This window comes from Halobellus rufus (genome assembly GCF_000739575.1).
Taxonomy (GTDB): Archaea; Halobacteriota; Halobacteria; order Halobacteriales; family Haloferacaceae; genus Haloquadratum; species Haloquadratum rufum.
In genome coordinates this window covers 113,529-155,089 of record NZ_BBJO01000024.1, presented here as the reverse complement: position 1 = coordinate 155,089, position 41,561 = coordinate 113,529, and the positions used below count along the sequence as shown (strand labels likewise).

The window sequence follows — 41,561 nt, the reverse complement described above, 5'->3', positions numbered from 1 at the left end:
GCGCGGCGAGACCGTGTGCGCGGACTGCGGGCTCGTCGTCGACGAGGACTCGATCGACCGCGGGCCGGAGTGGCGCGCCTTCGACAGCGCCGAGCGCGACAAGAAGTCCCGCGTCGGCGCGCCGACGACGAACCTGATGCACGACAAGGGACTGTCGACCAACATCGGCTGGCAGAACAAAGACGCCTACGGCAAGGCGCTGTCGTCGCGGCAGCGCGAGCAGATGCAGCGGCTGCGCACCTGGAACGAACGGTTCCGGACCCGAGACTCGAAGGAGCGCAACCTCAAGCAGGCGCTCGGCGAGATCGATCGGATGGCCTCCGCGCTCGGTCTGCCCGAGAACGTCCGCGAGACCGCCTCGGTCATCTACCGCCGCGCGCTCAGTGAGGATCTGCTCCCCGGCCGTTCCATCGAGGGCGTCGCGACCGCGGCGCTGTACGCCGCGGCGCGTCAGGCCGGCACGCCGCGTTCGCTCGACGAGATCGAGCGCGTCTCCCGCGTCGATAAGATGGAACTGACCCGGACGTATCGCTACGTGGTGCGCGAGCTCAAACTGGAAGTCGAGCCCGCCGACCCCGAGCAGTACGTGCCGCGGTTCGCCTCGGAACTCGACCTCTCGGACGAGGCCGAGCGGCAGGCGCGTCAGCTCCTCCGCAACGCGAAGCAGACGGGGATCCACTCGGGCAAGTCGCCGGTCGGCCTCGCCGCCGCCGCCGTCTACGCCGCGGCGCTTCTCACCAACGAGAAGGTGACGCAGAGCCAGGTCAGCGAGGTCGCCGACGTCTCCGAGGTCACGATCCGCAACCGCTACAAGGAACTCCTCGAAGCCGAGGACGCGGGTATGGCCGCGTAAGCGGACCGGTCCGCGAACGCCCTCCACCGATCCCGCACGAACATTTATTGACGTACCGCGAGTCGGTGAGCGTATGGTCGAAGCGTTTGTCCGACTGCTGTGTCCCGAGTGCACGAAAGGCTGGCAAGCGGAGCCGACGTCGCTGCCCAATCACCGCCAGAACTTCACCTGCTCTTCCTGCGGTGCGACGCGCCGGTTGGCGGAGTTTATGCGGACCGAACGCGACCTCGACACGATAAAACAGTTCGAGTGAACGCCCCCGCGAGGGCGGTCACCGCGGCTTGCGCTCGGTTTTTTAGAGATCGGGGATCGACGAGATCGCGCCGCAGGCGTCGCATTTCAACACCGTCGTTCCCTGCTGTTCGATGAGTCGGGTATCCGGCGAGTCGCACTCGCTGCACGTCACGAACTGATCGACGTACGCGTCCAACGCCTCGGAGACGCGCCGCTGTTTGAAATCGCCGGTGAAGCGCGCTCGGCCGCGGTCGTCGATGTGCGCGCTCGTGCCGAGTTCCGACTGCATGAATCGGACGAGGTGGTCCGGGTCGCGGGCGAGTCGGTCGTGAGTTGCCTCGAAGTTCTCCCAGACGGTCACGTGTCCCTCCGGACGGACCTCGGGATCGGGAACCTCGAACCGCGCGCCACCCTCGGCGATGTCCGGTGACTGTTCGAGTGCTCGATCGAGTTGGTCCTCGTAGTCCATACCCGTCCTATCGACGCGCGTCGTGTAAAGCGTTCATACTCCAGTGCGTTCGGTCCGGTTCGACGACGGCCCCACCGTTCGAACGTGTGACAGGATCGCACGATTGCCGGCAGCCGTCCCCCAATCCTTCATCATTGAAAACTGAAAATCAGCCGAATCGAGGCGTTTCGACCGGATATTCGACAGGTCCGTGTTAACGAGGCTCAGGATAGTAATATATCCTTCCAGTCTCAATTCAGGGTTGCTCATGAAGAAGCAGGAGCTCATCCACCTTCACGGCCTGCTTGCAGAGGTACACACACAGGTCGAGATGTGGGAAGACGAAGACGTTTCGCTCGAAGCATACAACGAACTCGGCGTCCGACCGACGTCGATTCACAAATCGAAAACGGATCACAAAGCGGCTGTTTTCAAACTGGTCAAGGGAATCACCTCATCGCTCGACGAGGCCGAACAGAGCCGCGTCGCGGCGACCGCGGACTGATCGCGACGACTTACCGCATCCTCTAGACGCCACGACCGACCAGCGGCGGCGACGTCGCGCGGGCCGGATCGCCGGCGGCGCGCCCACGTCTCAGTTGTCTTCCAGCAGGTCGTCGAACTCGGGGATGAGGTCCTCGTCGTCGGCGTCGGTTTCCGCCGATCCGGACGCTGTACCGTCTTCGGAGGAGCTTCCGTCGCTCCCCGCGTCCCCCGCGTCATCGGGCTCGTCTTCCTCTCCCTGCCCGTCCTCGCCGTTCTCTTCGTCTTCGGGGATCCGCTCGACGGTGAGCACTTTCAGGGGGACGTTTTCGAGTCGCTGACCGATCTCCTTGCGGGCGATTCGGGAGGCGTGCTCCTCCTGTTCGACGTTGAACACGGTCATCTCCAGTTCGAGCGCCACGAGGGCCTCGTCGGCCGCGACGAACGCCGGCGGGAGCTCCTCCCCGCCAGGTGTCGTCCGCGACCCCATCGAGATCTCGACGTAGCTCAGGTCCGGATTGAGCATCTCGCCCGTCTTCGAGATGGCGATGCGGATCGCCTCGTCGGGCGTCGCCACGTCGTACACCGGAATCGCGGCCTCGACGACGACTCTGCAATCCATACGAGCAGATTCGTCCGCCGAGGGCATCAAAGGTTCGCCCGTCCGACCGATTCGTGAGCGCGCCCTCTCGGCCCCGCCTCACGCCTCGCCGCCGGAACGGAGGTAGTGAAACAGGTACGTCTGGACGTAGCCCGCGTACTCGCCGCCGAGCCGCTCTCGGAGCGCGCGCGACGTCTCGGCGTAGTTGCCCCGGTCGCACTCGGGGAAGCGGTCGGCGATGGCCCCGCGGATCCACGTATCGAGCGGGACCGCTTCGAGGTAGCCCAGCGAGAACAGCAGGACGCAGTCGGCGACCTTGTCGCCGACGCCGACGAAGCGCGTGAGCGACTCCCGGGCGTCCTCGTAGTCGAGGCCGACCGCCTCGGCCGGGTGCGCCTCGCCGGAGGCGACCATCTCCGCGGTCTCTCCGACGTACGGCGCGCGATAGCCCAGTTTCAGCTCCCGGAGCTCCGCCTCCTCGCGCGCGGCGAGTTGTTCCGGCGTCGGGAACGCGTGGACCGTCTCGCCGCCGACCGCCCACGGCGTACCGAACGCCTCCGCCAGCGCCATCTGCATCCCGTGGATCCGCGAGACGCGCATCTGCGCCGAGCAGATAAAGGAGACGAGACAGGGAAACGGCGGGTCGCGGACGAGCCGCATCCCCCTGTAGGCCTCGAACGCCCGCTCGAAGACGTCGTCGTCGGGCGCGGCCGCGTAGATCGCCTCGAGGTCGTCGTCGAGGCGGAGCAGGTGACCCAGCGCGGGCACGGGATCCGCGGTCGCCTCCCACTCCAACGCGCCGTCGCGCTGGCGGACGCGCACGAAGACGGCCTCGTCGGTGACGCCGTCGATCGGGGGGACGACCGTCCGGTACCACGCGTCGCCGCCGTGGACGTCGGTCGACTCGTACATCCGACCGTCCGGGCGGTCCCACAGGTACGACTGCCCGCTCTCCAGCGTCGACTGCAGGTCGAACGGGCCGGCGACCTCCGAGAGGTCGATCGCGCCCGTCTCGAGCGTCGCCTCGGCGTCGCCTCGCGAGCCGGAGTGTGCCGTCATCGACAGTCGGGAGGGACGCGGGGCGTATCCCGGTTTCGATGCGTTCGGGGTCGGCCGCCTCGACTCCGTGGCGTCCGGCCTCGTCTCAGTCCCGAACGTGCTCGTCGGTCAGGCGCGCCAATCGGGCCGCAGCGTCCTCGTCGAACGCGGATCGGGTGCAGCGCCACGCCCAGTTACCCGTCGCGGTCCCCGGACGGTTGAACCGCGCGCGCTCGTCGAGGCCGAGCACGTCCTGAACCGTCGTGAACGCCACGGCGGCGTCGGAGCGCCAGACCGCCTCGATCACCGACCAGTTGATCTCGGAGCCTTCCGCGCCGATGTTGTAGTGGAGGCAGTCGCGCTGCTGGGCCGGCAGCGACTCGTAGTAGCCGACGAGGGTGTTCGTGTCGTGCGTCGACGTGTAGGCGACGCTGTTCTCGGGGTAGTGCATCGGCTGGTACATATCGCCCTCGCGGCACCAGTCGGCGTAGTGGGGGACGCGCATCGCGGGGAACCCGAAGCGCTCGCGGAGGTCGACGAGCGACTGATCGACGAACCCGAGGTCCTCGACGACGAAGGGCAGGTCGCCGAGCCGCTCGGCGACGGTCTCGAAGAAGTCGACGCCGGGCGCGTCGCGCCACTCGCCGTCGGCCGGCGAGTCAGATTCGGCGGGGATCGCCCAGAACTCGTCGAACCCCTTGAAGTGGTCGATCCGGGTGACGTCGACGAGGTCGAACAGGCGGTCGAGCCGCGCGATCCACCACTCGTAGCCGGTCTCGCGGAGCGCATCCCAGTCGTAGACGGGATTGCCCCACCGCTGGCCGTCGTCGCCGGGGTTCGGCGGGACGCCCGCGACGGCCGCGGGCCCGCCCTCGTCGGTGAGATCGAACGCCTCGGGGTTCGCCCACACGTCGGCGCTGTCGAGCGCGACGTAGATCGGCAGATCGCCGACGAGGTCGATCCCGTGCTCGTCGGCGTAGCGCCGGAGGTCGCGCCACTGAGTGTCGAACGCGAACTGGACGAACTCGCGGTAGTGGACCTCCTCGGACAGTTCCTCGCGGTGTCGCGCGCGCGCCTCGGGGTCGCGGGTCCGCACGGGCTCGGGCCAGTCGATCCACGCGCCGTCGTACCGCGTTCGCAGCGCCATAAACAGCGCGTAGTCGTCGAGCCAGTCCGACTCGCGCTCGCGGAAGTCGTCGAACGCCGCTTTCGCCGCCCCGTCCGCGTCGTCACGGAAGTTGTTCGCGGCCGCGCGGAGCTGGTCGGTCTTGTACTCCCGAACTGCGTCGTAGTCGACGTCGTGGGGCGAGAAGTCGGGGACGGGTGCTAGGTCGTCGTCGTCGAGATACCCCGCATCGACGAGTCGTTCGAGGCTGACGAGCAGCGGGTTCCCGGCGAACGCCGAGTAGGCCTGATACGGCGAGTCGCCGTGGACCGACGCGGTCGGCCCGAGCGGGCAGAACTGCCAGTACGACTGCGCGGCGTCGGCGAGCCAGTCGACGAACCCGCGCGCGCCGTCGCCGAGGTCGCCGATGCCGTGCGGACCCGGGAGGGAGGTGAGGTGGAGGAAGACGCCGGCTCGTCGGTCGAATCGCATACCCGAAGCAGCCGAGCGAGTAAGTTAAGCGTTGGTCATCGGTCCGGTCGACGCTCCGCCGGGCCGTCGGAGGTGGTCGGTGACGCGGAACCGCCCACAGTTAACACCGGGCGGCACCTTTCGGCAGTCGTGCATCCGAAGACAGTCCTCATCACCGGCTGTTCGTCCGGCATCGGCCGCGCGTCGGCACTGGCCTTCCTCGAGGAGGACTGGTGCGTCTACGCGACGGCCCGCAACCCCGCCGACGTCGAGACGCTCGGCGAGCAGGGCTGTCGCATCGCGACGCTCGACGTCACCGACCAGGACGACGTCGACCGCGTGGTCGACCGCATCATCGACGAGGAGGGTCACATCTCCTGTCTCGTCAACAACGCCGGGTTCGGACAGATGGGGCCGCTCGAAGACGTCCCGACCGAACAGGTCCACCGGCAGTTCGACGTGAACGTCTACGGCCCGCACCGGCTCATCCGCGCGGTGCTGCCCCACATGCGCGCTCAGGAGGACGGAACCATCGTGAACGTCTCCAGCGCCGCGGGGCGGATCTCGTTCCCCGGCGGCGGCGTCTACGCGGGCTCGAAGTTCGCGCTCGAAGCGATGAGCGACGCGCTCCGAAACGAGGTCGACGAGTACGGCATCGACGTGTCGGTCATCGAACCCGGACCGGTCGAGACGAACTTCTCCGAGCGGGTCGAGCGCGAGGTCAACGGCGACGGAGGGGACGACGACGGCGGTGACACCGACGCCGACGACGCCGAGGGGTCGATCACGGGCATCGAACGCTCCGGTGCCTACGAGTCGTTCTACGAGCTGTTCTCGGAGACGCAGTTGATCGGCGGTGGCGGACTCGGCGCGATCCCGCCGGAGCGCGTCGCCGAGGATGTCGTCGACGCCGCGTCGTCGACGAAGCCGCACGCGCGGTATCAGCCGGGGACCGCCGCCCGGATCTCCGTCCTCGCGCGGCACCTCCCCTCGCGGTGGATCGACACGGCGTACCGGTACCTCAGAAAGCTGTAGGGCGGGATCTCGACTCAGGCCAGACACGCGGCGACGACGCGGAGCGCCTGCTCGCCGCGGACTTCCTCCGCCAGTAGCGGCACGCGCCGGACGTCGCGGCCCCGGAACAGCTCGGTCGCGCGGCCGATGGCGTCCTGCTGGACGTTCCAGCGGCGCTGACAGAACTCGCAGTGCTCCAGATCGGGCGAGACGACCCACCGATCGTCGACCTCCGCTGCCGTCACGTCCGCGAGGTCCTCCATCACGCGGTTGACGACGAGCGTCTGCACCGGGATCCCGTACCCGTCGAGGCGCTCGACGAGCCGTTCGGACTCGACGACGCTCATCTCTTCGGGGATCATCACGACGCGGAAGTCGGTCTTCCGGGGATCGCGCAGGACGGCTCGGAGCCGCTCGATCCGCTCGCGGAGTTCGTCGAGGTCGGGCGCGGCCGCCTCGCCGCCGCCCATCCCGAACATCCCCTTGACGCCCTCCATCATCCCGGAGAACTGCTGGCGGAGCTTCGCGACCCGCCCGAGCATCGTGTCCATCATCTCCGGGAGTTCGAGCAGTCGGAGCGTGTGGCCGGTCGGCGCGGTGTCGACGACGACGCGGTCGAACCGCGGGTCGTCGAGGTACTCCAGCAACTGCTGCATCGCGGCGGCCTCGTCGGCTCCGGGCATCGAGCCCGGCCCCATCGCGCCGCCGAGTAGCTCCTCCATCCCGCCGAGGTCGCCGAACGGGGACGCGCCGGCGGCGTCGTTACCGTCTCCGCCCGCGAACGGATTGTCCCCGACGTCGGCGTCGTGATCGAAGCCGGCGTCGTCGCCGGCGGAACCGGCGCCCCTGCCGTCTACGCCGCCCGTGTCGCCCCCGCCGCCGGCGAACGGTCCGGCGACGACCGCGTCGGGGTCGATCTCGGCGGCGTACAGCGGGATCGACTCGCGGATCCGCGTCGGCTCCGGCGGCACGTCAACGTCGAGGGTGTCCGACAGCGAGTGCGCCGGATCCGTGGAGACCACGAGCGTCGAGGTCCCGGCCGCGGCGGACGAGAGCGCCGTCGCGGCCGCCATCGTCGTCTTGCCGACGCCGCCCTTCCCGCCGTAGAGGACGTAGTCCGGGGCGTCGATCGAGTCCGGCAGCGCCGCGTCGTCGACGTCGCCGACCGGCCCCTCGCGCTCCTCGTGGTCGACGCTCTCGACGGCCTCGACGTCGATCGAGGTGTCCGCCTCGGGGGCGTCGCTCTCGGATCCGTGCTCCTCGTCGGCGGCGTCGACGTCGGTGCTCGACATACGCGGGGCGAGGAGACGGGGACTTGTGTACTTCTCGGTCGCGCGGTGCGCGTTGCTCACCGGTCCTCGAAGTACGCCGCGAGCCGGTCTGCGGCCTCGTCGGCGCGGTCGGTACAGAGCGCGAAGCGGATCCAGTCGTCGTAGACGTCGCCGAATGCCTCGCCGGGCATCCCCGCGACGCCGGCCTCGTCGATCAGGCGTTCGACGTTCGCCCTCGTCCCGGGGAAGTCCTCGAAGCGCGCGAGGACGTAGAACGCGCCCTCGGGCGTGGTGTAGTCCGCACCCGCCGCGTCGAGCGCGTCGGTGAAGGCGTCGATCCGCTCTCGGAGCGTGTCGCGGACCGACTCGTAGTACGACGGCGGCGTCTCCCGCAGGGCGTGTTCGACGGCCGCCTGCGCCGGGCGGCTGGTGGCGACGTTCACGAGCATGTGCCGCGTCAGCGCCTCCTCGACGAGGTCCTCGGGGAAGACCGCGTAGCCGACGCGGAAGCCCGTGATCGCCATCGACTTCGAGAACGCCGAGGTGACGACGACGTGCTCCCGTCCGAGGGTGAGCGCGCTCTCGAACCGGTTTGAAAAGTCGAAGTGGTCGTACACCTCGTCGACGACGAGCAGCGCGTCGACCTCGCCGGCGACGTCCGCAAGCGCCGCGACCGACTCGCGGTCGTAGACGGCTCCGGTCGGGTTGTTCGGCGTGTTGACGACGATCGCCGCGGTGTCGTCGGTCGCGGCCGCGCGCATCGCCTCGACGTCGACGTGGCCGTCCTCGCGGACCGGCACGCGCGTGGCGTCGGCGTCGAGCAGGTCGGCTTTCCCGGGGTAGTACGGGTAGACCGGGTCGGTGAGGAGGAACTCAGACCCCGAACCGCGCTCGATCGCGCCCGCCATCGCGAGGTAGTTCGCCTCGCCCGCGCCGTTGGTGACGACGATTCGAGACTCGTCGACGTTCCGCCGGGCCGCGATCGCCTCGCGGAGTTCGCGGAGCCCCTCGCTCGGCGGATATTGGAACTCCCGGGCGTCGGCGTAGGCGTGCAGGCCCTCGCGGAGCGCCTCCGGCGGCTCCCAGTCGGGGTGGCCCGACACCATGTCGATCACGTCGCGGTCGGCGGCGGCCGCGTACTGGATGACGCGCTGAAAGAGCGGTTCGTCGTACGCGTCGTCTGACTCCGCCGACGCGTCGGCGCTGTCTGCCATCTCGTCTTCGGCGACGGATTCGTGACAGGTGTGCTTTTCGCCAGCGGCGGCCGCACGCTCGTCGGCCCACTTTTGAGGTCGCCCCGCGTCATCACGCTTATGCGAGAGTTCGCAACCGAACCGCCGGTCGAGGTCCGCGTCGGCGACGCACTCGACGCGGCCGACGCGACCGTCGCGGTGGCGGAGTCCTGCACCGGCGGGCTGATCGGCTCGCTCCTGACGGACGTCCCCGGCTCCTCGGCGTACTTCGACCGCTCGGTCGTCACCTACTCCTACGACGCGAAGCTGACCGCGCTCGGCGTCTCGCGGGAGTCCCTCGACGAGCACGGCGCGGTCTCCGAGCCGGTCGCCCGCGAGATGGCCGCCGGCGTCCGCGACACCGCCGGCGTCGACTGGGGCGTCTCGACGACCGGGATCGCCGGTCCCGAGGGCGGCACCCCCGAGAAGCCGGTCGGAACCGTCTACGTGGGTCTCGCCCACCGCGGCGAGTGGGGGAGCGGCGACTCCTACACCCGCGTGGAACGCTTCGAGTTCGACGGGACCCGAACCCAGATCAAAGAGCAGATCGCCCGTCGGGCGCTCGAAACGCTCCTCGAGGCCGTCGACGCGTGAGGATCGCGAGCGGTGTGATTCTGCGACGAGACACAACGTTTGTAGGGGTGACCCGCACAGACACAGGCGATGAACAAAGACGGACACGTGCTGAACGGGGCGCTCTTGGCGATCGGGCTGGGGGTCATCCTCGCTATCGACCCGACGGCCGGGCCGATTCTCGAGGGGACGAACGGGGAGAGCACCGCCGACGCCGCCTGGGCGCTCGCGGGCGACGTCGGGCGGTCGATCGCCGCGCTGTCGCTGCCGGTCATCCTCGGCGCGCTCTTTCCCGACGTCGACACCGCGTTCGGCCGCCACCGGAAGACGCTGCACAACCTCCCCGTGCTGGGCATCTTCCTCGCGTTCCCGTACCTCTTCGGCAACCTCCAGTTCGTCTGGATCGGCGTCGCCACCCACTACGTCCTCGACGTCGTCGGCTCGAAACGGGGCATCGCGCTCTGGTACCCGTTCTCCTCGACGGAGTACGGCTTCCCCACCGGTGTCGCGACGTCGAGCAAGTGGGCGATGCGGGTGACGGTCCTCGTGACGCTGCTGGAACTCGGCATCCTGTTCGCCGTCCACAACTACGTCATCGCGCTCAACACGCCGGTCTCGGAGGCGACGAACCTCATCGCGGCGCTGGTCGGAATCTAACCCTCGACCCGCTTTCGCCGCCTAGTACACGCTGACGTCGTCGAACCGCCCGCGGTAGGCGACGTGGCTGGGATGCGTCGGCTCCGTCCCCGAGAGGAAGATCCGCTCCAGTTTTCCCCAGGAGTTCTCGTAGCCGAGGTGAGCGTACTCCGCGAGCGCGCGAGCCGCGTGTCGCGGCCCGTTCCGTCGGAACACGCGCCGCGGCGCGCCGTCGCGCAGCGCCGCCACGAGGTCTCCCTCGGAGTCGATCTCGCGGTCGAACGTCGTCCACACCTCGCCGACGCTCCCGTGGAGGTGCGCGTACGACGAGCCGAACTCGGGGCGGTCGACGGCGCGTGCGAGACGCCGCCCCCGTCGGTTCTGTCGGTCGAACAGTTTGAAGTTGTGCGTCTCGACGGCGTGGACGTCCTCGCGGCGCGTCCGGACGTCCTCGACGCCGAGACTCACGTTGAGAAACTGCGGGTGGGGGACGAGCACGGCGGCCTCCTGTTCCCGGAAGGCGCCGAACGCGCCGTCCAGCGAGATGAAGTCCGGAACGGGGTCGTCAAGTCCGACGGCGAGGACGTGGCGGCGGTTACGCCACGTTCCGGTGAACACCTCGCGTGCGGGGACGACCAGCAGTTCATCGTCCGAAAAGCGTTCCGCGCGCTCGCGGATCTCGGGGAGCCGCGTGAAGTGCGGGGCGTAGACGAGCACGTCGATGCCGCGGTCCTTCGCGCGAGCGACGACGCGTTCGTCGAGGAGCTTCACGTGGAGGTCGACACGGGTTCCGCCGTCGTCGACGTCGCCTGCTGGATCCGGCCCGGACGCACCCGTCTCGGTCACGTCTGCGGGTTTTGCGACGCGTTTTGTTAGTGATTTCTATTCGCCGCCGGCTGCGGAACGGTTTTGTCGACGGTGGTCGTGGCCTTCGGTATGTCCCTGTGGAAGTGCGGGATCGACGGCTGCTCGGAGCGCTTCGAGGACGTCGAATCCGCGATCATCCACCAGACGGTCGAACACGACCGCCACGAGTGCACGGTCTGCGGCAGCATCGTCCCCGACGGCTACTTCGCGATCCGGCACGCCTTCGAGGAGCACTCCCGCGCGGAGTACGTCCGGGCGTACGACGCCGACTCGACGGCCGTCCGCGTCCGCGAGGACATCAAAGCCGCCATCGAGGACGAGGCCGACCTCCGAACCGTCGTCGAGGAACTGAAGCGACGCGACGCGCTGTAGCCACCCTCGACCGACCTCTCGACGCCGACGCGCTCGCTCTCACTCCGTCGAACGCGGTCGACGCCACCGCTGGTGACGGCCTCGTGTGACGCTACGGAACGGAACGAAAAAGCGGTCTGTTCGACCCGTCTATCGCTCGTCGCTGTCGAGGACGCGGATCTGGTCGCCGCGGACGGTGACCGGGATCGGGACGGTCGCCTCGTACAGTTCGACCGTGACTTGATCCTTCGTCTCGTCGATCCGCTGGACGCGGGCCTTCTCGCCCTTGAACGGCCCGGCGATCAGTTCGACGATGTCGCCCTCGGCGATGCCCTCGACGTCCGGCGTCGGCGAGAGGAAGTGCTCGACTTCCGCCATCGAGGACTGTCCGGCCTGCCCGCCGCTCTTGACGAGTCCGCGGGCGTGGGGGATCTCTTCGAGGACGCGCGTGATCACCGCGTCGTTGTCGGCCTCGACCATCACGTAGCTCGTGAGCGAGTCGGGGGCCAAGACGGCGTGGATCTCCGGTTCCTCGCGGTTCGCGATCATGTCGGCGACCGTCCGCTCCTGGCTCGCGGTCGTCTTCACCGAGAAGATCGGCACCTCAGACACCTCCCGGGAGGAAGCTCATCACCGCGTAGATGAGAAAGCCGAGGAAACCGACGAGGACGATGCCGGCGCCAGCGATGAGGCTGATCTGTGAGAACTCCTCCCACCCGGGGGTGCTCGCCAGCTTCAGCACCCGCACGTAGCTCGTCAGGTCGTACTTGACGTCCATTGTTGCGTGCAGGTAATGCGCCGGGCTTTTTCTATCTATTGATACCGCCTACGACGCGTGCGGCGTGTCGCCCTCGACGGCTGCACCCCTCACTGGCGAATAGAACGTCTGCGGTCCGCGTGAGATCGCTTATTCGACGTAGTCGATCTCGGAGCCCTGGCCTTGGCCCTGTCCCTGTGACGGCGCTTGCGGCTGCGGCTCCGGCTGTGACTCCTCCTCGCTCCGACCGTAGATCTGCGGCGACTCGACGCCGGTGACGACGATCATCGTCCGCATCGTGCCGTCGAGTTCTTCGTCGACGGAGGTCCCCCAGATGATGCGTGCGTCGGGGTCGATCCGGTCGTAGATCTCCTCGACGACGCCCTCGGCCTCCTCGATGCTCATGTCGGAGCCGCCGGTGACGTTCACCAGCGCGGAGTTAGCTCCTGAGATGTCGACGTCCAAGAGCGGCGATCGGAGCGCGCTCTTGACGGAGTCCTGCGCCTTCGACTCGGAGTCGGACTCGCCGAGGCCGATCATCGCGACGCCACCGCGCTCCATCACGGTCTTCACGTCGGCAAAGTCGAGGTTGACGAGACCGGGCTTGGTGATGAGTTCGGTGATGCCCTTCACCGAGCGCATCAGCACCTCGTCGGAGACCTTGAACGCCTGCCGGACGGGGAGTTTGCCGACCGCGTCGAGCAGCCGGTCGTTCGGGACGACGATGACCGTGTCGGCGACGTCGCGGAGCCGCTCCAGCCCCGCCTCGGCGTTGGTTCGGCGGACTTCGCCCTCCGCGGTGAACGGCGTCGTGACGATCGCGATCGTGAGCGCGCCGGATTCGCGGGCGGCCTTCGCGACGACCGGGGCGGAGCCGGTGCCGGTGCCACCGCCGAGTCCGGCCGTGACGAACACCATGTCCGAGCCGTCGATCGCGTCGTAGATCTCCTCTTGGGACTCCAGCGCCGCCTCCTCGCCCACCTGCGGGAGCGACCCCGCGCCGCGGCCCTGCGTCTTCTGCTCGCCCATCAGGATCTTCGTGTCGGCCTCGATCTCGACGAGGTGCTGGACGTCGGTGTTGGCCGCGACGAGCGACGCGCCCTCGATGCCCTCTTCGTGCATCCGGTTGACCGTGTTGCCGCCGGCCCCGCCACAGCCGACGACGGTGATGTCCGTCTGTAAGTCGACGAGTACTTCCTGCAGTTCCTCGTCGGTCATCGTTCCGGTCCGGGGCATCTCCCCGCCGGCGGGTCCGTCGACGGTGTTCCCATCCCCCGTCTCCTCGGCCTCGTCAATCGCATCGTCGACGATGGAGTCCATAGTATGGGCGTTCCTTCCGAATACAGCCTAATGATCTTTCCCCCTTCTGTCCGACGCGCGTCTGACGCCGAGGCCGGTCCTCGCGGCGATTTACTGGATATCGGGGCGCGCGCCACGCTCGGGAGTCGAGAACGACACCCGCTCGGAGGTGGTGACGTCCGCCGGCGTCACCTCGTCGCCGTCGACCTCGACTGTCTCGCCCGCGGACAACCGACCGAAGGCGGGGCCCTCGGGCACGCCGGCCGCCGCTGCCGCCGCCGGATCGAACGCCTCGCGCGTGGCGATCACGCGCTCGCTCTCGACGCGGACGTCGTCGTACTTCGATTCGAGGACCCGGGCGAGTCCGTCGACGACCTCGTCGAGGGCGGCTCGGTCGAGGACGGCCGCTCGGCCGCGCGGCTTCGTCCCGCCCTCGACCGTCTCGAAGGCGACGACGCGCGATTCGACCGCCTCGAACGCCGCGTCGCGGGCGATCCCCGACGCCTCCGCCAGCAGGTCGTCCGGGAGCGACACGACGTCGTAGCCGCCGCGGCCGTCGTCACCGGCGGTACCCTCGTCGCTGCCGTCCGCCGCCCGGCTTCCGAATCGGAGCCCGTCGTCGACCGTCGAGAGATCGGACTCCAGCGCCTCGACCAAATCGAGGTCGACGCCCGACGTCTCCCGGAGCCACGTCTCGTTGACGACGCGGTGGCCGAGGTCCTCGACGACCGCTTCGACCTCGGGATCGCCGTCGACGACGAGCGCGCGCGTCGCCGCCGACTGCTCGAAGGCCTCGTCGATGACCGCCGCGTTCTCCGCCGGCGACCCCATCGATTTCAACACCCAGTCGCTCGCGACGTGGCCGACAGCCCACTCGGTCTCGCGGACGACGCGCTCGAACTGCGGCGCGTAGTGGCCGCCGCCGAAGCCGACGACGTGCCGGCAGTCGCGCGCGGTCGTCGCCGACGTGTCGTCGTCGGGAGCGTCGCCCCGGTTGACTTCGACACCGGCACGCGCGTCGGCGTCGGCGGGAACACCCGAGAGTTCGAGGACGGCCCGGGCGACCGCGCGGGCTCCCTCGGGGTCGTCCCACTCGGCCTCGCTGCTCCCGAGTTCGACGAACAGCGACGGCGCGCCCACGTCGCTCGGGCCGTGGTGCGTGCCCTCGATGCCGACCTCGTAGCCGTCGGGCGCGTGGCGATCGAACGCCTCGACGACCGCCCGCTGGACGTTCGGACAGGCGCGGGAGAGTTCGCCCGGCCGGCCGCCGTACTCCGCGGGCCCGAAGTTGCCGGTGAAGTGCGCCGTCAGCAGCGGGCCGGTGTCGCCGGAGTGTCGCGAGAGGAAGGCGACGAACTCGGGGACCTCGGAGAACGCATCCGCGACGCCGTCGAGTTCGAGGTGCCACTCGTCGAACTCCCGAAGCTCGAAGTCGCCGTGGCGGTAGTACGTCCCGCCGCCGTCGGCGTCGCTCCGCTCGGGGTCCTCGCGGGACTCCCACGCCGCGATCGAGCGCAGTTCCTCGCCGATGGCGACAGACGCCGAGTCCGCGCGGCTGACGACCAGTCCGATCACGCTGTTCACGACCGGGTGTGGTCGCCTCTCGATATAAAAACTCTCGGAGCGGACCGACCCCGGCGGGTGCCCGGCCGACCGAACCGCCCCGTCCGCTCAGTCGGCGCGCTCCGGTTCCGGCACCGGCGTCCCGCGGATGTTGGCGACGGTGAGCCGCGCGAGTTGCCGGAGGTCGCCCCGGCGGGAGGCGAGCAGCCCCGCGCCGAGGAGGATGTAGACGACGGTGTAGGCGAGCAGGAGGTAGACCGAGTACTGCTCGGCGAGCGCCTCGGGGAACGTCCGGATGAGCGCGAACTCGATGGCGACCTGCGAGACGAACAGGACCAAGAGCGTGACCGCCTCGCGGACGCTGATCCGGAAGTTCACGAGGATCGCGATAGCGAAGAAGCTCTGGGCGGCCGTGAGCCAGATCTCGGCGGCCTGCTTGAAGTCGAACGGGAGGACGCCGTAGGATCCCAGCGAGATGCTGTAGACGACCGAGAGCGTCCCGATCAGAAGCGTCCACTGGTTCAGCTTCGAGGAGATGAGCGCGTTGAACGCGGCCGTCGAGCGCGCCTTGTTCACGAGGTAGGCGGTCACGATGAGCTCGGGACTCTCGGAGGCCAACGGCGCGATCCACTGGATCATGAAGAACTCGGGGATCCCGAACTGCAGCCCCAGGGATTCGAGGCCGTGCGCGAACGGCTCGACCGCCGTGAAGATCAGAAAGCCCGAGTAGACGAACAGCGCCAGGACGATCGGCACCCGGACTGGCCGCGGTTTCGCTTGGAAGTAGGCGGGCACGCCGATCTGCTCGTCGTGGTCCTCGACGTCGCCCCGGATGATGATGGCGATGTAGGTGACGTAGAGGCCGACGAGCACGATGGTGTCGATGGCGTCGATGCCGCCGTTGAGCGGGACGAAGAAGGCGAAGACGGTCGCGAGGAACAGAAAGAGGATCTCCGTGGAGATGCTCGGGTCGAGTTTCACCGCGTCGCGGAGGCGGCCCTCCCGGTTCACGACGCTCGAGTCGTTCCGGCCTGCGCTCGTGGCCTTGTACACCGAGAACAGCGCGATCCCCGACCAGCCGAGGCCGATGAGGATGCGGTTCGCCCCGGTCATGTTGGCGACCGCGAGGTTCGCCTTCGAGGGGTCGGTCGCGGCCTGCCACGCGTACAGCGCGTCGACGGCGTACTCGGGAGCGACGGCGAGCACCGCGAGTACCGCGATGGCGAACGCCCGCGGGACGTCCTTCTCGGCGGTTTCCGCCCCCCACGCCAGAAGGAACGACGCGCCGAGAACGGCGAGGCCGGCGACGCTCACGACCGTCAGCGGCCCGAAGCCTTCTGATACCCCCGTCGCCCACGAGACGACCCACGGAAGCGTCAGGAAGAGCGCCCCGCCCGCGGCGGTGAGCGGGTGGCGAAAGCGCGAAGTCATCACCGGAGATGCTTCCTTGTGCCGCCTATCTCTTGCGGTTCGGACCGTCGCCCGCTGGGGCCCGCGGGCGACAGTGGGGAGGCGTACGAGTGACGACGGCGGAGCCGACCACTTAACACGGTCGACGGCGGAGGCGTTCGTATGCAGGTCTTCGGACTCCTCGGCAACCCGGTCGGCCACTCGCTGTCGCCGCCGATGCACGAGGCCGCCTACGAGGCGCTCGGCCTCGACGCGCGCTACGTCACCTTCGAGCCCGACCGCGACGCCGCGGCCGACGCCGTCGCCGCCGCGGAGACGCTCGGAATCGCCGGACTGAACGTCACGATCCCGTTCAAGCGGGACGTCCTCGACGCGGTCGACCTCGACGACGTGGCCCGACGCGTCGGTGCCGTGAACACGATCGACTTCTCCGAACCCACGCCCCGCGGCTACAACACCGACGTCGCGGGCGTCGAACGCGCGTTCGCCCACCACGACGTGCTGATCGACGGCCGCGACGCCGTCGTCGTCGGCGCGGGCGGGGCCGGTCGGGCCGCGGTGTTCGCCCTCGCCGACGCGGGCGCGTCGGTCCACATCGCGAACCGGACGGTCGAGCGCGCGGAGTCGCTCGCGGCCGACGTCCCCGGCGCGACCGCGGGCGGGCTGGACACGCTCGACCGCGTCGCCGATGCGGACCTGCTTCTCAACGCCACGAGCGTCGGAATGGAGCCGGACGTCGACGACACGCCCGTCCCGGCCGAGCATCTGCACGCCGATCTCGCGGTCCTCGACGCCGTCTACAGCCCGATCGAGACGCGGCTGCTCCGGGAGGCGGGCGAGGCGGGCGCGACGACGATCGACGGCGCGTGGATGCTGCTGTTTCAGGGCGTCGAGGCCTTCGAGATCTGGACCGGCGGCGACGCGCCGGTCGACGCGATGAACGAGGCGCTGCGGGCCGAGTTGGCGTAGAGGGCAGACGCAGTCGTCCGGCGCCGCTCAGTCGTCGGCGTCGGACTCGATCTCCGTCCGCGAGGCTCGGCGGCTGGCGCGCTCGACGAACTCCTCGGGCAGTTCGTCGATCTCGCCCGCCTGCACGCCCCACAGGTGCGCGTAGAGGTCGTCGTTCGCGAGCAGTTCCTCGTGGCTCCCCCGCTCGGCGATCCTCCCGTCTTCGAGGACGACGATCTGCTCTGCGTCCTTGATCGTCGAGAGCCGGTGGGCGATGCTGAACGTCGTGCGGTCCTCGGTGAGCCTGTCGAGCGACCGCTGGATGAGCATCTCCGTCTCGGTGTCGACGTCGGAGGTCGCCTCGTCGAGCACGAGGATCTCCGGGTCGCGGAGGACCGCGCGCGCGATCGAGAGCCGCTGGCGCTGGCCGCCCGAGAGCTTCACGCCGCGCTCGCCGATCTCGGTGGCGTAGCCGTCGGGGAGGTTCTCGACGAACTCGTGGGCCTCGGCGGCCTTCGCGGCCTCGACGACCTCCTCCTGCGTCGCGCCGAACGTCCCGTAGCGGATGTTCTCCTCCACCGTCCCGTAGAACATGAACGTGTCCTGGCTGACGTAGCCGATCGAGCGCCGGAGGCTCGGGACCGTCACGTCGCGGATGTCGGTGCCGTCGACCGAGATCGACCCCTCGTCGACGTCGTACATCCGGAGCAGGAGCTTGAGGACGGTCGACTTTCCGGCCCCTGTGGGTCCGACGAGCGCGAGCGTCTCGCCGCCCGCGACCTCGAAGGAGATGTCCTCGACGATCGTCTCTTCGGCGTCGTAACCGAAGCTCACGTCGTCGTAAACGACGCGCCCCTCGTCGACGACGAGCTCCTCCGCGTCGGGTTTCTCCTCGATCTGGGCGGGCTCGTCCATCAGTCCGAAGATCCGCGCGGCGGAGGCGTAGGCGCGCTGGTACATATTGATGATCTGGCCGAACTGCGCCATCGGCCAGATGAACCGCTGGGTGAAGAGGATGAAGCCGACGAACTCCCCGGGGGTGAGTTCACCGGAGAAGAACAGCGGCGCGCTGCCGGTCTCCCGGTAGGTGAGGACCCAGATCCCGCCGAGGAAGAACGTGAGGATGAAGCCGATCCCCGAGAGGAGGCGGAGGCCGGGGAAGAACTTGATCCGCGTGCCGATCGCGTCCCAGTTGGCGTCGAAGTAGTCCTGCGAGACGTCGTCGACGCGCTCGGACTCGAAGTCCTCGGTGTTCGAGGACTTGATCACCTGGATGCCGCCGAGGTTGTTCTCCAGCCGGGAGTTCAGTTGCCCGACGGAGGAGCGGACCTCGGCGTACTTCGGCTGGATCGTGTTGACGAAGCGGTAGGTGAAGTAGCCGATCAGCGGGACGACGGTGAGAGTGACGACCGCGAGTTGCCAGTTCCAGTACAGGAGGATCGCCGCGATTCCGAGCACCATCACCCCGAGGCGGAACGCCGAGTTCATCCCGTCGTTGAGGAACCGCTCTAGCCGGTTGACGTCGTTCGAGAGGATCGACATCATCTCGCCGGTCTGCTTGTCGGCGAAGAAGTCCAAGTTCAGCCGCTGCATCTTGTCGTAGGTGTCCGTGCGGACGGCGTGCTGGATGTGTTGGGCGAAGGAGTTCCACCCCCAGTTCCGCGTCCAGTGGAACGCCGCTCCGCCGAAGAAGGAGAGGGCGATCAGCCCCGCAGCGAGGTGGAGTTGTCCGCTCGGCGTCGTCGGCAGCCACGCGCCGGGGACGAGCCACAGCGAGAACGGCCGCTCGTCGAAGAAGATGGAGTCGACCGCGACCGCGAGGAGGACCGGCGGGAGGAGGTCGAGCAGGCGCGCGACGACGCTCGACGTCAGGCCGACGACGAACGCGAACGCGTTCTCGCGGCCGTACTCGTCGAAGAGCCGACGCATAGGGTTCTCCGCGCGTTCGCGCTGTCGCTCGAACGGGTCGTCCTCCGCGGGGTTGACCATCACCGTGTTTCAGGCCGCGTCGGTACTAAAGGGTTCCATCGCGTCACGTCCGGCGTCCCTGCGTTCGATCACAGCTGCCGGCGCTCGATTTCGGGGTCGAGCCCGGCGGCGTCGAGGTCCTCGCGAATCCTCGTTCGGAGCGGCTCCGGCACGGTGTCGCGGCCGACGGGAACGGCCGTCTCGCCGTCGCCTTTCACCTTCCAGTAGAGGACGCACTCCGAGGGCCCGTAGAACTCGATGCTGTAGCGGTCGCCCGCCCCGCGGTAGTGGACGCGCGCGGCGTAGCCCTCGACGCGCCAGCCGTCGAGCGCGTCGAACGCGTCGGCAGGGTCGCTCATACGTCACAGCAGGGCCGCACGCACCGTCGGGCTTTCGGTTCGGCGACCGGTCAGGACTCCGCGGTCGACGCCGGTCCCCACTCTCCGTCGATCCGGATCCGATCGCCGATTTCGACGCCGCGCTCGCTGGTGTAGTTGTACGGCACTTCCAGCACGTACTTGCCCCGACCGCGGTAGCGCCGGAGATCGTCGTTCGAGGTGCCCTCCGGCGGGAGTTCGGCGTGGTGGATCGCCGTGATCGTCCCCTCGCCGTCGACGAAGACGATGTCGATCGGGAACGCCATATCGCGCATCACGTAGGCGTACTGCCCCTCCTCGTCGTGGACGAACAGCATCCCCTCGTTCGCGCCGAGGGAGTCGGTCTCGCTGAGTCCGGTGTAGCGCTTCGACTGCGTATCGGCCACGCGGGCATTCACCGTCGCGAGCGTCTCGTCGGTGTCTCCGTCGACGAGAGTCACGCTCGTTCGCTCGTACTCGCCGGTCGGGAGGAGTCCGGGGTTGCTCGCGACGGCGACGACGCCGACCGCGAGGAGGACGGCGACGGCGACGAGGGCGGTGGCGAGTCGCGACCCATCGGGCATAGATCGGTGTTCGATCCCGCACGCGGTAAGGATTCCGGCGTGGGGGATTGGAAACCGTTATACCCGCGTGTGGACTTTCCGGCGTGGGGGATTGGAAACCGTTATACCCGCGTGTGGACTTTCTCGACGTGCGGGCTCGTGGTCTAGTGGTTATGACGCTTCCCTTACAAGGAAGAGATCGGTGGTTCGACTCCGCCCGAGCCCATACGTATCACGCACGGTTTCTAAGGCACCAATTTCATCGCGTAGAAGCGATGTAGCCCAATTTTCCAATTTTTGCTGGCGTAGCGACGGGGTTCGATTTTCCCGAACCCAATCGGTTGTCGACTGGCCCCCGCCTCCGTCCGGGGTTCTGCGTTATCCGAACGCGCACTGGAGTATCAAAGTATCGGCTAGGCAGTGTTCAGGTTATAGTAGTCGGTAGAACTCTTTACTCAGAGAACTATGTTGTCTGTAATGGATCACCTCAATGAGATCTCCGTCGAAGAACTCCAAGAGGCGCTTGACAATGTTGATGGAAACAAGCCGACTCAACGGCTGTTAGCTGCGATCGCGTACAAAAACGGCGTCACGCAAACCGAACTTGCCGAGTGGTACGATACAGAGCGAAAAACGATCTATAACTGGCTCAACCGACTCGATACCGACGAACCGCTTGAACAAGCTGTTACAGATGCTCATCGATCTGGTCGAAGACGAAAACTCTCAGAAATACAGCAACAAGAGTTTGCGCAAACAGTCCACGAATCACCCCAAGAGATCGGCGTTGACGCGCCGGCGTGGACGCCGGCGCTCGCACAAGAATATCTTGAAGAAACGTACGGCGTCGACTACTCAATCCCAAGCTGCCGGCGGTTGTTGAAAGAAGCGGGATTGAGTTATCAAAAACCACACCGTTCAGCCGCTGAATCCGACGAAAACGAGCAAGGCGAGTTTTACGACGAGATCAAAAAAAGCGGCGGGAAATGGACGCCACAGTAGTCTGCATCGATCAAACCAAGAATTCTGTCCGAGTTGAGCCGCGTGCCGCGTGGTTTCCGCGCGGCACGCGGCCTTCCGTCGAATTATCTGGCCAACGGGACTGGACGTGTCTACTGGGCGCGATCACCGAAAACAGTGATCGCTTCTTCTCTCGGTTTACAGAATATATCACCGCTGATCACGCAAAAACATATCATTTTAGCACTATGTGAAGAATTTGAAGATGATTTGATTGTCGTTCTCGATGGAGCACCGTACTTTCAGGCATCGGCCGTCACGGACCTCGCGGCCCGTGACGACCTCGCCTTCGTGACGCTTCCTTCATATTCACCAGAACTGAACCCAGTCGAAGAATGCTGGAGACAGCTCCAAGCAGCTCTCAGCAACTGCTTTTTCGATTCACTCGACGAACTTACAATAGCGATCGACAGTGCTCTTGATCAACTCTCGATTCCAAAAGTGAGTAATTATTTCTAGTAACTACTATAATTGCTACTCCTACTGAAACGGTTGAAATAAATTAATCAATTTTTAGTCATCATCTTAGTCCCGTCGCCGTTTTGTATAACAAGTGTACATATGTTAAGTAGATTGTGAGGGCTGAAATGAACGACAAACTCACGGGTAATTCCCTTCCGAGGTTGATGCGGCTGTATCTGTTGGAGGTCGGTATTATGGAGGTTTACTTCCAGGGGGTGGGGTAGTGCTTTGCCTAGTTAATTCATTGACAAGACCTTTTCAATCTCACGTTGATCCATACGCTCTTGTGATGTAAACTGTCGGTTGAGGGGGAGAGCTACCGCTGTAATAGCGTAGCAGGCAATGGTGATGCAAACGCTTCACCAATGTTTCACGGCGAATCCCTCATAACTGAAATTTGAGGGATAGAGATACGCAAACTGGGAAAGTATGTTCGATAAATCCAGAGTTGGGGGCCTCGGTTGTTTCCCGCAAGGGTACGTGAGACACTCGAACGTTGATAGTTGACTTCTCGACACATTTCATCTGGAATTAGCAGATCATCAGACACAGACTGACTATGCATCCGATTAAGTGGCCCGACACTTCTACTGAATGAGATTCTCGATATCCGGGTCTTAGAAAGACGCATTGTATAGCATCGTCTGAGGAGATACTACCCACTCTGGAAATACCGAACGATTATATGGTGGTAGTGAAAAGTCCCACATATGACGGGGTCTAATAACGGAGGACGTCGGGTGAAGACAGCTGACAACATCATAGACATAATCGACGTTATTGACGCGAACGACGGGGCGACGGTCACCGATATCGCGAAATCGGTCGAACTTGCGAAGAGCACTGTCCATGAGTATCTCTATACGCTGACGGACCGAGGATACTTCGTGAATAAAGACGGCACCTACTATCTCGGACTGAAGTTTTACAAACACGGACTCTCTGCGAGAGACCGATACAATATCTTGGACGTTGTCGAACCGACACTTGATCAGCTCGCTGAGGAAACTGGTGAGGCGGCCTGGTTTATCGTAGAGGAGCACGGTAAGGCAATCTATCTCGCGAACGCGCTGGGTGATTATGCAGTCCAGACTCACGCACGCGTTGGACAAAGCGAATACCTCCACTGTATCGCAACGGGGAATGTCATTCTGGCACATATGCCGCCTGAACGGGTCTCTGAGATTATCGAACGGTATGGGTTGCCAGCGAAAACGCCTGATACGATCACCGATGAGGACGAATTGCACTCCCGCTTAGCGGACATACGTGAGGACGGGTATGGTACTATCCGGGGGGAAGCGGCGAAACAGATCAGCGCTATTGCTGTACCTGTGTTTACAGAACAAGATAATCTCGCCGGAGGAATCTGCATCTCTGGACCAACTCGACGGATGGAACAAAAGGGGATGAAAACCAAATTTCTCGATCTGTTATTAACTGCTGCGGACGAGATTAGTCTGCGATTCGATTGGGAGCGATAGAGTCTGTCACAACCCCCATTGATCAGAGTTTCACGTTGACGTTTTTCTTTTGCGTGTACTCGAAAACTTCGTCGATCGCTTCTTCTTTGCCGATCCCGGAACGTTTCCACCCGCCGAATGGAGCGCCCCAGTAGTGGCTTCCCGCCTGATTAATCCAGACGTAGCCCGCTTCGAGCCGCTTCGCGACGCGGTGAGCTCTCGTGAGGTCATTAGTGAAAATGGCAGCAGTAAGACCGTACTCAACGTCGTTCGCCTTTTGCAGGAGAGTATCTTCGTCGTTCCACTTCAGAACCGAGAGAACTGGGCCGAATATCTCCTCGCGAGCAATGCGTGTGTCCATCGTCACATCTGCGAAGACGGTCGGGTCGATGAAATATCCGTCCTCGAATTCCTCTCCTTCTGGATGGGTTCCGCCCGTTAACAGACGGGCATCGCTCTGCTTCCCGAGGTCGATGTATCGCATTACTTTCTCGTACTGGTCTTCGGAGATGAGACAACCCATCTCGACGTCCTCGTCCAGGGGGTTACCAGGTGTTATCGATTCGACCTTCGATTTGAGTAGATCTAACCCTTCCTCGTAGTGGCTCTCGTGGAGGAAAAGCCGCGTCGTAGACCCGCAAGACTGGCCTTGTGACCAGGTGAAGTTCATACCGTCGATGCTTGCGGTAACTGCCTCCTCCAAATCGGCATCTGGGTACACGAGACAGGGATTCTTTCCTCCAAGCTCGAGGAGCACGTCCGTGGTGCTCTCTGCTGCCTGGGATTGAATCATCTCGCCGGTGGGGACACTACCCGTGAATCCAATCTTTCTGACGTCCGGGTTCGTCACGAGAGGTGAGCCGGCTTCGTCGCCGAAGCCAGAAACGACGTTGACGACACCGTCCGGGAAGATATCTGCTTCAGCGATTAACCGAGCCAGTTCCATAACACCAAGTGAGTCCTGTTCCGGCGGTTTCATAACGACGGTATTACCCGCCAGGATCGGGGCGGCAAACTTCGATCCGGCGAAAAGTACCGGATGATTGTACGCGATTATTCGGCCCACGCACCATATGGTTGCTGGAGCGTGTAGTTCAGCGTGTCCTCGGACACGGGAATTGTCTCCCCTTTGATCTCGAGTGCGAGACCAGCGAAGATGTCGACGCATTCGGCAGCGGCCTCCGCATCGCCCTTCATAGCGGTGTACGGGTTACCACTGTCGGCGGCGTCGATGGCGCCCAAATGCTCCGCGTGTTCGCGCAGTAGTTCGGCGAACTTCCGGAGCATCGTTGCTCGGTCGCGGATACTGTAGTCGTGGTACCACTCGGATTGCGCTTCTCGAGCTGCGCGGACGGCGCGATCAACGTCCTGTGACTCGCCACGAGGGATATCGGCGAGGTGTTCTCCGGTCGCTGGATTCCGCGTCTCGAATGTCGCTCCGGAGTTGCTATCGACGAGTTCGCCGTCGATCAACAGCTTCGGGGTCTCGAAACCCACGTCTCTGACTCCCATAGAGCCATCTTTCAGACTCCTCCTTAATAGCTATTGCTGTTAGTCTTTCTCACGCTGTTTATCACTTGACCAGAACGACAGCGTAGTCGCCGGAATCGGCAATCCCCTACACTAATGACCGGTAGAGCGAAAGAGACAAGGTTAATATGAAGGTACACCGTGAGATTGATTTATGCATACACCCTTTCGAGCCGGAATAATCGGCACTGGAAGCGTCGCTGGGATGGGCCTTGGCGCGACTCGTGGAAACCACGTTACCCCTGACAGGATCGAAATGAGCCACGCCGGCGGCTACGCCGCAACAAACGAGGTGGACCTCGTCGCGGTCGCGGACGTCGACCGAAAAAACCTCTCTCTGTTTGGTGACCTCTGGGATGTTCCGGAGGAAAGCCGCTATACAGACCACAACGCGATGCTGTCGTCTGAAGATCTCGACGCTGTTTCGGTGTGTACGCCGACGATGTACCATCACGAACACGTCCTTGATTCAGCGACCTCGGCGGCAGACCCCGACGTGATATGGTGTGAGAAGCCGCTAGCGACGAGTTATACCGACGCGGCAGAGATGGTGGACGTCTGTGAGCGGACAGAAACAGAACTTCTTGTCAACCATACGTTCAGATTCACGGAGAAATTTATGCAACTCAAAGCTGCACTCGCTGAACGACCGGATCTATTCGGCGATCTTCATAGCGCCCACCTCCAGTACCGGAAGGAGCTTATGCGAAACTCCACGCACCTCCTCGATATGCTGATTTACCTGTTCGATATTGACATCGCTTCCGTTTCCGGTTTCGTCGCCGATCCTCCGGACGCCGACCCACCGACCGACGACGCCGGCGGTGGAGGGTATCTTCTCCTCGAGAACGGGGCGTTTGTGACACTAGACTGCACGCCTCCACGTGCAGCGTCTTCGATGGCACTTCAGTTCCTCGGATCCCGTGGGAAATTCGCCCTCAACGTGGACGATGGCGAGTGGCGGTACTGGCGACTCGAAGACGGTACGCACATCGAACAACCGCTTCCCATTCAGGCAGACGATACCTGGGTATGGGATACTGACTACGCCGCTGGATTCACCACCGGGGCCCGACACGTCGGCGCCTTGTTGCAAGGCGAGGCGACTAACTGTTCACCGGGTGTCGAAGCGCTCCGTTCGCTCGAAGCCATCGTCGGCCTGTACGTCTCACACTCCACTGGCTCCCATATTTCGTTGCCGCTAGATCGTCCCCTCCGAACGGTGACTATCCAATCCTGGTAACAGAGAAATCATTTGGTGTGGACGCGATTGTTAACCCTTACAACCCGCAAGTATAAGTGGAACGCCGGAATGACTCAAACCTATGGTAGAAATTGACGGCCGTGCTTTCAGTGGGCCTCATAAACACATACTCGAGTTCGTTCGACGCGTCGATGGGCGGTATTGGAGCGCCGTGTTTTTCGCCTGCATCTTCGCGTACACTACCCTTCTCGTGGTCGAGTCGTTCTCGTACTCGGCTGCGGCGCGTCTGTTCCCCCTAATCGTCGGCATCTCGCTCCTCGGTCTCGTTGCCGTCCAGATAGCAGTGCTTCTAGCGGGTGATCGCCTTGATATCAAACGGGTGGAGCTCTTCGGAAGCCCTGAGGAATTCTTAGAGGACGAGGGAGACACGGAGCAGGAGGATTTACTTCGGTATCAGCGTGAGTTCGAGATGATCCTCTGGACGACCCTCGCCGTGGCAGTAATTTGGCTGCTTGGCCACGTCCTCGGGCTCGTGGTCTTCGTGTTTTTTTTCGTCTATCGTTTCAATCGCAATCTGAAAAAAGCCGGTATGGTGACCGGGATAGCGTTCGTGTTCGTCTACCTTCTGTTCGTCCGCTTGCTCGATTCGAGCCTCTGGACAGGAATTCTTTTTAAGGGTGGTGGTCTTTGGTGAAATTCAGTGCGATTTTCGCCCGTGTGTTAAGCATCTCACTCTCTGGTGGTGATCCCCGTGCTTGACCCTACTTTCCTGGAACCGATGCTGCTCCAGTCGACGGGTGAATCAGCCGAGGCCGTCCGGATCGCACTCGAGACTATCTTTACGCCGACTAATCTGCTGTTTATCGTACTCGCTACGCTGCTGGGACTGATCGCCGGTATCTTCCCTGGACTTGGCGGACCAGTGGCGATGTCTTTGCTCATTCCGATCACCTTCCAGCTTGACAAGAACGTCGCGATTATGATTCTGGTTGCGAACCTCGGAGGGACTGCATTTGGAGGGTCCATCACTGCAATCTTGCTGAATACGCCCGGCGATGCGCCCAATGCAGCGACCCTCTTGGACGGATATCCTTTGACCAGACAGGGACGCGCTGGCGAAGCAATCGGAGCGAGCGCGCTTTCCTCGGCCGCGGGCGCACTGCTCGGAGTCGCCCTATTTTTGGTGACGATACCGTTCATCCGCCAGTTGGCTGTGGCATTCCACTCGGTGGATATTTTCTGGCTCGCGCTGCTCGGCTTGGCGACCATTGCGGTCGTCACGCGCGGATCTGTAATAGGCGACCTCATTGCGGGTGCGTTTGGCCTGATGCTTGCCTTCCACGGGCTCAACACGGTCACGGGGACGGCTCGGTACACGTTCGACACGGACTATTTACTCTCGGGATTCCCCCTTGTTCCGCTCATCATCGGCTTGTTCGCCATCTCGGAGATGATTAAGCTGATGGGTGAAAATTCCAGCATCGCCAGCGACGTCGAGGTTTCGGGCGGCGTGCTAAAAGGCGCGAAAGAAGTCGTTCGAAACTGGAGTGTGTTTCTGCGCAGTAGCGCTATCGGTTGGCTGGTCGGTATCGTACCGGGCGCTGGCGGCACGGTGGCGAACTTCCTGGCATACCTGCAGGCCCAGCATACGGACGAAGATCCTGACTCGTTTGGAACGGGAAATATCAAGGGCGTCATTGCAAGCGAAGCCGCGAATGACGCGAAGGACGGTGGAGCAATGATACCAACACTGGGCCTCGGAATCCCCGGGTCAGCGTCCACGGCGGTCCTGTTAGGTGCGTTCATCATCCACGGCATAACCCCTGGGCCACTCCTGTTTCGGGAGAATCTTCAGATCGTCTTTATCGTCATCTTCGCGCTCGTGATCGCTAATTTGCTCACTTCGACAGTTGGGCTCATCTCGGCGAAGTACCTCGTGAGGATCACCAGCGTATCCGTCACGGTGATTGCACCCATCGTCATCGTCGTCGCGATGTACGGCGCATTCGTCGTTCGAGGACAGATGCTCGATGTCGCCCTGACTGCCGGCTTCGGGCTGATCGGGCTGATGATGGTGAAGTTTGATCTCTCCCGCGTCGCCCTGATCATCGCACTGGTACTTGGACCGATCGCGGAGGACAATTTCCATAGGGCGCTTCAGATTTCGAGTGGTGACGTCGGAGTGTTGTACGCACGACCGCTGTCGTTAATCCTGATATCGTTGATAGTGCTAATGTTGCTTCTTCCAGTGTATCGCTCGGTTCGATCCTCCGGGGCGTGAAAGGGTGAACCCAAGCCGCTAATGGTACTATTCGATCACATATCGAACCAGGCTCCTGAGTCCGACGACCGTGTTCGTTCTGCCGGATCGGACAGCTTGGTGGCCGTTCTGGCAGTGGCCAGATTAGGTTAATGAACGAAGCATTCAAACGTTTTCTAGTCTGTGTTTGGACCCGGATGGGTAGTACTGTTCAGATAAGCTCGAAGGATGAGGCAGTCGTAGTTTCTTGGTACCTATGCCAGAAGCTCGCCGCCTCACCGACTGTAGTGACTTGCCGGAGTTAGAGATTGTGGAGCGCAAGTCGACACCCGAGTCGGCGATGAAGCTGGGTATCCAGCTGTATTTGGCGGTATTATCGCTGGCGGATACCGTCTCTGTGCTCGTCAGCCTCTATGTCTAGCGTTGTCGATCCACCGTGCACAACTGGATTCAGAAGAGATATACAGCCGACAGAGGGACAGGACCCGAATTTCATCGCAGTTGATGAGACTGTAATTCGTGTGAACGATCAGTGCTACTAATTGTTGGCCGCGGTCGATCCCGAGACGCTGTATGCGGCACGTGCGACTGTTCTCGACCATAACTCAAGCGCTGACCGAGATGTTCCTCGCAGAACTCCACGAGAAACATTTCGTTTCCGACGCATTCTTTCTGGCCGATGGAGCGCCGTGGTTGCAGGCGGCCTACTATCGCCACTCATCCGATTCCAGCATATCATTCACGGGAATCGGAATGCCGTCGAACGCGTGTTTAAAAAGAAGGAACGCCGAACGAACGCGTTTGCCAATCACTTCGGACACACTGAGCCGAAATCCGCCGACATATGGTTTCAAGCATTCGCCGTCTGCTTCAATCAGCTAATCTGAACAGTGCCCCAAAAAAAGCTATAACACTTATTGTTGCCGATGGTTAGGGGACTAGTATGGTCATTATTGCTGCGGTAGACCGCTCAGACCGTGCAAAGCACGTCGTGACGGAAGCCGGTATGCTAGCGGAGGCGTTTGACGAACCGCTGCACATCATTCACGTATTATCCAAAAACGAGTTCCTAGAGATCGAAGCGACCAGTCTCGAAAAGAAAAACCGGCCTGTCGATATGGATAGAATTCAGCAGTTCGCCGCCGAGCACGCCAACGAAGCCGCGGAGGACATCGAGATAGCGTACGAAGCAATTGGCCGGGTAGGAGACGCGCAAACTGAGGTGAACCAATATGCGGAGGATCTCGATGCAAGATATATCGTGGTCGGTGGTCAACGACGGTCTCCCACGGGGAAAGCGCTCTTCGGGAGCGTAACACAGTCAATTCTTCTCAACGCAGATCGTCCTGTCCTTACCGTAATAGCGTAGCCAAGGGGGACTGAATAGGTCGCCAATCCAGACTCTCGTTGTCGAGAATCTACCTCGATGTCAGTTGATCTGGTTCTCCCCCGCTTTTCGTCATAAGTGTGTGCATTCCCCCCTCGGCACTGTTCAGATTGGCTGATTGAAGCAGACGACGAATGCTTGGATCCACGTTTCAGCTGTGTTCGGCTCAGCGTGTCTGAAATGGATGGCAAACGCCTCAGTTCGGCGCTTGAGTTCTTTGAAGGAGGGTTCGACGGCATTCCGATTCCCGTGGGTGACGTGTTGGAATCGGAGCGAGTGACGATGGCAGGCCGCCTGCAGCCAGGGTGCGCCATCGACCAGAAACATTTCGGTCAACGCCGTGGTTCTGGTCGGGAAGAGTCGCACGTGCAGCAGGCGATCTGTGTCGGGATCGACTGCGGCAAACAGCCAGTAGCGTTGGTTATTCACCCGGATTACGGTTTCATCAACCGCGACGTAATCCGGATTCTGTCCGTCTGTCGGCTGTAATCCTGCCTTTTGCACCCAGTTGTGAACAGCGGTTCGACCACGTTCGGCACCCACGCTTTCTAATACAGAGTCGGTATCCGACAGCGATAATCCAGACAAATGCAGTTGGATACCCAGCTTCATCGCCGGCTCGGGTGTCGCCTCTCGCTCCACAAACTCTAATTCCGGGAAGTCACTACACTCGATGAGGCGGTTTGGTTCTTGCATAGGCACCAACGAACTACAACCGCCTCACTTTTCGATCTTATCTGAACAGTGCCCGTTCTAACCCATAGATATATATATTTCATCCAAGTATCTCAGAACGACTATGGTAGATCATAGCAGGCGGTGCTTTGTAGCGAAAGCTGGTATCACCGGAAGTGCCCTCGTCGGTATCGCCGGTTGCAGCGGCCAGAACGCCGGCGGTGGGGAATCCTCTCCAGCGGATGATTCGTCGGACTCACCGACTGATACCGAAATCGAGTATCCGACCGAAGAGATATCCTTCATTGCTCCCGGGTCCTCTGGCGGGGGATACGATACTTACATCCGGTCGGCTGCCCCGTACTTTGAGGAGGAACTCGGCGTATCCGTGAAGGTCGAGAATAAGCCGGGTGGGGGTGGCGTTCTTGGAGCCAACAGCGCGTACAAGGCTGACGCGGACGGTTACACCTTGACGATGTTGAACGACGTTGGTCTGGTCGCGTTCGATATCGCGGATCGGTTCTCCGGGGCGCCGACTGATATGAGCCACGTCGGGCTGCTAACGCAGCCACCGGCCGGCATCGCGGTCGCCAATTCCCTCGAGGTCGATTCGTGGAGCGACCTCGCAGAACAAGCTCCTGACATCACTTGGGCCACGGCAGGGCAGGGGTCGCAACCCCACCTCGGTTTGGTCTTGCTGGGTGAACTGACTGGGGCGTTCCAGTCCGAGGACTTAAATATAGTCCACTATGACAGCGGCGCGGATATTGTCGCCGGAATGGAGCGTGGTGAAGTAGGTGGCTCGTTCCTCCCACTTCCGGCAGTAATGAAGGTCGTCCTCTCGCTAGAAAGCGTCGGCCTGCACAGCGTCCTATCGGACAACGAAATGGTGAGAGAGTACATAGAAGGCGCCGGCGTATCCGGCAACCTCTTCCTGTCGGACATCGACGCCGACAACATTGAACGAGTATCGGATCTAACCAAATTAGGCCGGTTCGTCACCGGTCCGCCTGGCGTTCCGGAGGGCATTCTCGAAAAGCAAAAAGACGCCTTCGAGAGCGTGGTGAACAACGACGAGTTCCTCGGTGATCTGAAGGAGGCGAAACGGCCAGCATTCGAACCGGCAGTCGGATCCGAGGTAGTCAACGACCGACTCGACAGCATTCGAGAGGAGTTCACGACCGATCCGCTCAATACGATCATCAAGGACAGCTTTGGGGGGTAACCGCCGTCGAGTCGATCTGTATCTCTAGAGTGCGTCTGTAGTCTTGATCACGGTAACCAGGTCTCCGCTGAACACAATTGTTATTACACGTCTTTGAGAATGGTTAGCTATGTCGAATGCGAGTGAGCTACGACTGACTTACGAAGACGTCCGTGGCGTATTCGGTATTATGCCAACACCAGCGACGCCGGACGCCGACCAGCCGGACGCATCAGACACTGTTGATCACGAGGAGGCGGCACGAGCCGCGCGCGCGCTGGTAGACGATGGCCTCGACGCGCTTATGATCAACGGGACGTTCGGTGAGGCAGCCACACTCACCAATACAGAGTGGCAAGAATTCACCCGGACTGTCGTCGAAGCTGTCGACAGCGATGTCCCAGTCGTCGCGGGTCCGACGACGCTGAACACGCGTGACACGATCGACCGGGCGAAGTTCGCTCGTGATATCGGCGCTGACGGAATTATGCTCGGGCGACCGATGTGGTGCGAGCTCTCCTTCGAGGCGACGATCCAGTTCTATCGGGATGTCGCGGAGAAAGTCCCAGAACTCGGGATCGTAGTCTATCACAACCCAAGTGCGTTCAAGAACACGCTGACCCCTGACTACTGGGAGGCACTCGCCGAGATCCCACAGGTTGCCGCGGCGAAGTACGGGACTATCGACGCTGCCTACCGGGACTGTGTGGACGCCGCTGACGGCCGTATCCAGATGATGACTATCGAAAAGGATTGGTTCTTGGCGAACAAGTGGTTCCCAGATCAGGCAACTGCATGCTGGTCCAGTAGCGTCGCGTGTGGTCCGAAGCCAGTCGTTCGACTCCGAAACTTGCTACTCGGGGGTGAAATCGAGGCTGCCAGGGACCTGACCGATCGCATCGAAGCGACGTACGAGCCATTTTTCCCCAAGGATATGCAGGATTTTCGTCGGCACACCATATCCCTGGAGAAGATCCGGATGAACGCCGCTGGCTACCTCGAAGCGGGTCCCACTCGTCCACCGTACCACGTTACGCCGAAGCGATTTCTCGAAGGTGCCCGTGAATCGGGCCGACAGTGGGCCAGGCTCGTCGAGGATATCGACGGCTAGTAACTGTCTCCCCCGATATTCCTCCACTGCTGTTTAGGCGATAATGACGATCACAGTGCCGGCGACTATTATCACCGAACCGAGTACCAGTTTCCAGGTTATTCGCTCCAGGTTAGACGGCACGAACAGTAGCGAAAGGCCGATGATAAACAGCGGACTCGTCTGGAGGATGGGATAGACAATGGTGACGGGCGCTCTCTCAAGTGCGGCGTAATAACTCACGAGGAACACGGTGTTCGCCGCGCCTGCTGCGATGAAAAACCAGCTGCTCGACGAGCGGGCGGTGAAACTCCATCCGCTCAGTCGAAGGTACGTCACGAACAATACTAGCGCAGTGACCGTCTTGATAGTGATTCCGACCAGAATGGGGACATTCTCCGCGATCCCGATCTTGGCGAGCGTCGGTTCTAGACCGTAGAACAGTCCCGATGCGAGTCCGAATAGGATCCCCGTTTTTGCACTGGCCAGTGACGAGACATTCTCGGACTGACTCTCAAGCGAGATGGCGACGACACCGAGGATGATCGCGAGAATGCCGGCGACTTGGAGTACAGAGAGTACCTCCCCGAGCACGATCACCGGTATGACGGTCGCGTAGACCAATTGCGTCGCTTTCAGCGGTTCTGTCCGGCTGGAGCCAGCGAGTTCGATCCCCTTGTAGTAGCTAATCCGCCCCAGTATAGTTGCGACCAGTCCGGCTCCAACGAAGGCCGCTATACCAACCGGTGTGACCGTCACGGAGTGGTGGAGAAACACCGTCGCCGGGGCGACGATGACGAAATTCGACAATAGGATTACGACCAGGGCGTCGTTGACTGTCCCATCGCTCTTGGAAGTCCCGATGCGGATGAAGAGACTGTAGGCCGCGATACCGAGGGCGCTAACCAGTGTAAATGCTATTGCGAGATATTGGACCATAGATACCAAATCAGTCGGTTTGCACTAGGCTTACGCGGTTGAGGGTGACGAGTAAATTGCGACCGCCGGTGCGGCGGGGGAGCCATCGCATCAATCCCCTCATTCGTCCGCCCACTCTGGGAAGAGTCGATCATCCGTGATGGCCTCGGCGAGCACGCCATACTCGACCGCGTAGTCCATCCACGCTCGGATGTTCGCCTTCGCCGACTCGTCGAGTGTGACTGGTAGCGTCGCCGTTTTCGTGATACGCTGGAGTCGTTCGATGCTCTGTTCGCTCTCCCCCTTTCTGCTGTCTCCCCGAAGCGCCGACAGCACGTCTTCGTAATAGTTGTCTCGGTAATCACGGGAGTCCCGGAGCGCCTGAAGGAATGCATCGACAGTCGACGGATTCTCTTCGCAGAACCGGCGATCTAAGACGATAAGGTGAATGAGCGGGTAGGCACCTTCGAGTTTGTGCCATCCGTCCGCGAGGTCGTAGAGCAGTTCGACGTTCGGGTCGTCGAGGTAGTCCCAGTACCAGTCACCAACGCGTTCGACTACGTCAACCTCTCTCGACTCGAACGCCTTGGACAAGTTCTGGTGCGTGTCGACGACCCAGTCGATGGCGTCAACGTCGACGTCGAAATGGTGGTCCAGGATCGCTTTGTGGAACGTCATAGCGCCGGACTGGTCGTGGATCCCGAGGCGAACGCCCTCGAGGTCGGTGGGGCCGGCGATGTTTGAGTCCGAGGGGGCGAACAGCCCGCTTCCCTGTCGGTAGGAAAGTCCGGCGCCGACGACGCTCGGGTCGTTGGGAAACACGTCCGTGTGGCTAATGGATTTGGTGATGACGTATTTTCCTAGTGACATCGTTGTGGCGTCAACGTCGCCACACACTATCGCCTGGTCCTTCTGAGGAGAGTGTTTATGAACCACGTCGACAGAAACGCCTTCCGGTCGGACGATACCTTTCTCCAAGGCGTAGTAGAACTGTCTAGTGTAGTTAAACGGTGTGATACTGAATCGTAGGGAACGTTCGGCAGCCATATGACTACGATGCCGGCAGGGAGTCATAAATCCTCTTGCAAACGCTTGCCGACCGACGGTGAGACACCGGTCCGCCGGAGCCTACCCCACAATTGATAACCGGCAAGCGAATACATCAGTTGGTAATGGGAGTAGCAGATCTCCGTGAAGCACTCGTACTGGCGAATAGGATGTTGGCGAACGAGGGGATATTCAGGATTTTCGGCCATATCAGCTGTCGTCATCCGGACGGTGACAAGTTGCTTATTTCGCGTGCTCGGAGTCCCGCTCTCGTCACTGAAGACGATATCGTCACGATGAATTTCGACGGTGAGGTGTTAAACGCGGATGTTCGTCCGTACGGGGAAACGGTCATTCACCGATCCATCTACCGGGAACGCGATGATGTGAATGCTATCGTTCACCACCATGCTGACGAAATTATGCCCTTCACCGCCCTCGATATCGAGTACAAACCAGTATTTCATATGGCCGCGCTCTTTGCTGACGGAGTTCCAACGTTTAGCGACTTTGACACGGAGGGCGGGCGGCTCGTCGTAACCGAAGCCGAAGGAGAGCGGTTGGCGGAGAACCTGGGTGACCATCGGGCCCAGTTCGTTGCTGGCCACGGGGCGAACGTCATTGGTTTCGACCTTCGCGAAGTGGTTACGGCTACGACATACTTCGTGCTGAACGCCCGATATCAGTACCAGATGGAACTCTTTGGCGAGCCGACGTACTACACCGGACCGGTTGAGTCGGTCCGGACGATGGTCGACGACGTCCTCTTGAGCGACCTCGTGTTGGACCGCGTTTGGGAGCATCTGGCTGCACAAGTGACAGACTGAGATTTAGTCGTCGGAATATTTATTACTGTAATTCTGGTTTATTGGAGTAGGTTATGAGCGGTGCTAAGCAGTCACAAGTCGACAAGCTAGTAAGTAACGTCCGAAAGATGGACGAGACCGGCCTCCTCCCGTTGGAGGTGTACAACGACCGCGCTCTCCACGAAGCCGAGCTTGAGAGGATCTTCGGGACTGCTTGGGTCTTTGTCGGATGTGAGTCCGAACTGAGCGCTCCGGGCGATTACTTCCTCCGGCCTATCGGGAACAATACGTTCATATTTGCCCGCGACGAGGCCGGTGACATTCACGTGATGTACAACTCCTGTCGGCACCGCGGGACGGAGGTCTGCCGGGCGGAGCAGGGGAATACGACCCACTTCCGGTGCCCGTACCACAGCTGGACCTACGACAACAGCGGCGACCTCGTTGGCCTACCCCAGAAGGACAAGGCATATCCGGACCTCGATCCCGACGATTGGGGACTCCACGAAGCACCCCGTGTGGAGAGCTACGAAGGGCTCGTTTTCGCATCACTCGCAGATAACGGGCCGTCACTTGAAGAGCACCTCGGTGACTTCACCTGGTACCTCGATATGCACCTGAAGTTGACCGAGGGCGGTATGGAGGTTCTCGGAGAACCCCAGCGCTGGGTCACCGACTTCGATTGGAAGTCCGGTGCCGAGAACTTCTCCGGCGACAGCTATCACACGCAGTCGACCCACAGTTCGGTGTTCGAGGTCGGACTCACTGAAAACCTCGGTGCAGCGGGTGGTAGCCACCATCACGACATCTCCCACGTCGACGGACACGCGATGACGCTTCGGTTGGCCGAAGAAGACAAGCCGATTTTCTTCGGCTATCCCGACGAGGTCCAGACTTACATCGACGACGCCCGATTGAGCGATGACCAGTACAACATCGCGAAACGTTCAATCATTCAGGACGGCACTGCGTTTCCGAATATGTCGTTCCTTCATATCGCGCTCAAGGACGCGGCCGAAAGCGACCCGGCGACGTTCTTCCTCATCCGGAAGTGGAACCCAACGGGTCCAGGCCAGACCGAGGTATGGAATTGGGTTCTAGCCCCGACCGAGGCCTCGGAGGAGTACAAGCGACGCGCCTACAAGGTCGCGGTCAGCACGTTTAGCGCCTCCGGGAACTTCGACCAGGACGACGCGGTCGGTTGGCGGGGTATGGCGACAAGTGCGAATGGGACGTTCGCCGAGAAAGTCAAGGCAAATTTCCAGCAAGGTCTGGAAGCTGGCGACGCGAGGGTTATGGACGACGACGAGTGGCCCGGTCCAGGACGCGTTTACGATACTAATCTCGTCGAGGATACAATCCGAACGTTCTACGGGAGCTGGGCAGACGCAATGACGGAGGCTGAGAACGATGACAACTGACGAGAAGATTAGGGATCTTAGACACGACTGTGTTCAATTCCTAAACCGCGAAGCAGAAGTACTCGACGATAGACATCTGACCACCTGGATCGATATGCTCACCGACGACGTGGAGTACCTCGTCCCACGACGAGTCACAGTCGAAGCAGGGAGCGAAAGGGAATTTAGCGAGAACTCTTTTCACTACCAGGAAGACAGGGCGTCGTTGAATGCGCGAGTCAACCGATTCGAGACGGACCACGCTTGGTCCGAAGACCCGCCGTCTCGAACGCGCCGATTCGTGAGTAACGTCCGAGTCGAGGGGGTGGATGGGGACGACGTACCAGTAAAGAGCAATCTACTCGTCTACCGCACGCACGGCAATTCACCCGACCCCGACCTGATTGCCGGGGAGCGACACGACGTTCTGCGGCGCGTCGACGGCTCTCTAAAGCTCGCGAGTCGCCGAGTACTGCTGGATACCACGGTCCTCGATGTGGGATCCCTCTCTATATTTTTGTAGAAGGGGATATTATCGATATCTACAATGGACGAAGAAATTCGCATCGCGAACGAGTTCGCCGTCGTCACCGTCCGAAAAGTGCAGACCAACGCAGGTGAACGACTCGAGATAGCAGCGCCAAAGAAGGACTCGAAAATCCATCTCGATGCGGTCGCGCTTGAGAGCCTGACCTGGCAAGATCCCGAATTGTTCTCAGATCTATTGGAGGAACCCCACGGTCCAGAGTGAGACGTGCTCGCTTCGACCTATGGACGTCGTGTCCCAAAGGGATGGTCATCGCTGTCGGTAGAGGCCGCTGATTAGTCGCAACCAAGGGATACCCGGCATAATTAAGTTACTCTGTGTGCATAGTTGTCTTACTGATGACTGGTGTGAGAAAGCTCGAGTACGTCCACCTACAGGTGACTGATCTCGACGACGCACTCGCGTTCTATACGACTGTTATGGGACTCAACGAATACGACTACGACGGGGATCACGTCGCGCTCGGGTGTGGTCTTGACGACCGCGTCGATCTCCTCGTAACCGAGGGCGGAACTGGCGTTGCCGAGTTCGCTGTTCGGGTTCCTGACGAAGCGACACTAGCGGATTTAGAGACCCAACTCAACGACGCAGATGTCGACGTTAAGGACCCGCACGGTCCGTACGACGGCGTCGCGTTCGTCCTCCCGAGCGAGATACGTATGGCCCTCGTCGTCCCGGACAGCGGTCGACGGGAGTACCACCACCCAAGCGAGCCGAATACCCCTGACCGCTCCGCACTTACCCCGCTTGACTTAGACCACATCAACCTCGCGAGTACCGATCCGCGCGCGGATGCGGAGTTCCTCCGGAACGTACTGGGTTTCAACGTTTCCGATATTCGTAAGACTGATCGCGGGTACTGGACCCAGGTATTCACTAGATTCGGCGACTACCACCACGATGTGGCGATTACGATTACTACAGACATATCTGATACACTGCACCACCTCGCCTGGACAATGACTGATATCGCCCACCTGAAGACGTTCGCCGACTTGGTTGTGCAGCACGGCCACAACCTCGAACTCGGTATCGGCCGACACAACGCCGGCGGAAACCTGTTTATGTACCTCTGGACGCCCGGTGGAAATCGATTCGAGTTTAACGCCGAAGTCGCAACACTCGACGCCACTTCGCCGGTGAGATATCAAGGCACTGAGGGAAATTCGGTATCTATCTGGGATGGTGTCTACCCACCGAAATCCTTCAAGACGCGGTGTTCGTAACGAATCACTTCGAAACCAGCAAGCGGTTCCGAAGATGCCTCGGTATCGACACGACGATGGGGTTTCCCCCGGCGCCAGAGTGAGACCTCAAGTCGCTCCGTGCACGCTATCGGATCAACGGAAGGTTAGTCTGCCTCTCGCAATTCCGGATCTGGTTTCCAAGTATTGCCTTCGAGAATGACGAGGTCGTATCGCTCTATCACTTGTATGACGCCGAAGCGGTCGTCGGCGTCATAGTCGACGTCTGTCTCGTCGGACGATTAGTCGGCGATAACACTTATAATGACACCGTTGAGACTGATGATCGACGATAGGATGGCTGACAAGTCCCTGGTGACCGCTGATAGTTTCATTACAGCCTCTTATGGACTTTAACTTCGCAATGGCTTCTTCGTAAGGTCCTGAGATCTCTACCGATACGGAGACGCTTTCTCTGGAATCGGTTGCATCTCATTGTTATATATATGTCTGTGGGGTGTATAGATGGCACTGTCTAGTTAAGCTAGTTTGAGAAGTGAGCAGGTCGTAGAGGTTGTTTGGGACAATGCTCGCAGACCTGCTCAGCGAGGGTTACGCGGTGGATTTCAAAGAATGTTGGGAGCGTGAGCGGACGGTGACGCCCGTCAGGGCGTTCGCCATCCGACTCCACGCGACCGGCTGTTCACTCAGAGAGACAGCAGCAATTCTTCGCTCGATCGGTGTAGAACGGTCTCATCAGGCAATTTGGCAGTGGGTACATCGGCTGGCTGACAGCGTTCCCGACCCGCCGTCGGCGCAGCCGACGCGGGTCGCCGTCGACGAGACCGCGGTCCGAATCAATGGCGAGTTGTCTTGGGTGTACGCTGCAATAGACCTTGACTCAAAGTTACTACTCGGCGTTGATCTCTTCGATCGACGAGGTACCGATCCAGCAACAGAGTTTCTTGGGCAACTCGTCGAGAAACACGATCTCTCGAACACTGAGTTTCTGGTTGATGGCTATGGATACCTGACTGCCCTCTTTCGATTAGACTTGAGCGGTCACCTTGACTACGTTGACCGAAACCTCATCGAAAAGTGGTTTCATACCCTCAAAATGAGAGTCGACCGCTTCCATAATTCGTGGGTCGGCAGTCGGACTTCCGTCGCCCAGTGGCTTGCACAGTTCGTGTATTATTATAACTTCCAACGACCGCATCAAGCGCTAGATAATCGAACGCCAGCTTAGGTCGTTAACTAGACAGTGCCGACTGTTTAAATCTTGTGGAGGCTGAGACGCGGGTTCAATCCGACTCGTCAAGAAATCTCGAAGCCGGGTCTTCATACACTGATGATAAGAGGGTGTCATAGAACAGTTACCACACCAAAGAGCAGGGTGAACGCTGAGGTGGAATGAGTTCAGCGACCCTGCAAGATGATCCTTCGGTAGAGTCATTCTTCAATGTCGCGGAAACCGAGACGTTAGCGTTGTTTGAGCATCTTTCCTTCGGGTTTCTCGCAGAGTTCGACGTGTTCGCCCCGGCGAAGACGGGGCGAACACGAGAGCACAAGCCACCAGAACTGATGCGTGGTTTCCTCCATTGCTACTACCACGACACCTACGGCATTCGCCCGATTGAGCGAGAGCTACAGAACACGTTCGTCTGGCTTAGCTGTGGATTCGATCGACCGCCGTCGAGAGACGCGGTCGATCGCTTCCTTACCGACCTCGAACACGTCGTTGACGAAGTGTTCGATAGACTCGTCGAGCAGGCCGCCCGCCGCGGCCTGCTCGACTTGACGTACTCCATTAATTCAACGGACGTGAGAGCGATGCCCGCCGATTCAGACGCGTCGAAATGCTACGATCCCACAGCTGAAGAGTACTACTACGGCTACGGCTGTACGATCGTTTCGACCGGACAAAAGATACCGATCGTAGCGGAGTTTACCGAAAGCAAACAAGCGCCAGAAGAGACGGCGATGCGCGTCACGCGTGACGCGCTCGCCGTCGCCAAACCGGTGTGGATGCTTGGAGACAGCGCCTACGACACGCTCAACTGGCGACCACCTGCTGGCCGCAGGGGTCGTGCCAGTCGTTCCGTACAACCCACGAAACACTGACGACCCGAAAGACATCAAGTACAGAGTCGAAGACCGCATCAACGAACACAGCGAGGACGTTCAGCTGAAACAATCAACGCTAGACGAGACGTACAACCGTCGGACTGGAGTCGAACGAACCAACGAATCAGTCAAGGGCTGCGGCCTCGGGCGTGCGTTCGCCCGAGGCCGCGTCCACGCACGAACACAAGTGTTCCTTGCGCTGTGTCTTCGGCTCGTCGTCGCAATCACCAACTACGAACGAGGTGACAATCCGGGCAGTACCGTGATCACGGTGTGAGAAGAGTTCTATGACTCCCTCTGATGATAATTCAACTGAGACTGCTAAACAAGAAACCTTTGTCCGGCGCATTTAAATACTAGAACGGAATTTTTCGAATCGAGGTTTTCACAGGATATTAGACAATATTGATATTCTGATACTGGTTGTGGGATACTTCTATTATCGGAAGTTCCTAGGTGTTTTAGACCGAATGAAGAAATATTATCGTATTAGTACGATAATGAAAATATATGAGTGCCGAGGGCAGCTTTCTATATATTCTTCTGGTAGGTGCTAATATAATGTCAGAAGGTACAGGTCTCGTGCCTGATGAGGACTGAAGTAACCTTCGTCTGGTCATCTGAAGTTGACTTGAACATACTGTTCGATATCAAGCCGAGTTAAGATAGTTATCTGCAACTATACCCTCATCGGCAAGAAGCATCCGAGCGTCCCGACGGATAGATCGATTGTTGGGACGTTCCTCGCGAGAGCGAATCTGGTCCTTGATGTCGTTCGCAACCCGATCCACTAATTCCGGATTCGAGCAGCTAGCCACACTTTGGAGCGTTTTTCGATACCCATTTTCCGCCATCGGGAACCCTTGTCTCGATTTGAGCACTTGATCGTTGACCTCGCGTATTTCGTAGAGGTGGCCTTTAATTCGTAGCTCTAGCCCTCGATCCATATGTCTGCCCTCTTGTCGAGTGTGTATATAATCGGTGATTGTTAACGTTGGCAATCCTGGGATTGCCAATTCACTATATCCAGGGACTGTTAATTCAGCAAACACGGGGATTGCCAATTCGGCTTCTTCGGGAATTCGTAATTCGTAGTGTGTCGGGTTGCCAATTACCGCAGATGGAGAACGACCAATGAGGCAGTTCCGACTGGATGTAGACAACAATCAGTACAGTTGAGAAGAGCTAGTTGCTAT

At 61.5% G+C, this 41,561-nt stretch carries 39 protein-coding genes, 1 tRNA gene and 4 pseudogenes; 25 read left to right on the top strand and 19 right to left on the bottom strand.

Annotation, left to right across the window (positions count from 1 at the left end; translation table 11 throughout):
• Nucleotides 1–853: transcription initiation factor IIB (locus ACP99_RS10825; RefSeq protein ID WP_049986614.1), on the top strand; the 853-nt coding region annotated here is incomplete at its 5' end.
• 73 nt (nt 854–926) lie between these two features.
• Complete coding sequence (locus ACP99_RS10820; protein ID WP_049986613.1) at nt 927–1,106, top strand: DUF7836 family putative zinc-binding protein; 180 nt, start codon at nt 927–929, stop codon at nt 1,104–1,106.
• Nucleotides 1,107–1,148: 42 nt separating this feature from the next.
• On the opposite strand, the gene ACP99_RS10815 is transcribed toward ACP99_RS10820, so the two are convergent.
• Nucleotides 1,149–1,556, bottom strand: a complete 408-nt coding sequence (locus ACP99_RS10815; RefSeq protein ID WP_049986612.1) for a translation initiation factor IF-2 subunit beta — start codon at nt 1,554–1,556, stop codon at nt 1,149–1,151.
• Nucleotides 1,557–1,803: 247 nt separating this feature from the next.
• On the opposite strand from ACP99_RS10815, the gene ACP99_RS10810 reads away from it, so the two are divergent.
• Nucleotides 1,804–2,040 carry a UPF0058 family protein gene (locus tag ACP99_RS10810; RefSeq protein ID WP_049986611.1) on the top strand — a complete coding sequence of 79 codons (237 nt, stop codon included), beginning with the start codon at nt 1,804–1,806 and terminating at the stop codon, nt 2,038–2,040.
• A 90-nt stretch (nt 2,041–2,130) separates the two neighbouring features.
• Here the strand turns inward: ACP99_RS10810 and ACP99_RS10805 are convergent, their stop codons facing one another.
• The 3 genes from ACP99_RS10805 to malQ all read right to left on the bottom strand — a co-directional run bounded on the left by ACP99_RS10805 (nt 2,131) and on the right by malQ (nt 5,254).
• Complete coding sequence (locus ACP99_RS10805; protein ID WP_049986610.1) at nt 2,131–2,640, bottom strand: DUF555 domain-containing protein; 510 nt, start codon at nt 2,638–2,640, stop codon at nt 2,131–2,133.
• Nucleotides 2,641–2,718: 78 nt separating this feature from the next.
• Entirely contained in the window at nt 2,719–3,678 is a 960-nt protein-coding gene (locus tag ACP99_RS10800) for a DNA-3-methyladenine glycosylase family protein (protein WP_049986609.1), read from the bottom strand.
• Nucleotides 3,679–3,763: 85 nt separating this feature from the next.
• A complete protein-coding gene (gene malQ / locus ACP99_RS10795) occupies nt 3,764–5,254 on the bottom strand; it encodes a 4-alpha-glucanotransferase (RefSeq protein WP_049986608.1) in 1,491 nt (496 codons plus the stop codon).
• Between the two features lie 129 nt (nt 5,255–5,383).
• Between malQ and ACP99_RS10790 the strand changes: the two genes are divergently transcribed.
• Entirely contained in the window at nt 5,384–6,268 is an 885-nt protein-coding gene (locus tag ACP99_RS10790) for an SDR family oxidoreductase (protein ID WP_049986607.1), read from the top strand.
• A 14-nt stretch (nt 6,269–6,282) separates the two neighbouring features.
• Here ACP99_RS10790 and ACP99_RS10785 read toward each other — a convergent pair whose 3' ends face one another.
• Together ACP99_RS10785 and ACP99_RS10780 are read right to left on the bottom strand one after the other, a co-directional pair.
• Nucleotides 6,283–7,539: an ArsA family ATPase gene (locus ACP99_RS10785; RefSeq protein WP_049986606.1), complete on the bottom strand. Its 1,257-nt coding sequence runs from the start codon at nt 7,537–7,539 to the stop codon at nt 6,283–6,285.
• A 56-nt stretch (nt 7,540–7,595) separates the two neighbouring features.
• A complete protein-coding gene (locus tag ACP99_RS10780; protein ID WP_049986605.1) occupies nt 7,596–8,732 on the bottom strand; it encodes a pyridoxal phosphate-dependent aminotransferase in 1,137 nt (378 codons plus the stop codon).
• A gap of 99 nt (nt 8,733–8,831) precedes the next feature.
• On the opposite strand from ACP99_RS10780, the gene ACP99_RS10775 reads away from it, so the two are divergent.
• Nucleotides 8,832–9,344 (top strand): CinA family protein, encoded by a 513-nt coding sequence (locus ACP99_RS10775; protein ID WP_049986604.1) that lies wholly within the window; start codon nt 8,832–8,834, stop codon nt 9,342–9,344.
• Nucleotides 9,345–9,413: 69 nt separating this feature from the next.
• Nucleotides 9,414–9,980 carry a metal-dependent hydrolase gene (locus ACP99_RS10770; protein ID WP_049986603.1) on the top strand — a complete coding sequence of 189 codons (567 nt, stop codon included), beginning with the start codon at nt 9,414–9,416 and terminating at the stop codon, nt 9,978–9,980.
• Between the two features lie 21 nt (nt 9,981–10,001).
• Here the strand turns inward: ACP99_RS10770 and ACP99_RS10765 are convergent, their stop codons facing one another.
• On the bottom strand, nt 10,002–10,730 hold the full coding sequence (locus ACP99_RS10765; protein ID WP_049986628.1) for a PHP-associated domain-containing protein: 729 nt from the start codon (nt 10,728–10,730) through the stop codon (nt 10,002–10,004).
• A gap of 165 nt (nt 10,731–10,895) precedes the next feature.
• Between ACP99_RS10765 and ACP99_RS10760 the strand changes: the two genes are divergently transcribed.
• A complete protein-coding gene (locus ACP99_RS10760) occupies nt 10,896–11,198 on the top strand; it encodes a DUF7565 family protein (RefSeq protein WP_049986627.1) in 303 nt (100 codons plus the stop codon).
• A gap of 129 nt (nt 11,199–11,327) precedes the next feature.
• On the opposite strand, the gene ACP99_RS10755 is transcribed toward ACP99_RS10760, so the two are convergent.
• The 5 genes from ACP99_RS10755 to ACP99_RS10735 form a co-directional block, all read right to left on the bottom strand.
• Nucleotides 11,328–11,780, bottom strand: a complete 453-nt coding sequence (locus tag ACP99_RS10755; RefSeq protein ID WP_049986602.1) for a transcription elongation factor Spt5 — start codon at nt 11,778–11,780, stop codon at nt 11,328–11,330.
• A gap of 1 nt (nt 11,781) precedes the next feature.
• A complete protein-coding gene (locus ACP99_RS10750) occupies nt 11,782–11,955 on the bottom strand; it encodes a protein translocase SEC61 complex subunit gamma (RefSeq protein WP_049986601.1) in 174 nt (57 codons plus the stop codon).
• 129 nt (nt 11,956–12,084) lie between these two features.
• The gene (ftsZ, locus tag ACP99_RS10745; RefSeq protein WP_049986600.1) at nt 12,085–13,254 is read right to left on the bottom strand and encodes a cell division protein FtsZ; all 1,170 of its coding nucleotides are present in this window, start codon (nt 13,252–13,254) and stop codon (nt 12,085–12,087) included.
• Nucleotides 13,255–13,344: 90 nt separating this feature from the next.
• Nucleotides 13,345–14,808, bottom strand: coding sequence for a D-aminoacyl-tRNA deacylase (locus ACP99_RS10740; RefSeq protein ID WP_049986626.1), 1,464 nt, complete (start codon nt 14,806–14,808; stop codon nt 13,345–13,347).
• Between the two features lie 96 nt (nt 14,809–14,904).
• Complete coding sequence (locus ACP99_RS10735) at nt 14,905–16,227, bottom strand: sodium:calcium antiporter (RefSeq protein WP_049986599.1); 1,323 nt, start codon at nt 16,225–16,227, stop codon at nt 14,905–14,907.
• 141 nt (nt 16,228–16,368) lie between these two features.
• On the opposite strand from ACP99_RS10735, the gene ACP99_RS10730 reads away from it, so the two are divergent.
• Nucleotides 16,369–17,175, top strand: a complete 807-nt coding sequence (locus ACP99_RS10730; protein ID WP_049986598.1) for a shikimate dehydrogenase — start codon at nt 16,369–16,371, stop codon at nt 17,173–17,175.
• Nucleotides 17,176–17,202: 27 nt separating this feature from the next.
• Here the strand turns inward: ACP99_RS10730 and ACP99_RS10725 are convergent, their stop codons facing one another.
• The 3 genes from ACP99_RS10725 to ACP99_RS10715 form a co-directional block, all read right to left on the bottom strand.
• Nucleotides 17,203–19,143 carry an ABC transporter ATP-binding protein gene (locus ACP99_RS10725; RefSeq protein ID WP_049986597.1) on the bottom strand — a complete coding sequence of 647 codons (1,941 nt, stop codon included), beginning with the start codon at nt 19,141–19,143 and terminating at the stop codon, nt 17,203–17,205.
• Between the two features lie 68 nt (nt 19,144–19,211).
• On the bottom strand, nt 19,212–19,481 hold the full coding sequence (locus ACP99_RS10720) for a DUF7538 family protein (RefSeq protein ID WP_049986596.1): 270 nt from the start codon (nt 19,479–19,481) through the stop codon (nt 19,212–19,214).
• 50 nt (nt 19,482–19,531) lie between these two features.
• Nucleotides 19,532–20,062 (bottom strand): DUF192 domain-containing protein, encoded by a 531-nt coding sequence (locus ACP99_RS10715; RefSeq protein ID WP_049986595.1) that lies wholly within the window; start codon nt 20,060–20,062, stop codon nt 19,532–19,534.
• A 132-nt stretch (nt 20,063–20,194) separates the two neighbouring features.
• Between ACP99_RS10715 and ACP99_RS10710 the strand changes: the two genes are divergently transcribed.
• From ACP99_RS10710 to ACP99_RS10700, 3 genes and pseudogenes are all read left to right on the top strand, one after another.
• Nucleotides 20,195–20,267: transfer RNA gene (locus tag ACP99_RS10710), tRNA-Val, on the top strand.
• A gap of 251 nt (nt 20,268–20,518) precedes the next feature.
• Nucleotides 20,519–21,520 (top strand): annotated as a pseudogene (locus ACP99_RS19260) (IS630 family transposase).
• Nucleotides 21,521–22,233: 713 nt separating this feature from the next.
• Nucleotides 22,234–23,007 carry an IclR family transcriptional regulator gene (locus tag ACP99_RS10700; RefSeq protein ID WP_081927423.1) on the top strand — a complete coding sequence of 258 codons (774 nt, stop codon included), beginning with the start codon at nt 22,234–22,236 and terminating at the stop codon, nt 23,005–23,007.
• Nucleotides 23,008–23,029: 22 nt separating this feature from the next.
• Here ACP99_RS10700 and ACP99_RS19255 read toward each other — a convergent pair.
• A pseudogene (locus ACP99_RS19255) lies at nt 23,030–24,498 on the bottom strand (aldehyde dehydrogenase family protein).
• A 172-nt stretch (nt 24,499–24,670) separates the two neighbouring features.
• Here ACP99_RS19255 and ACP99_RS10685 point away from each other — a divergent pair.
• The 5 genes and pseudogenes from ACP99_RS10685 (at nt 24,671) to ACP99_RS10665 (ending at nt 29,349) form a co-directional block, all read left to right on the top strand.
• Complete coding sequence (locus ACP99_RS10685) at nt 24,671–25,759, top strand: Gfo/Idh/MocA family protein (protein WP_081927422.1); 1,089 nt, start codon at nt 24,671–24,673, stop codon at nt 25,757–25,759.
• Nucleotides 25,760–25,841: 82 nt separating this feature from the next.
• Entirely contained in the window at nt 25,842–26,414 is a 573-nt protein-coding gene (locus tag ACP99_RS10680; protein ID WP_049986589.1) for a tripartite tricarboxylate transporter TctB family protein, read from the top strand.
• A 45-nt stretch (nt 26,415–26,459) separates the two neighbouring features.
• Entirely contained in the window at nt 26,460–28,001 is a 1,542-nt protein-coding gene (locus ACP99_RS10675; RefSeq protein WP_049986588.1) for a tripartite tricarboxylate transporter permease, read from the top strand.
• 235 nt (nt 28,002–28,236) lie between these two features.
• A pseudogene (locus ACP99_RS19250) lies at nt 28,237–28,867 on the top strand (IS6 family transposase).
• A gap of 56 nt (nt 28,868–28,923) precedes the next feature.
• Nucleotides 28,924–29,349 carry a universal stress protein gene (locus tag ACP99_RS10665; RefSeq protein ID WP_049986587.1) on the top strand — a complete coding sequence of 142 codons (426 nt, stop codon included), beginning with the start codon at nt 28,924–28,926 and terminating at the stop codon, nt 29,347–29,349.
• A gap of 123 nt (nt 29,350–29,472) precedes the next feature.
• Here ACP99_RS10665 and ACP99_RS10660 read toward each other — a convergent pair whose 3' ends face one another.
• Entirely contained in the window at nt 29,473–30,063 is a 591-nt protein-coding gene (locus ACP99_RS10660) for a DDE-type integrase/transposase/recombinase (RefSeq protein ID WP_049986586.1), read from the bottom strand.
• Between the two features lie 103 nt (nt 30,064–30,166).
• On the opposite strand from ACP99_RS10660, the gene ACP99_RS10655 reads away from it, so the two are divergent.
• Together ACP99_RS10655 and ACP99_RS10650 are read left to right on the top strand one after the other, a co-directional pair.
• Nucleotides 30,167–31,267 (top strand): Bug family tripartite tricarboxylate transporter substrate binding protein, encoded by a 1,101-nt coding sequence (locus tag ACP99_RS10655; protein WP_049986585.1) that lies wholly within the window; start codon nt 30,167–30,169, stop codon nt 31,265–31,267.
• 169 nt (nt 31,268–31,436) lie between these two features.
• Entirely contained in the window at nt 31,437–32,357 is a 921-nt protein-coding gene (locus ACP99_RS10650; protein WP_197052434.1) for a dihydrodipicolinate synthase family protein, read from the top strand.
• A gap of 33 nt (nt 32,358–32,390) precedes the next feature.
• On the opposite strand, the gene ACP99_RS10645 is transcribed toward ACP99_RS10650, so the two are convergent.
• Both ACP99_RS10645 and ACP99_RS10640 read right to left on the bottom strand, forming a co-directional pair.
• Nucleotides 32,391–33,275 carry a DMT family transporter gene (locus ACP99_RS10645; protein ID WP_049986583.1) on the bottom strand — a complete coding sequence of 295 codons (885 nt, stop codon included), beginning with the start codon at nt 33,273–33,275 and terminating at the stop codon, nt 32,391–32,393.
• Nucleotides 33,276–33,374: 99 nt separating this feature from the next.
• A complete protein-coding gene (locus tag ACP99_RS10640; protein ID WP_197052433.1) occupies nt 33,375–34,301 on the bottom strand; it encodes an ABC transporter substrate-binding protein in 927 nt (308 codons plus the stop codon).
• A gap of 125 nt (nt 34,302–34,426) precedes the next feature.
• Here ACP99_RS10640 and ACP99_RS10635 point away from each other — a divergent pair, with 125 nt between their 5' ends.
• The 7 genes and pseudogenes from ACP99_RS10635 to ACP99_RS10605 all read left to right on the top strand — a co-directional run bounded on the left by ACP99_RS10635 (nt 34,427) and on the right by ACP99_RS10605 (nt 40,642).
• Complete coding sequence (locus ACP99_RS10635; RefSeq protein WP_049986581.1) at nt 34,427–35,128, top strand: class II aldolase/adducin family protein; 702 nt, start codon at nt 34,427–34,429, stop codon at nt 35,126–35,128.
• A gap of 53 nt (nt 35,129–35,181) precedes the next feature.
• Nucleotides 35,182–36,528 (top strand): aromatic ring-hydroxylating oxygenase subunit alpha, encoded by a 1,347-nt coding sequence (locus tag ACP99_RS10630; RefSeq protein ID WP_049986580.1) that lies wholly within the window; start codon nt 35,182–35,184, stop codon nt 36,526–36,528.
• On the top strand, nt 36,518–37,030 hold the full coding sequence (locus ACP99_RS10625) for an aromatic-ring-hydroxylating dioxygenase subunit beta (RefSeq protein ID WP_049986579.1): 513 nt from the start codon (nt 36,518–36,520) through the stop codon (nt 37,028–37,030). Before ACP99_RS10630 ends, ACP99_RS10625 begins: the two co-directional genes overlap by 11 nt.
• Nucleotides 37,031–37,054: 24 nt before the next feature.
• Entirely contained in the window at nt 37,055–37,258 is a 204-nt protein-coding gene (locus tag ACP99_RS10620) for a hypothetical protein (RefSeq protein ID WP_049986578.1), read from the top strand.
• A gap of 134 nt (nt 37,259–37,392) precedes the next feature.
• The gene (locus tag ACP99_RS10615) at nt 37,393–38,280 is read left to right on the top strand and encodes a VOC family protein (RefSeq protein WP_156105683.1); all 888 of its coding nucleotides are present in this window, start codon (nt 37,393–37,395) and stop codon (nt 38,278–38,280) included.
• A gap of 544 nt (nt 38,281–38,824) precedes the next feature.
• Complete coding sequence (locus ACP99_RS10610) at nt 38,825–39,487, top strand: IS6 family transposase (RefSeq protein WP_049986576.1); 663 nt, start codon at nt 38,825–38,827, stop codon at nt 39,485–39,487.
• A gap of 164 nt (nt 39,488–39,651) precedes the next feature.
• A pseudogene (locus ACP99_RS10605) lies at nt 39,652–40,642 on the top strand (transposase).
• Nucleotides 40,643–41,561: the final 919 nt, after the last annotated feature.

Coding starts and splice junctions, on each gene's coding strand:
- ACP99_RS10760 (WP_049986627.1), top strand. CDS start 10,896: ATGTCCCTGTGGAAGTGCGGGATCGACGGCTGCTCGGAGCGCTTCGAG.
- ACP99_RS10665 (WP_049986587.1), top strand. CDS start 28,924: ATGGTCATTATTGCTGCGGTAGACCGCTCAGACCGTGCAAAGCACGTC.
- ACP99_RS10610 (WP_049986576.1), top strand. CDS start 38,825: ATGCTCGCAGACCTGCTCAGCGAGGGTTACGCGGTGGATTTCAAAGAA.
- ACP99_RS10720 (WP_049986596.1), bottom strand. CDS start 19,481: ATGAGCGACCCTGCCGACGCGTTCGACGCGCTCGACGGCTGGCGCGTC.
- ACP99_RS10785 (WP_049986606.1), bottom strand. CDS start 7,539: ATGTCGAGCACCGACGTCGACGCCGCCGACGAGGAGCACGGATCCGAG.
- ACP99_RS10815 (WP_049986612.1), bottom strand. CDS start 1,556: ATGGACTACGAGGACCAACTCGATCGAGCACTCGAACAGTCACCGGAC.
- ACP99_RS10645 (WP_049986583.1), bottom strand. CDS start 33,275: ATGGTCCAATATCTCGCAATAGCATTTACACTGGTTAGCGCCCTCGGT.
- ACP99_RS10685 (WP_081927422.1), top strand. CDS start 24,671: ATGCATACACCCTTTCGAGCCGGAATAATCGGCACTGGAAGCGTCGCT.
- ACP99_RS10620 (WP_049986578.1), top strand. CDS start 37,055: ATGGACGAAGAAATTCGCATCGCGAACGAGTTCGCCGTCGTCACCGTC.
- ACP99_RS10625 (WP_049986579.1), top strand. CDS start 36,518: ATGACAACTGACGAGAAGATTAGGGATCTTAGACACGACTGTGTTCAA.
- ACP99_RS10680 (WP_049986589.1), top strand. CDS start 25,842: ATGGTAGAAATTGACGGCCGTGCTTTCAGTGGGCCTCATAAACACATA.
- ACP99_RS10640 (WP_197052433.1), bottom strand. CDS start 34,301: ATGGCTGCCGAACGTTCCCTACGATTCAGTATCACACCGTTTAACTAC.
- ACP99_RS10655 (WP_049986585.1), top strand. CDS start 30,167: ATGGTAGATCATAGCAGGCGGTGCTTTGTAGCGAAAGCTGGTATCACC.
- ACP99_RS10805 (WP_049986610.1), bottom strand. CDS start 2,640: ATGGATTGCAGAGTCGTCGTCGAGGCCGCGATTCCGGTGTACGACGTG.
- ACP99_RS10770 (WP_049986603.1), top strand. CDS start 9,414: ATGAACAAAGACGGACACGTGCTGAACGGGGCGCTCTTGGCGATCGGG.
- ACP99_RS10800 (WP_049986609.1), bottom strand. CDS start 3,678: ATGACGGCACACTCCGGCTCGCGAGGCGACGCCGAGGCGACGCTCGAG.
- ACP99_RS10735 (WP_049986599.1), bottom strand. CDS start 16,227: ATGACTTCGCGCTTTCGCCACCCGCTCACCGCCGCGGGCGGGGCGCTC.
- ACP99_RS10780 (WP_049986605.1), bottom strand. CDS start 8,732: ATGGCAGACAGCGCCGACGCGTCGGCGGAGTCAGACGACGCGTACGAC.
- ACP99_RS10635 (WP_049986581.1), top strand. CDS start 34,427: ATGGGAGTAGCAGATCTCCGTGAAGCACTCGTACTGGCGAATAGGATG.
- ACP99_RS10750 (WP_049986601.1), bottom strand. CDS start 11,955: ATGGACGTCAAGTACGACCTGACGAGCTACGTGCGGGTGCTGAAGCTG.
- ACP99_RS10630 (WP_049986580.1), top strand. CDS start 35,182: ATGAGCGGTGCTAAGCAGTCACAAGTCGACAAGCTAGTAAGTAACGTC.
- ACP99_RS10615 (WP_156105683.1), top strand. CDS start 37,393: ATGACTGGTGTGAGAAAGCTCGAGTACGTCCACCTACAGGTGACTGAT.
- ACP99_RS10715 (WP_049986595.1), bottom strand. CDS start 20,062: ATGCCCGATGGGTCGCGACTCGCCACCGCCCTCGTCGCCGTCGCCGTC.
- ACP99_RS10650 (WP_197052434.1), top strand. CDS start 31,437: ATGCCAACACCAGCGACGCCGGACGCCGACCAGCCGGACGCATCAGAC.
- ACP99_RS10775 (WP_049986604.1), top strand. CDS start 8,832: ATGCGAGAGTTCGCAACCGAACCGCCGGTCGAGGTCCGCGTCGGCGAC.
- ACP99_RS10810 (WP_049986611.1), top strand. CDS start 1,804: ATGAAGAAGCAGGAGCTCATCCACCTTCACGGCCTGCTTGCAGAGGTA.
- ACP99_RS10820 (WP_049986613.1), top strand. CDS start 927: ATGGTCGAAGCGTTTGTCCGACTGCTGTGTCCCGAGTGCACGAAAGGC.
- ACP99_RS10660 (WP_049986586.1), bottom strand. CDS start 30,063: ATGCAAGAACCAAACCGCCTCATCGAGTGTAGTGACTTCCCGGAATTA.
- malQ (WP_049986608.1), bottom strand. CDS start 5,254: ATGCGATTCGACCGACGAGCCGGCGTCTTCCTCCACCTCACCTCCCTC.
- ACP99_RS10700 (WP_081927423.1), top strand. CDS start 22,234: ATGACGGGGTCTAATAACGGAGGACGTCGGGTGAAGACAGCTGACAAC.
- ftsZ (WP_049986600.1), bottom strand. CDS start 13,254: ATGGACTCCATCGTCGACGATGCGATTGACGAGGCCGAGGAGACGGGG.
- ACP99_RS10730 (WP_049986598.1), top strand. CDS start 16,369: ATGCAGGTCTTCGGACTCCTCGGCAACCCGGTCGGCCACTCGCTGTCG.
- ACP99_RS10725 (WP_049986597.1), bottom strand. CDS start 19,143: ATGGTCAACCCCGCGGAGGACGACCCGTTCGAGCGACAGCGCGAACGC.